General features: G+C 71.7%; 50 protein-coding genes and 1 pseudogene (1 of these 51 only partly in view). 23 read left to right on the top strand and 28 right to left on the bottom strand.

The genetic code is table 11. From position 1 onward, the window contains the following. The first annotated feature begins 269 nt into the window (after nucleotides 1–269). From tkt to pgl, 6 genes are read left to right on the top strand one after another with little or no spacing between them, the layout of a single operon-like run. The gene (gene tkt, locus OG439_RS03515; protein WP_326947870.1) at nucleotides 270–2,369 is read left to right on the top strand and encodes a transketolase; all 2,100 of its coding nucleotides are present in this window, start codon (nucleotides 270–272) and stop codon (nucleotides 2,367–2,369) included. 11 nt (nucleotides 2,370–2,380) lie between these two features. Next, entirely contained in the window at nucleotides 2,381–3,493 is a 1,113-nt protein-coding gene (tal, locus tag OG439_RS03510; RefSeq protein ID WP_326947869.1) for a transaldolase, read from the top strand. 8 nt (nucleotides 3,494–3,501) lie between these two features. After that, nucleotides 3,502–5,139 carry a glucose-6-phosphate isomerase gene (locus OG439_RS03505; protein ID WP_326947868.1) on the top strand — a complete coding sequence of 546 codons (1,638 nt, stop codon included), beginning with the start codon at nucleotides 3,502–3,504 and terminating at the stop codon, nucleotides 5,137–5,139. Next, nucleotides 5,136–6,659: a glucose-6-phosphate dehydrogenase gene (gene zwf / locus OG439_RS03500; protein WP_326947867.1), complete on the top strand. Its 1,524-nt coding sequence runs from the start codon at nucleotides 5,136–5,138 to the stop codon at nucleotides 6,657–6,659. The genes OG439_RS03505 and zwf overlap by 4 nt, the downstream gene beginning before the upstream one ends. Then, the gene (gene opcA, locus OG439_RS03495; protein ID WP_326947866.1) at nucleotides 6,656–7,711 is read left to right on the top strand and encodes a glucose-6-phosphate dehydrogenase assembly protein OpcA; all 1,056 of its coding nucleotides are present in this window, start codon (nucleotides 6,656–6,658) and stop codon (nucleotides 7,709–7,711) included. Before zwf ends, opcA begins: the two co-directional genes overlap by 4 nt. Then, on the top strand, nucleotides 7,708–8,484 hold the full coding sequence (gene pgl, locus OG439_RS03490) for a 6-phosphogluconolactonase (RefSeq protein WP_326947865.1): 777 nt from the start codon (nucleotides 7,708–7,710) through the stop codon (nucleotides 8,482–8,484). The genes opcA and pgl overlap by 4 nt, the downstream gene beginning before the upstream one ends. Before the next feature lie 771 nt (nucleotides 8,485–9,255). On the opposite strand, the gene OG439_RS03485 is transcribed toward pgl, so the two are convergent. Continuing rightward, nucleotides 9,256–9,816, bottom strand: coding sequence for a TetR/AcrR family transcriptional regulator (locus tag OG439_RS03485; protein ID WP_326947864.1), 561 nt, complete (start codon nucleotides 9,814–9,816; stop codon nucleotides 9,256–9,258). A gap of 128 nt (nucleotides 9,817–9,944) precedes the next feature. Between OG439_RS03485 and OG439_RS03480 the strand changes: the two genes are divergently transcribed. Beyond that, on the top strand, nucleotides 9,945–11,072 hold the full coding sequence (locus tag OG439_RS03480; RefSeq protein WP_326947863.1) for an FAD-dependent oxidoreductase: 1,128 nt from the start codon (nucleotides 9,945–9,947) through the stop codon (nucleotides 11,070–11,072). A gap of 290 nt (nucleotides 11,073–11,362) precedes the next feature. Next, nucleotides 11,363–12,562, top strand: coding sequence for a sensor histidine kinase (locus OG439_RS03475; protein WP_247049186.1), 1,200 nt, complete (start codon nucleotides 11,363–11,365; stop codon nucleotides 12,560–12,562). Between the two features lie 816 nt (nucleotides 12,563–13,378). Here OG439_RS03475 and OG439_RS03470 read toward each other — a convergent pair. From OG439_RS03470 to OG439_RS03445, 6 genes are all read right to left on the bottom strand, one after another. Beyond that, nucleotides 13,379–13,723: an RNA polymerase-binding protein RbpA gene (locus tag OG439_RS03470; RefSeq protein WP_247049185.1), complete on the bottom strand. Its 345-nt coding sequence runs from the start codon at nucleotides 13,721–13,723 to the stop codon at nucleotides 13,379–13,381. Between the two features lie 109 nt (nucleotides 13,724–13,832). Continuing rightward, nucleotides 13,833–14,063 (bottom strand): preprotein translocase subunit SecG, encoded by a 231-nt coding sequence (secG, locus tag OG439_RS03465; RefSeq protein ID WP_247049184.1) that lies wholly within the window; start codon nucleotides 14,061–14,063, stop codon nucleotides 13,833–13,835. A 126-nt stretch (nucleotides 14,064–14,189) separates the two neighbouring features. Further along, on the bottom strand, nucleotides 14,190–14,975 hold the full coding sequence (tpiA, locus tag OG439_RS03460; protein WP_247049183.1) for a triose-phosphate isomerase: 786 nt from the start codon (nucleotides 14,973–14,975) through the stop codon (nucleotides 14,190–14,192). Further along, complete coding sequence (locus OG439_RS03455; protein WP_326947862.1) at nucleotides 14,975–16,189, bottom strand: phosphoglycerate kinase; 1,215 nt, start codon at nucleotides 16,187–16,189, stop codon at nucleotides 14,975–14,977. The genes tpiA and OG439_RS03455 overlap by 1 nt, the downstream gene beginning before the upstream one ends. 5 nt (nucleotides 16,190–16,194) lie before the next feature. Continuing rightward, nucleotides 16,195–17,196 carry a type I glyceraldehyde-3-phosphate dehydrogenase gene (gap, locus tag OG439_RS03450; RefSeq protein WP_326947861.1) on the bottom strand — a complete coding sequence of 334 codons (1,002 nt, stop codon included), beginning with the start codon at nucleotides 17,194–17,196 and terminating at the stop codon, nucleotides 16,195–16,197. A gap of 388 nt (nucleotides 17,197–17,584) precedes the next feature. Beyond that, complete coding sequence (locus tag OG439_RS03445) at nucleotides 17,585–18,766, bottom strand: winged helix DNA-binding domain-containing protein (protein ID WP_326947860.1); 1,182 nt, start codon at nucleotides 18,764–18,766, stop codon at nucleotides 17,585–17,587. 72 nt (nucleotides 18,767–18,838) lie between these two features. Between OG439_RS03445 and OG439_RS03440 the strand changes: the two genes are divergently transcribed. After that, nucleotides 18,839–19,483 (top strand): LysE family translocator, encoded by a 645-nt coding sequence (locus OG439_RS03440; protein ID WP_326947859.1) that lies wholly within the window; start codon nucleotides 18,839–18,841, stop codon nucleotides 19,481–19,483. 55 nt (nucleotides 19,484–19,538) lie between these two features. Here the strand turns inward: OG439_RS03440 and OG439_RS03435 are convergent, their stop codons facing one another. Genes OG439_RS03435 through OG439_RS03415 form a run of 5 tightly spaced genes read right to left on the bottom strand, consistent with a single transcriptional unit; the run spans nucleotide 19,539 to nucleotide 27,433 of the window. Next, nucleotides 19,539–19,868: an ArsR/SmtB family transcription factor gene (locus tag OG439_RS03435; protein WP_326947858.1), complete on the bottom strand. Its 330-nt coding sequence runs from the start codon at nucleotides 19,866–19,868 to the stop codon at nucleotides 19,539–19,541. After that, nucleotides 19,865–20,656, bottom strand: a complete 792-nt coding sequence (locus OG439_RS03430) for a TIGR03620 family F420-dependent LLM class oxidoreductase (protein WP_326947857.1) — start codon at nucleotides 20,654–20,656, stop codon at nucleotides 19,865–19,867. The genes OG439_RS03435 and OG439_RS03430 overlap by 4 nt, the downstream gene beginning before the upstream one ends. Nucleotides 20,657–20,693: 37 nt before the next feature. Then, on the bottom strand, nucleotides 20,694–25,166 hold the full coding sequence (locus OG439_RS03425; RefSeq protein WP_326947856.1) for a hypothetical protein: 4,473 nt from the start codon (nucleotides 25,164–25,166) through the stop codon (nucleotides 20,694–20,696). Nucleotides 25,167–25,175: 9 nt separating this feature from the next. Continuing rightward, nucleotides 25,176–25,976, bottom strand: coding sequence for a hypothetical protein (locus tag OG439_RS03420; RefSeq protein WP_247049175.1), 801 nt, complete (start codon nucleotides 25,974–25,976; stop codon nucleotides 25,176–25,178). Beyond that, nucleotides 25,976–27,433: a hypothetical protein gene (locus tag OG439_RS03415; RefSeq protein ID WP_326951482.1), complete on the bottom strand. Its 1,458-nt coding sequence runs from the start codon at nucleotides 27,431–27,433 to the stop codon at nucleotides 25,976–25,978. The genes OG439_RS03420 and OG439_RS03415 overlap by 1 nt, the downstream gene beginning before the upstream one ends. A gap of 86 nt (nucleotides 27,434–27,519) precedes the next feature. On the opposite strand from OG439_RS03415, the gene OG439_RS03410 reads away from it, so the two are divergent. The 3 genes and pseudogenes from OG439_RS03410 to OG439_RS03400 all read left to right on the top strand — a co-directional run. Further along, nucleotides 27,520–27,954 carry a PPOX class F420-dependent oxidoreductase gene (locus OG439_RS03410; RefSeq protein WP_247049174.1) on the top strand — a complete coding sequence of 145 codons (435 nt, stop codon included), beginning with the start codon at nucleotides 27,520–27,522 and terminating at the stop codon, nucleotides 27,952–27,954. Nucleotides 27,955–28,007: 53 nt separating this feature from the next. Continuing rightward, complete coding sequence (gene hemF / locus OG439_RS03405; RefSeq protein ID WP_326947854.1) at nucleotides 28,008–28,952, top strand: oxygen-dependent coproporphyrinogen oxidase; 945 nt, start codon at nucleotides 28,008–28,010, stop codon at nucleotides 28,950–28,952. A 164-nt stretch (nucleotides 28,953–29,116) separates the two neighbouring features. Continuing rightward, nucleotides 29,117–31,180: pseudogene (locus OG439_RS03400) on the top strand (PQQ-dependent sugar dehydrogenase); the annotation flags it as partial. A gap of 58 nt (nucleotides 31,181–31,238) precedes the next feature. Here OG439_RS03400 and OG439_RS03395 read toward each other — a convergent pair. Next, on the bottom strand, nucleotides 31,239–31,613 hold the full coding sequence (locus OG439_RS03395; RefSeq protein WP_326947852.1) for a hypothetical protein: 375 nt from the start codon (nucleotides 31,611–31,613) through the stop codon (nucleotides 31,239–31,241). A gap of 105 nt (nucleotides 31,614–31,718) precedes the next feature. Between OG439_RS03395 and OG439_RS03390 the strand changes: the two genes are divergently transcribed. Then, nucleotides 31,719–32,840, top strand: a complete 1,122-nt coding sequence (locus OG439_RS03390) for a hypothetical protein (RefSeq protein WP_326947851.1) — start codon at nucleotides 31,719–31,721, stop codon at nucleotides 32,838–32,840. A 2-nt stretch (nucleotides 32,841–32,842) separates the two neighbouring features. Here OG439_RS03390 and OG439_RS03385 read toward each other — a convergent pair whose 3' ends face one another. Further along, complete coding sequence (locus OG439_RS03385) at nucleotides 32,843–33,451, bottom strand: TetR/AcrR family transcriptional regulator (protein WP_326947848.1); 609 nt, start codon at nucleotides 33,449–33,451, stop codon at nucleotides 32,843–32,845. 82 nt (nucleotides 33,452–33,533) lie between these two features. On the opposite strand from OG439_RS03385, the gene OG439_RS03380 reads away from it, so the two are divergent. After that, nucleotides 33,534–34,412: a sterol desaturase family protein gene (locus OG439_RS03380; RefSeq protein ID WP_326947847.1), complete on the top strand. Its 879-nt coding sequence runs from the start codon at nucleotides 33,534–33,536 to the stop codon at nucleotides 34,410–34,412. Here OG439_RS03380 and OG439_RS03375 read toward each other — a convergent pair. Further along, a complete protein-coding gene (locus OG439_RS03375) occupies nucleotides 34,391–35,152 on the bottom strand; it encodes a GntR family transcriptional regulator (protein WP_326947846.1) in 762 nt (253 codons plus the stop codon). The two genes, OG439_RS03380 and OG439_RS03375, sit on opposite strands and share 22 nt — an antisense overlap. A gap of 107 nt (nucleotides 35,153–35,259) precedes the next feature. Between OG439_RS03375 and OG439_RS03370 the strand changes: the two genes are divergently transcribed. After that, nucleotides 35,260–35,748 carry a glycine-rich domain-containing protein gene (locus OG439_RS03370; protein WP_326947845.1) on the top strand — a complete coding sequence of 163 codons (489 nt, stop codon included), beginning with the start codon at nucleotides 35,260–35,262 and terminating at the stop codon, nucleotides 35,746–35,748. After that, entirely contained in the window at nucleotides 35,745–36,608 is an 864-nt protein-coding gene (locus OG439_RS03365) for a hypothetical protein (protein WP_326947844.1), read from the top strand. Before OG439_RS03370 ends, OG439_RS03365 begins: the two co-directional genes overlap by 4 nt. Nucleotides 36,609–36,627: 19 nt before the next feature. Here the strand turns inward: OG439_RS03365 and OG439_RS03360 are convergent, their stop codons facing one another. The 5 genes from OG439_RS03360 to uvrC form a co-directional block, all read right to left on the bottom strand. Then, nucleotides 36,628–37,671, bottom strand: a complete 1,044-nt coding sequence (locus tag OG439_RS03360; protein ID WP_326947843.1) for a glucosyl-3-phosphoglycerate synthase — start codon at nucleotides 37,669–37,671, stop codon at nucleotides 36,628–36,630. A gap of 168 nt (nucleotides 37,672–37,839) precedes the next feature. Beyond that, a complete protein-coding gene (gene whiA, locus OG439_RS03355) occupies nucleotides 37,840–38,835 on the bottom strand; it encodes a DNA-binding protein WhiA (protein WP_247049167.1) in 996 nt (331 codons plus the stop codon). Next, complete coding sequence (locus tag OG439_RS03350; protein ID WP_247049166.1) at nucleotides 38,835–39,827, bottom strand: gluconeogenesis factor YvcK family protein; 993 nt, start codon at nucleotides 39,825–39,827, stop codon at nucleotides 38,835–38,837. Before OG439_RS03350 ends, whiA begins: the two co-directional genes overlap by 1 nt. Nucleotide 39,828: 1 nt before the next feature. After that, nucleotides 39,829–40,686, bottom strand: a complete 858-nt coding sequence (gene rapZ, locus OG439_RS03345) for an RNase adapter RapZ (RefSeq protein WP_247064155.1) — start codon at nucleotides 40,684–40,686, stop codon at nucleotides 39,829–39,831. 41 nt (nucleotides 40,687–40,727) lie between these two features. After that, on the bottom strand, nucleotides 40,728–42,701 hold the full coding sequence (gene uvrC, locus OG439_RS03340; protein ID WP_247049165.1) for an excinuclease ABC subunit UvrC: 1,974 nt from the start codon (nucleotides 42,699–42,701) through the stop codon (nucleotides 40,728–40,730). A gap of 229 nt (nucleotides 42,702–42,930) precedes the next feature. Here uvrC and OG439_RS03335 point away from each other — a divergent pair, with 229 nt between their 5' ends. From OG439_RS03335 to OG439_RS03325, 3 genes are all read left to right on the top strand, one after another. Then, nucleotides 42,931–43,653: a S1 family peptidase gene (locus OG439_RS03335; protein WP_326947842.1), complete on the top strand. Its 723-nt coding sequence runs from the start codon at nucleotides 42,931–42,933 to the stop codon at nucleotides 43,651–43,653. Nucleotides 43,654–43,724: 71 nt separating this feature from the next. Further along, on the top strand, nucleotides 43,725–44,504 hold the full coding sequence (locus tag OG439_RS03330; protein ID WP_326947841.1) for an exodeoxyribonuclease III: 780 nt from the start codon (nucleotides 43,725–43,727) through the stop codon (nucleotides 44,502–44,504). 42 nt (nucleotides 44,505–44,546) lie between these two features. After that, on the top strand, nucleotides 44,547–45,191 hold the full coding sequence (locus tag OG439_RS03325; RefSeq protein WP_326947840.1) for a SecDF P1 head subdomain-containing protein: 645 nt from the start codon (nucleotides 44,547–44,549) through the stop codon (nucleotides 45,189–45,191). On the opposite strand, the gene OG439_RS03320 is transcribed toward OG439_RS03325, so the two are convergent. From OG439_RS03320 to rpe, 5 genes are all read right to left on the bottom strand, one after another. Further along, a complete protein-coding gene (locus OG439_RS03320) occupies nucleotides 45,188–45,583 on the bottom strand; it encodes a PH domain-containing protein (protein WP_326951481.1) in 396 nt (131 codons plus the stop codon). The genes OG439_RS03325 and OG439_RS03320 overlap by 4 nt on opposite strands. 59 nt (nucleotides 45,584–45,642) lie before the next feature. Beyond that, complete coding sequence (ribH, locus tag OG439_RS03315) at nucleotides 45,643–46,149, bottom strand: 6,7-dimethyl-8-ribityllumazine synthase (protein ID WP_247049162.1); 507 nt, start codon at nucleotides 46,147–46,149, stop codon at nucleotides 45,643–45,645. Then, complete coding sequence (locus tag OG439_RS03310; protein WP_326947839.1) at nucleotides 46,146–47,480, bottom strand: bifunctional 3,4-dihydroxy-2-butanone-4-phosphate synthase/GTP cyclohydrolase II; 1,335 nt, start codon at nucleotides 47,478–47,480, stop codon at nucleotides 46,146–46,148. Before OG439_RS03310 ends, ribH begins: the two co-directional genes overlap by 4 nt. Continuing rightward, a complete protein-coding gene (locus OG439_RS03305) occupies nucleotides 47,473–48,114 on the bottom strand; it encodes a riboflavin synthase (protein WP_326947838.1) in 642 nt (213 codons plus the stop codon). The genes OG439_RS03310 and OG439_RS03305 overlap by 8 nt, the downstream gene beginning before the upstream one ends. Nucleotides 48,115–48,201: 87 nt before the next feature. Then, nucleotides 48,202–48,873: a ribulose-phosphate 3-epimerase gene (gene rpe, locus OG439_RS03300; protein ID WP_247064151.1), complete on the bottom strand. Its 672-nt coding sequence runs from the start codon at nucleotides 48,871–48,873 to the stop codon at nucleotides 48,202–48,204. A gap of 121 nt (nucleotides 48,874–48,994) precedes the next feature. Here rpe and OG439_RS03295 point away from each other — a divergent pair, with 121 nt between their 5' ends. The 4 genes from OG439_RS03295 to OG439_RS03280 all read left to right on the top strand — a co-directional run bounded on the left by OG439_RS03295 (nucleotide 48,995) and on the right by OG439_RS03280 (nucleotide 53,630). Beyond that, a complete protein-coding gene (locus OG439_RS03295; protein WP_326947837.1) occupies nucleotides 48,995–50,194 on the top strand; it encodes a sensor histidine kinase in 1,200 nt (399 codons plus the stop codon). Then, nucleotides 50,191–50,850, top strand: coding sequence for a response regulator transcription factor (locus OG439_RS03290; RefSeq protein WP_326947836.1), 660 nt, complete (start codon nucleotides 50,191–50,193; stop codon nucleotides 50,848–50,850). Before OG439_RS03295 ends, OG439_RS03290 begins: the two co-directional genes overlap by 4 nt. A 157-nt stretch (nucleotides 50,851–51,007) precedes the next feature. Then, nucleotides 51,008–52,399, top strand: a complete 1,392-nt coding sequence (gene phoA / locus OG439_RS03285; RefSeq protein ID WP_326947834.1) for an alkaline phosphatase — start codon at nucleotides 51,008–51,010, stop codon at nucleotides 52,397–52,399. 106 nt (nucleotides 52,400–52,505) lie between these two features. Continuing rightward, nucleotides 52,506–53,630, top strand: coding sequence for a serine hydrolase domain-containing protein (locus tag OG439_RS03280; RefSeq protein WP_326947833.1), 1,125 nt, complete (start codon nucleotides 52,506–52,508; stop codon nucleotides 53,628–53,630). Between the two features lie 93 nt (nucleotides 53,631–53,723). Here the strand turns inward: OG439_RS03280 and OG439_RS03275 are convergent, their stop codons facing one another. The 3 genes in view from OG439_RS03275 to fmt are tightly spaced (each overlapping or abutting the next) and all read right to left on the bottom strand, a layout consistent with a single transcriptional unit that may run on beyond the window. Beyond that, nucleotides 53,724–54,221, bottom strand: coding sequence for a flavoprotein (locus OG439_RS03275; protein ID WP_326947832.1), 498 nt, complete (start codon nucleotides 54,219–54,221; stop codon nucleotides 53,724–53,726). Beyond that, a complete protein-coding gene (locus tag OG439_RS03270) occupies nucleotides 54,218–55,642 on the bottom strand; it encodes an RsmB/NOP family class I SAM-dependent RNA methyltransferase (RefSeq protein ID WP_326947831.1) in 1,425 nt (474 codons plus the stop codon). The genes OG439_RS03275 and OG439_RS03270 overlap by 4 nt, the downstream gene beginning before the upstream one ends. Further along, nucleotides 55,639–56,337, bottom strand: the 3' portion of a protein-coding gene (fmt, locus tag OG439_RS03265) for a methionyl-tRNA formyltransferase (RefSeq protein WP_326947830.1). The gene runs 228 nt beyond the window's last position; 699 of the gene's 927 nt are visible here — the last part of the coding sequence; its start codon lies off the right edge, out of view — the gene reads right to left on this strand; the stop codon is at nucleotides 55,639–55,641. Before fmt ends, OG439_RS03270 begins: the two co-directional genes overlap by 4 nt.

Genomic DNA, 56,337 nt, shown 5'->3' with positions numbered 1-56,337 from the left:
CGGGCCCGATGCCGGAGGCGTGTGGTGCCGCTGAAAACCGCCGGTCTGAACCCTCGAACGATGTTAGACGTGGTGAATCCCGTGGGTGATCGCGGGTCCTCGACGGGCTCAAGCACTAGGCTGGCCGGGTCGGGCCGCGATTGCCCCTGCGCAGGGTCGCGAGCAGGAATATCGTCCCTTCGGGATCGATTGAGATAGATGACCCCGCGCACGGGTAACCGGAACGAGGAAGACCAGCCGCAACCATCATGACCGGGAGTTGGAGTTCAGTGTCCGAAACCGCCCCTACCAGCGAGAACAACCCACTCCTGCGGCGCAACACGCCCGCCGACTGGACCGACACCGACACCCGCGCCGTGGACACCGTCCGGGTACTCGCCGCGGACGCGGTCGAGAACTGTGGCAGCGGCCACCCCGGTACCGCGATGAGCCTGGCGCCGCTGGCCTACACGCTCTTCCAGCGCACGCTGCGTCACGACCCGAACGACCAGAACTGGCCGGGCCGCGACCGGTTCGTGCTGTCGGCCGGGCACAGCAGCCTGACGCTCTACATCCAGCTGTACCTCGCCGGTTACGGCCTCGAGCTCGAGGACCTCAAGCAGCTGCGCAAGTGGGGCTCGAAGACCCCGGGTCACCCGGAGTACCGCCACACCGACGGCGTCGAGACCACCACCGGCCCGCTCGGGCAGGGCCTGGCGAACGCCGTGGGCATGGCGATGGCCGCCCGCCGCGAGCGCGGCCTGCTGGACCCGGACGCCGCTCCCGGCGAGAGCATCTTCGACCACTTCATCTACTCCATCGCCTCCGACGGCGACATCGAAGAGGGCGTCACCGCCGAGGCGTCGTCCATCGCGGGCCGCCAGGAGCTGGGCAACCTGATCGTCTTCTGGGACGACAACAAGATCTCCATCGAGGACGACACGAACATCGCCCTTTCGGAGGACACGGTCGCGCGGTACGAGGCCTACGGCTGGCACACCCAGTTCGTCGAAGGCGGCGAAGACGTCGTCGCGCTCGAAGAGGCCATCAAGAACGCGAAGGCCGAAACGGGCAAGCCGTCGTTCATCGCGGTGCGGACCGTCATCGGCTACCCCGCGCCGAAGAAGATGGGCACCGGCAAGGCGCACGGCGCGGCGCTGGGCGCCGAAGAGGTCGCCGAGGTCAAGAAGATCCTGGGCTTCGACCCGGAGCAGTCGTTCCAGGTCGAGGACGACGTCATCAAGCACACCCGCCAGGCGCTCGAGCGCGGCAAGGCCGCCCACGCCGAATGGCAGGAGAAGTTCGCGGCGTGGGGCGAGGCGAACCCGGAGCGCAAGAAGATCGCGGACCGGATGGCCACCCGCACGCTGCCCGAGGGCTTCGCCGACAACCTGCCGAAGTGGGAGCCGGACGCCAAGGGCGTCGCCACCCGCAAGGCCTCCGGTGAGGTGCTCAACGCGCTCGCCGAGCCGCTGCCGGAGCTGTGGGGCGGGTCCGCGGACCTCGCCGAGAGCAACAACACCACGATGAAGGGCGCCGACTCGTTCGGCCCGGAGAAGGCTTCCACGGACATGTGGAAGACCAGCCCGTACGGCCGGACGCTGCACTTCGGCATCCGCGAGCACGCCATGGGCTCGATCCTCAACGGGATCGCGCTGCACGGCGGCACCCGCCCGTACGGCGCGACGTTCCTCATCTTCTCCGACTACATGCGCCCGCCGGTCCGGCTGGCCGCGCTGATGAAGGCGCCGGTCACCTACGTGTGGACGCACGACTCGATCGGGCTCGGCGAGGACGGCCCGACGCACCAGCCGATCGAGCAGCTCTCCGCGCTGCGCGCGATCCCGGGCCTCAACGTCGTCCGCCCGGCGGACGCCAACGAGACCGCCTACGCGTGGAAGGCCGTGCTGGAGGACATCCACCACCCGTCCGGCCTGGCGCTCACCCGCCAGAACGTGCCGGTGCTCGAGGGCACCAGCGCGGAAGGCGTCGCCAAGGGCGGGTACGTCCTCGCGGACTCGGACGGCACCCCGGACGTGGTGCTGATCGGCACCGGCTCCGAGGTCCAGCTCGCCGTCGAGGCGAAGAAGGTCCTCGAGGCCGACGGCGTCAAGGCGCGCGTCGTCTCGATGCCGTGCGTCGAGTGGTTCGACGCGCAGGACGCGGCCTACCGCGAGTCCGTCATCCCGGCCGGCGTGAAGGCCCGCGTGTCCGTCGAGGCGGGCATCGCCCAGTCGTGGCACCGCTTCACCGGTGACGCCGGCGTGAACGTCTCGATCGAGCACTTCGGCGCCTCCGCCGATGCCGGCACCCTGTTCCGTGAGTTCGGGTTCACCACGGAAGCAGTCGTCGACGCCGCCCGCCGCTCGATCGCCAACACCAAGAACTGAAAGGGACATTGATGAGCAACGACAAGCTCGCGCAGCTGTCCGAGGCCGGTGTTTCGATCTGGCTGGACGACCTTTCGCGTGAACGCCTGAACACCGGCAACCTCGCCGCGCTGGTCCGCGACAAGCACGTCGTCGGCGTGACGACCAACCCGACGATCTTCGCCAACGCGATGTCGAAGGGTGACGCCTACGACGAGCGGACGAAGGAGCTCGCCGCCCAGGGCGCCGACGTCGAGGCGACCATCCGGGACCTGACCACGACCGACGTGCGCAACGCCGCGGACCTGTTCCGCGACGTCTACGCCGCCACGAACGGCGTCGACGGCCGCGTCTCGATCGAGGTCGACCCGCGCCTGGCCAAGGACACCGACCGGACGGTCGCCGAGGCCCAGGACCTGTGGAAGACCGTCGACCGGCCGAACACGCTGATCAAGATCCCGGCCACCGAAGAGGGCCTGCCGGCGATCACCGCCACGCTCGCCGAGGGCATCAGCGTCAACGTCACGCTGATCTTCTCCGTCGAGCGCTACAAGAAGGTCATCGAGGCCTACTTCGCCGGGCTGGAGCAGGCGAAGGCCAACGGCCACGACCTGCGCGGCATCCACTCGGTCGCGTCGTTCTTCGTGTCCCGGGTGGACACCGAGATCGACAAGCGGCTCGACGCGATCGGCACCGACGAGGCCAAGGCCCTGCGCGGCAAGGCGGCCGTCGCCAACGCCCGGCTCGCCTACGCGGCCTTCGAGGAGCTCTCGGCAACGGACCGCTGGAAGGCCCTCGCGGCCGACGGCGCGAACGCGCAGCGTCCGCTGTGGGCCTCGACCGGCGTCAAGAACCCGGACTACTCCCCCACCCTCTACGTCGACGACCTGGTGGTGAAGGACACCGTCAACACCATGCCGGAGAAGACGATGGACGCCGTCGCCGAAGGCTCCGAGCTCAAGGGTGACCAGGTGTCCGGCCGCGGCGCCGAGGCGCAGGAGGTCTTCGACAAGCTCTCGGCCGTCGGCATCGACATCACCGACGTGTTCCTGGTGCTGGAGAACGAAGGCGTCGAGAAGTTCGAGAAGTCCTGGACCGAACTGCTCGACACCGTCAACGGCCAGCTGGAAAAGGCGAAGGGCTGAAGCACGACATGACGACAGGGGAAAAGACCGGCGTCGAGATCGTGGACGCCGAACTGGCGGAGCGCGCCGCGCCGCTGGCCGACCGGCTGGTCGCCGACCAGGCCGCGTCGAAGCTGGCCGCGAAGGACGCCACGCTCTGGGGACCGGACGCCGAATCCGAAGCGTCGATCCGGCTGTCGTGGACGACGCTGCACAAGTCGTCCCGGCCGCTGATCGGCGAGATCGAGGCGCTGCGCACCGAACTGCGGTCCGAGGGCGTCGACCGCGTGGTGCTCGCCGGCATGGGCGGCTCGTCGCTCGCGCCGGAGCTGATCACCGGGACCGACGACGTCGCGCTGACCGTGCTCGACACGACCGACCCGGGCCAGGTCGCCGACGCGCTCGCCGGCGACCTCGAGCGCACGGTGATCGTGGTGTCGTCGAAGTCGGGCGGCACCGTCGAGACCGACAGCCACCGGCGGATCTTCGCGAAGGCGTTCACCGACGCGGGGATCGACGCGGCGCGGCGGATCGTGGTCGTCACCGACCCGGGCTCGCCGTTCCAGGCACTGTCCGAAAAGGAGGGTTACCGCAAGACCTTCCTCGCCGACCCGCACGTCGGCGGCCGCTACTCCGCGCTGACCGCGTTCGGGCTCGTCCCGGCCGGGCTGGCCGGCGCGGACGTCGCCCGGCTGCTCGACCAGGCCGCTTCGGCGGCCGAAGAGCTCGCTTCGGACTCGGTGGACAACCCGGCGGTCAAGCTGGCCGCCGCGTGGGCCGCCGCGCACGAGCAGGGCGCCGAGAAGGTCGTGCTGGCCGACTCCGGTTCCGGCATCAAGGGGTTCCCGGACTGGGCCGAGCAGCTGATCGCCGAGTCCACCGGCAAGGAGGGCACCGGCCTGCTGCCGGTCGCGGTCGAAGGCACGGAGGCACCCGGCTTCGCCGACGCGAAGGCCGACGCCACCGCGGTGTCCGTCGGCAGCCCCAAGGGCGGGGCGAAGATCGGCGTCACCGGCTCGCTCGGCGCGCAGCTGCTGCTCTGGGAGTTCGCCACCGCGCTGGCCGGCAGGCTGCTCGGGATCAACCCGTTCGACCAGCCCGACGTCGAGACCGCGAAGAAGGCGGCGCGCGCGCTGCTGGACGACCCGGAGAAGCTCAAGGGCGGCGAGACGGCGTCCAATGTGGACGGACCGGTCGAGATCTTCGGCAGCGAAGGCGTTTCGACCGACGGGAAGCTCGTCGACGTGCTCCGCGCGTTCTTCGCTTCCGCGCCGGACGCCGGCTACATCGCGGTGCAGGCCTACCTGGACCGGCTCGACGACGCGTCGACGGCGCTGCTGCGCGGCGAGATCGCCCAGCGCACCGGCCTGCAGACCACGTTCGGCTGGGGTCCCCGGTTCCTGCACTCCACCGGGCAGTACCACAAGGGCGGCCACCAGAACGGCGTCTTCCTGCAGCTCACCGGCGCGGTGGAGCGGGACCTCGACGTGCCGGACCGGCCGTACACGCTGGGGCAGCTGCAGCACGCCCAGGCCCTGGGCGACGGGCAGGTGCTCGCCGAGCACGGCCGCCCGGTGCTGCGCCTGCACCTGACCGACCGCGCCGCGGGCCTCGCGGCCGTTGTCCGCGCGGTGCAGGAGGTCGCGGTTCAGGAGGGGGAAGCATGACCTGGAGCAACCCGCTGCGGGACGAGCGGGACAAGCGGCTCCCGCGCATCGCCGGGCCGTCCAGCCTGGTGATCTTCGGGGTCACCGGCGACCTGGCCCGCAAGAAGCTGATGCCCGCCATCTACGACCTGGCCAACCGCGGGCTGCTGCCCGCCGGCTTCTCGCTCGTCGGGTTCGCCCGCCGCGACTGGGAGCACCAGGACTTCGGCGAGCTCGTGCACGACTCGGTCAAGGCGCACGCGCGCACGCCGTTCAAGGAGTCGGTCTGGAACCGGCTCGCCGAGGGCATCCGGTTCGTGCAGGGCACCTTCGACGACGACGACGCCTTCGACCGGCTCGCGCAGACGGTCAAGGACCTCGACAAGGAACGCGGCACCGGCGGCAACACGGCGTTCTACCTGTCGATCCCGCCCGGCGCGTTCCCGGTGGTGACCAAGCAGCTGGCCCGCTCCGGGCTGGCCAACGCGGACGAGAACACCTGGCGCCGCGTCGTCATCGAGAAGCCGTTCGGCCACGACCTGAAGAGCGCCGAAGAGCTCAACGCGATCGTCAACGACGTCTTCCCCGAGGAGTCGGTGTTCCGCATCGACCACTACCTCGGCAAGGAGACGGTCCAGAACATCCTGGCGCTGCGCTTCGCGAACCAGCTGTTCGAGCCGATCTGGAACGCCAACTACGTCGACCACGTGCAGATCACCATGGCCGAGGACATCGGCCTCGGCGGCCGCGCGGGGTACTACGACGGCATCGGCGCGGCCCGCGACGTCATCCAGAACCACCTGCTGCAGCTGCTCGCCTTCACCGCGATGGAGGAGCCGCTGTCGTTCGACCCGCGGGCCCTGCGCGCGGAGAAGATCAAGGTGCTCTCGGGCACCAGCGCGATCGGGCCGCTGAGCAAGACCACCGCGCGCGGGCAGTACGCGGGCGGCTGGCAGGGCGGCACGAAGGTGCCCGGCCTGCTGCAGGAAGAGGGCTTCGCGAAGGACTCGAAGACCGAGACCTTCGCGGCCGTGACGCTCGAGGTGCAGAGCCGCCGGTGGGCCGGGGTGCCGTTCTACCTGCGCACCGGCAAGCGGCTCGGCCGCCGCGTCACCGAGATCGCCGTGGTGTTCAAGCGGGCGCCGCACCTGCCGTTCGATTCGACGTCGACCGAGGAGCTGGGGCAGAACGCCCTGGTCATCCGGGTCCAGCCGGACGAGGGCATCACGCTGCGGTTCGGCTCGAAGGTGCCGGGGACCACGATGGAGGTCCGCGACGTCACCATGGACTTCGGGTACGGGCACGCGTTCACCGAGTCCTCCCCCGAGGCCTACGAGCGCCTGATCCTCGACGTCCTGCTCGGCGAGCCGTCGCTGTTCCCGGTCAACGAAGAGGTCGAGCTGTCCTGGAAGATCCTCGACCCGGTCATCGAGCACTGGGCCAAGGAGGGGGCGCCGGAGCAGTACCCGCCGGGCACGTGGGGCCCGCCGTCCGCCGACGAAATGCTGGAGCGCACCGGCCGGAAATGGAGGCGCCCGTGATCATCGACCTGCCGTCCACCACGACTTCGCTGCTCAACAAGAAGCTGGTGGAGATCCGCGAACAAGGCGGGCAAGTAGCGCTCGGCCGGGTGCTCACGCTGGTCATCGTGGCCGACGACGACAGCCACCTCGAAGCGGCGATCGAAGCGGCCAACGGCGCGAGCCGCGAGCACCCGTCACGGGTGATCGTGGTCGCCAAGGGCGCGCGCACCGCGTCACCGCGCATCGACGGCCAGATCCGCGTCGGCGGCGACGCCGGCGCGAGCGAGGTCATCGTGCTGCGGCTCTACGGCCCGCTGGCCGCCCAGGGCCAGAGCGCGGTCGTCCCGCTGCTGCTGCCGGACGCGCCGATCGTCTGCTGGTGGCCCGGCGCCGGCCCGAAGGACCCGGACAAGGATCCGCTCGGCGAGCTGGCCCAGCGCCGGATCACCGACTCGGCCGCGGAGAAGAGCCCCGTCAAGTCGCTGACCACGCGGGCGAAGGCGTACACCGCGGGCGACACGGACCTGGCCTGGACGCGGCTGACGCACTGGCGCGCCCAGCTCGTCTCCGCGCTGGACCTGCCGCCGTACGAGAAGATCACCGCCGCGACGGTGACCGGCGAGGCCGACTCGCCGTCGACCGAGCTGCTGGCCGCGTGGCTGGCCGAGTACCTGAAGGTGCCGGTCAAGCGGGTCAAGAGCTCGGGCGCGGCCGGGATCACCTCGGTGACCCTGGAGCGTCGTTCGGGCGCGGTTGAGCTGCACCGGCCGGACGGGCGCGTCGGCACGTTGACCCAGCCGGGCCAGCCGACCCGGCGGATCGCCCTGCAGCGGCGCAGCACGCAGGACTGCCTGGTCGAGGAGCTGCGGCGGCTCGACCCGGACGAGGTCTACGAGGCGGCGCTGCACGGCCTGGGCAAGATCACGTCCGGCACGAACGGCAAGACGGGCGCGCCGGCCAAGGCGGACGTCACCTCGCCGGCCGCGGCGGGCGCTGCTGCTGCTGCTGCGCCTGCACCGGCCAAGACTCCGGCCAAGGCGGGTGCCGACGGCAAGAAGAGCGCTTCATGAGCAAGACCGAGGTCGTCGTCCACGCGAACCAGGACCTGCTGGCCGCCGCCGCGGCGGCCCGGCTGGTCACCCGGCTCGTGGACGTCCAGGCGGCCAAGGGTTCGGCGTCGCTGGTGCTCACCGGCGGCGGCACCGGCATCGCGGTGCTGACCGAGCTGCGGAACTCGAGCGCGCGCGACGCGATCGACTGGTCGCGCCTGGACATCTACTGGGGCGACGAGCGGTTCGTCCCGGCCGATTCGGACGAGCGGAACGAGAAGCAGGCCCGCGAGGCCCTGCTGGACCACGTCCCACTCGACCCGAAGCGGGTCCACGCGGTAGCGGCATCGGACGGCGAGTTCGGCGACGACCCGGACGCCGCCGCCGAGGCGTACGCACGGGTGCTGGCGGACAACGCGGGCCCGGACGACGGCGACGTCCCGACGTTCGACATCATGCTGCTCGGCCTGGGCGGCGAGGGCCACACCGCATCGGTGTTCCCGGAATCCCCGGCGGTGTACGAGAAGGAGCGTTCGGTGGTGGCGGTGCGCAACTGCCCCAAGCCCCCACCGACGCGCGTTTCCCTGACCCTGCCGGCAATCCGCCGAGCCCAGGACGTCTGGCTGATGACAGCGGGCGAAGCCAAGGCCGACGCGGTAGCGCTGGCACTCTCGGGAGCGGACGAAGCCCAGCTCCCGGTAGCGGGCGCCCGAGGACACCGCCGGACGCTGTGGCTACTGGACCGCACGGCGGCGGGCAAGCTAACAAAGGTGCACCAACCACCGACGGCTTGATGGTCGTAGGTTCCGTGAAGGCCTCCTCCCCTTGGGAGGGGGCCTTCACGGCTTTCGGGGGCCGGTGCGGCACGCCTGCTACGGCGTTCCGCGGCCGTTCGCGGCTGTTCGCGGCGTTCAGGGCGCCGAAACTGTCGTGGCTCCCGGGTAGCGTGGAAACGGGGGCTGCTCACTCCGCCCGCGCGCTCGGCGGGCCAGGCTTTGCTCGCCAACTCGCCGCGATCCAAACGGAACTCGCCGCCTCGGCTGCCCCCTTCACCGGCCCCTCGGTCGGCCAAGCCTTGCTCATCAATCCGCCGCGTTCCCAGCGAAACTCGCCACCTCGATTGGTCGCTCACTTCAGCCGACAAGGCTTTACGCACCCAGCCCGCCGCGATCCAAGCGAATCTCGCGCCCGGTCGGCTGCTCACTTCGCCCGCACCCTCGACCGCCCAGGCTTTGCTCGCCAACTCGCCGCGATCCAAGTGGAACCCGCCGCATCGATCGGCTGCTCACTCTGGCGCGCACCCTCGACCGGCCAAGCTCTGCTCACCAACCATCTCGGCCGAGCGGAACCCGCCACCTCGATCGGCTGCTCACTTCACCGGCACCCTCGGTCGGCCAAGCCGTGCTCATCAATCCGCCGCGGTAGCAGCGGAACTCGCCGCCTCGATCGGCCGCTCACCCGGTCACCAGGCCTTACTCACCCAGCCCGCCGCAGTCCGAGCGGAATTCGCGGCCTCGATCGACTTCGCCGCTATCCGAGCGGGTCTCGCCTGCCCGGACCAGCGCTCACTCCGTCCGCCAGCCGCGCTCCAGGCGGGCGAAGATCTCCTCCGCCGCTCGGCGGGGGTTCTCGTGGCCCGCGATCAAGTCCCGCGATGCCAGCGCGAAGCGGGCCAGCGCCGCGCACGCCACGTCGTTCTCCGGGGCGCCCGACTCCGCCGCGATCGCGCGGGCCAGCGCCGTCTCGTGGCGCATCCACATCCGCCTGCCGTACTCGCGCAGGGCCGGGGTGCTCTCCGTGAGGCGGAGGAACGCGTCGCCCGGGGAGGCGGCCACGTCGACCAGGATGTGCTTGCGCAGCGCGTCCACGATCGTGTGCGCCGGCGGCCGGCCGCGGACCGCGTCGACCAGCGCCGTCTCGATGTCGGCCTCCTGGTCGAACACCAGGGCTTCCTTGCTGGGGAAGTGCTTGAAGAGCGTCGTCACGGAGACGTCGGCGGCGTCCGCCACCTCCTTCACCCCGACCTGGTCGAAGCCGCGCTCGAGGAACAGTTCGAGCGCCGCGTCGGCCAGCGCCTTGCGGGTCTGCGCCTTCTTGCGCTCACGGCGCCCGATCACTTCTGTCATGTACGCCAGTCTACGTGATGGTGGACTCACTTCAAAAGTGTAGTCATTGCACTTTCGCAGTGGATCTGCTTTCCTGGGTTCATCGCCGCCGGAACGAAACCGGCGGCCCGAACTTCCAGGGGGAAGCCATGAACACCACCAGCACCACCGCCAACACCAAGATCGCGATCGTCGGCGCCGGCCTCGGCGGGCTCGCCTGCGCTCGCGTCCTGCAGCTGCACGGCCACACCGTCACCGTCTTCGAACAGGAGGCTTCGGCCGACGCGCGCCCCCAGGGCGGCACGCTCGACATGCACGGCGACACCGGCCAGGTCGCCCTCCGCACGGCCGGCCTGCACGAGACGTGGCGCGCACTCGCCCGGCCCGAAGGCCAGCAGATGCGCGCGGTCGACCCGCGCACCACGGACGTCCTCGTGGACGAGATCCCTGCCGAGGACGACGAGTTCAAGCCCGAGATCGACCGCGGCCAGCTCCGCGGCCTCCTGCTGGACTCCCTCTCCCCCGGCACCGTCCGCTGGGGCCGCGCCACCGACGACGTCACGCCGCTGCCGGACGGCACCGCCCGGCTGCGCTTCGCCGACGGCACCACCGAGGACTTCGACCTGGTCATCGGCGCCGATGGCGCGTGGTCCCGCGTCCGCCGCGCCCTGACCGGCGTCCGGCCGGAGTACAGCGGCGTCGCGTTCGTCGAGTTCGGGCTCGACGACGCCGACCGCCGGCACGCCGCGCTGGCCGCGTTGACCGGCCAGGGCACGATGGTGGCGAAGACCGGCGGGAACGCGATCTTCGCCCAGCGCAACAGCAACGGCCACATCCGCGGCTACGCCGTGTTCCACGCGCCGGAGGACTGGCATGCCGGCTTCGACTTCGCCGACACGGACGCGGTGCGCGCGACGCTGCTGCAGCGCTACACCGGCTGGCACCCGGAGCTGCTCGGGTTCCTGCGCGACAACGACGGCGCGTTCACGCACCGGCCGTTGTACGTGCTGCCGGTGCCGCACGCCTGGACGTCGACGCCCGGCCTCACCCTGCTCGGCGACGCCGCGCACCTGATGCCGCCGCTCGGGGTCGGCGCGAACCTCGCGATGCTGGACGGCACCGAGCTCGCGACCGCGCTGGCGACGTCGCCGACCGTCGGCGAGGCCGTCCGGACCTACGAGGCGCGGATGCTGCCGCGGTCGATCGAGACGGCGAAGGCCTGCAAAGAGGGGCTCGTGCGCCTTCTGGGTGACGGCATCCGGACGGCAGCGGCCTGACGACCTATGCCGGGCGCCCACGGAGAGGTAACGTGATTCCCACGATGTGGTCATCCCGGTACACGCTAGGCAGTGACAGATCCACTGTCAGTAGTGCGCCGACGACGCCATCGCCCGAACGGCGCAATCAAATGCGGAATCCGGACGTCAATCCGCCAACGGCGCGTGAAACTTACCGTCTTCCCACGCAACCTCGTTAGCATCCGCACATTTGTTCTCTGCTGCGCGTCCCGATCGGGCCCTGAGCACCTCTCACCATCAAGTCCACAAGACGAATGGGGTCGCCAGCGATGAGTACAGAGGGACTCTCGATTCCAGGCATCTCGATCGCCGGCTCGGGGCCATCGGCCGCCGAGCGGGTGCGAAGGCGTGGTCTGAGCGCGTTCGGCTCGTTCCCCCGCCCCGCTGTGGTCATGTTCGCCATCGAGGCGGCCGCGGTCATCCTGGCCGTGCTCGACGTCTGGCTGGTGATCCCCGAGAAGGCCCAGCCCTACTCGATCTACCTGTCCGGCGCGGCCTGCCTCGCCGTGGTGTTCCGCCGCAAGTTCCCGTTCCTCGCCGTGCTCGTCGCCGTCCCCGGCTTCCTGGCCGGCTGGGCGCAGCTGGCGAGCATGATCACGCTCGGCATGCTCGCCACCCGCCGTCAGCTGCACTGGCAGACCTGGGTCGGCGCCGGGCTGGTGTGGACGTGCCGGTTCGTGCAGTGGCCGCTGGAGGACTTCGTCCAGCTGAGCTGGCGCGAGCACATCCTCGACGGCATCTACGGCGTCCTCGTCGCCGGCATGCCGATCGCGATCGGCATGCTCATCGGCGCCCGCACCGAGGTCGCGAACAAGCTCGCCGAGCTGGCCACGAGCCGGGACCGCGAGCGCCGCTTCCACGCCGACGCCGTCCGCGCCGAGGAGCGCGCCCGGCTGGCCCGCGAGATGCACGACGTCGTGTCGCACCAGATCACGCTGATCGCGATGCAGGCCGGCGCGCTGCAGGCCCAGACGACCGACGCCCGGGCGATGGAGACCGCGCAGGTCATCCGCGGCCTGAGCAAGCGGACCCTCGAGGAGCTGCGGTCGCTGCTGAGCGTGCTGCGCGCGGACGCCGACGACGACGGTCCGCGCCCCGGGATCAACGACCTCGACCGGCTGATCCGGACGTCGGAGGTCCCGGTGCACCTGTCCGTGGAGCACCTGCCGGAGGCCCTGCCGAACCAGGTGTCGGCGGCGGCGTACCGGACGGTGCAGGAGTGCCTGACCAACGTCCACAAGCACGCCCCGGGCGCGACGGCGACCATCCGCATCCAGGGTGAGCACGGCGCGCTCAAGATCGAGGTCCGCAACGAGCGCGCCCGCCGGGCGGGCGAAGGCCTGCCGTCGGGCGGCCACGGCCTGACGGGGCTGGCCGAGCGCGCCCGCCTGCTGGGCGGCAGTTTCGAGACGTCCGGTACGGAGGACGGCGGTTTCCGGGTCCGGGCCCGGTATCCGCTGAGCCACTGAATCACGGAGCCGCCGACCCGGCCGGGGGCTGTTGACCCGGCGATGCTGACCCACCCGGCGCTGAGCAGCCCCCGATTCCAGCCTACGGGCGGGGGCCGACGATTCCGGATTCGACGAAGCCGCGAGCGGCGCATTCAGGTCGTTGAAGGCCTGAGTGCGTCGCTCGCGGCTTTCCGGTTCCCGGGGTTGTCAGTGCTCGCCGGTAGCGTGGAATCGGGGGCTGCTCAGGCGGCCCGGCGGTCGACGCATGTGCTTGGAGAGTCGCCTCGCGTACCTGGACAGTCGGTTCGCGTACGCCGAGAGTCGGTTCACGTACCCCGGCGGTCGAGGTGCGTACCCAGGCAGTCGGGTCACGTACCTGGACGGTCGGGTCGCATACCGGAAGATCGGTTCACGTACCTCGAGTCGGCTCGCGGGCCTGGGGGTCGGCTCATGTGCTTGGGGAAGTCAGCTCACGTGATCGGGAGGCTGGCTCGCGTGATTGAGGGGTCGGCTCGCGTGATTGGGGAGTCGACACGTGTGCTTGAAGGGTCAACTCGCGCGATGGGAGTCGACTCGTGTACCTGAAGGGTCGACTCGCGTGATTGGGGAGTCGACTCATGTGCTTGGAGCGCCGGCTCGTGTGATTGGAGCGCCGGCTCGTGATTGGGGCGCCGACTCGCGTGATTGGAGAGTCGACACGACGTGAGGCCGTGTCGTCTGCCGGGTACGTGAGTCGGGCTGGCCTGGGTTGGGGAGCCCGGAGGGTGGAATCTGGGCGCGCGAGAAGCCACCTCGAAGGGGTTGCTTCCTCGGGGTGGCTTCTGGCGGTGGCGCTTAGATGATCTCCCGGCGCTGGCGCAGGCGCTCCAAGGCCTCGGCGAGGATGGCCTCGCCGTCGGCGTCGCTGCGCCGCTCCTTCACGTACGCCAGGTGGGTCTTGTAGGGCTCGGTCCGGGGTGCGGCCGGGGGGTTCTTCTCGTCCTGCCCGCCGGGGAGCCCGCAGCGGGGGCAGTCCCACTCGTCCGGGATCTCCGCCTCCAGGGCGAACGACGGACGGGCTTCGTGCCCGTTGGCGCACCAGTAGCCGACCCGGCGCCGTGGCGCCGACTCACCTCGTTCCGATTCGCCCGTAGGTCCGGCACCCACCCGGGTGCCCCGAATCGCGTTACCGCCAACCATGAATCCTCACACCTATGGAATCGGCGGCGCGCCCCCCAATAGGCACGCCGAATCGCTGCGCACCCCGCTGGTGTGACCCGGTCTCGATCGCCGGCGGGGGCGCCGGACGTCACACCTTGAGCAGCAGGCCCAGCCCGATGATGCTGATCAGCCACACCGCGCCCAGCAGCAGAGTGATCCGGTCGAGGTTCTTCTCGGCCACGCTCGACCCGGCCAGGCTCGACTGCATCCCGCCACCGAACAGCGACGACAGGCCGCCACCGCGCCCGCGGTGCAGGAGAACCGCCACCACGAGGAAGACGCTGGTGACGATCAACAGGATTTGCAGGAACAGCTTCATGTCATCCTCTGGGCTCTAGGAGAATGCAGGGGCACGGCATGGTCGTGACGACCACCACCGTACCCCTGGACTCGTCCACTGCTGTGTGACGGACCGGATACACAGGTTACCCGGTCGTGGCCTCGATCAGGGCAGCGGCCCGCCCGCGGCGAGTGCGCAGAGTTTCGTGAACTCCTCGCCGTCGAGGCTCGCTCCGCCGACCAGGGCACCATCGACGTTTTCGCAGGCCACCAGGTCACTGATGTTGTTCGCCTTCGCCGATCCCCCGTAAAGCACCCGGACGGACGAAGCGACCTCGTCGCCGTACTTCTCCTGGAGGGTGGCGCGGATGGCCTTGCAGACCTCTTCGGCGTCCGCGGGGGTGGCGACCTTGCCGGTGCCGATCGCCCAGACCGGCTCGTACGCCACGACCACGCCGCCGACCTGCTCGGGCTTGAGGCCCTTCAGGCCGTCGATCAGCTGCGTCGTGGTGTGGTGGATGTGCTCGCCGGCCTCGCGGACCTCGAGCTTCTCCCCGATGCAGAGGATCGGCGTGATGCCGTGCTTGAGCGCGGCCTTGACCTTCTTGTTGACCAGCTCGTCGGTCTCGGCGTGGTACTCCCGCCGCTCCGAGTGCCCGACGGTGACGAAGCTGCAGCCCAGCTTGGCCAGCATCACGCCCGACACCTCACCGGTGTAGGCACCGGAGTCGTGCGAGGAGATGTCCTGCGCGCCGTACGTCAGCGACAGCTTGTCGCCGTCGATCAGGGTCTGCACGCTGCGGATGTCGGTGAACGGCGGCAGCACCGCCACGTCGACCTTCGCGTAGTACTTCTCCGGCAGCGCGAAGGCGATCTTCTGCACCAGCGCGATCGCCTCGAGGTGGTTCTGGTTCATCTTCCAGTTGCCGGCGATGAACGGCTTGCGTGCCACTAGTTCTTCTCCTCCAGGGCGGTCACGCCCGGCAGTTCCTTGCCTTCGAGGTACTCGAGCGAGGCCCCGCCACCGGTGGAGATGTGCGAAAAGCCGTCTTCGGGCAGGCCCAGCTGGCGCACCGCGGCCGCGGAGTCGCCGCCGCCGACGACGGTGAACGCGTCGCTCTTGACCAGGGCTTCGGCGACGGCACGGGTGCCACCGGAGAAGGCCTCGAACTCGAACACGCCCATCGGGCCGTTCCAGAACACGGTCTTGGCGTCGGCCAGCTTGCCGGCGAACAGCTCACGCGTCTTCGGGCCGATGTCCAGGCCTTCGCGGTCGGCCGGGATGGCCGTGGCCTCGACGACCTCGTGCTCGGCGTCGGCCGAGAACCCGGTCGCGGCGAGGACGTCGACCGGCAGCACCAGTTCGACGCCGCGCTTCTCGGCCTCGGCGAGGAAGCCCTTCACCTGGTCGAGCTGGTCGGCCTGCAGCAGCGAGTTGCCGACCTCGTGGCCCTGGGCCTTGAGGAAGGTGTACGCCATGCCGCCGCCGACGAGCAGCCGGTCGACCTTGGTCAGCAGGTTCGCGATGACGCCGAGCTTGTCGGACACCTTCGCGCCGCCGAGCACGACCACGTAGGGCCGCTGGACGTCGTCGGTGAGCTTCTTCAGCACGTCCAGCTCGGCCAGCACGAGGCCGCCCGCGTAGGCCGGGAGCACCGAGGCGACCTCGTAGACCGAGGCCTGCTTGCGGTGCACGACGCCGAAGCCGTCGGAGACGAACGCGCCGCCCGGGACGAGCGCGCCCAGCTCGGCGGCCAGCTCGGAGCGGTCCACGGCGTCCTTGCTGGTCTCGCGCGCGTCGAAGCGCACGTTCTCCAGCAGGACGACGCCGCCGTCGGCCAGGCCGGCGGTCAGCGTCTTGGCGGACTCGCCGACGAGGTCGCCGGCCAGCGTGGCCTCGGCGCCGAGCAGCTCGGAGAGCCGCTTGGCGACGGGCGCGAGGGTGTACTTGGGGTCCGGCTCGCCCTTGGGGCGGCCGAGGTGCGCGGTGACGACGACCTTCGCGCCCGCGTCGGCGAGCTTCTTGATCGTCGGCAGCGCCGCGCGGACGCGGCCGTCGTCGGTGATGCGATCCCCGTCGAGCGGGACGTTCAGGTCGGACCGCACGAGTACGTACCGGCCCTGAACGCCCTCGCCCAGCAGGTCGTCGAGGTTCTTGACGGTCATCCGGCTCAGAGCTTCGAGCCGACGAGCTTGATCAGGTCCGCGAGGCGGTTGGAGTAGCCCCACTCGTTGTCGTACCAGCCGACGACCTTGACCTGGTTGCCGATGACCTTGGTCAGCGGCGAGTCGTAGATGCAGGACGCCGGGTCGGTGACGATGTCCGAGGACACGATCGGGTCGACCGAGTAGCGCAGGATGCCGGCGAGGGGGCCCTCGGCGGCGGCCTTGTAAGCGGCGTTGATCTCTTCGACCGTGGCGGCCTTCTTCAGGGTCACCGTGAGGTCGGTGGCCGAGCCGGTCGGCACCGGGACGCGCAGCGCGAAGCCGTCCAGCTTGCCCAGCAGCTCCGGCAGCACGAGGCCGATCGCCTTCGCGGCACCGGTCGAGGCGGGCACCACGTTCAGCGCGGCGGCGCGGGCGCGGCGGAGGTCCTTGTGCGGGCCGTCCTGCAGGTTCTGGTCCTGCGTGTACGCGTGGATCGTGGTCATCAGGCCCTGCTCGATGCCGAACGAGTCGTTGAGGACCTTCGCCAGCGGGCCGAGGCAGTTGGTGGTGCACGAGGCGTTGGAGATGATGTTCTGCGAGCCGTCGTACTTGTCGTCGTTGACGCCCAGCACGATGGTCAGGTCCTCGCCCTTGGCGGGCGCGGAGATGATGACCTTCTTGGCACCGCCGGCGATGTGCGCCTTGGCGGCGTCGGCGTTGGTGAAGAAGCCGGTGGACTCGACCACGACGTCCACGCCCAGGTCGCCCCAGGGCAGGTTGGCCGGGTCGCGCTCGGCGAGGGCCTTGATGGTCTTGCCGTCCACGACGATGCCCTCGTCGCTGACGCTGACCTCACCCGGGTAGCGCCCCAGGATCGAGTCGTACTTCAGCAAGTGGGCCATGGTGGCGACGTCGCCGAGGTCGTTGAAGGCGACGACCTCGATGTCGTGGCCGCTGGCCTGCACGGCGCGGAAGAAGTTGCGGCCGATGCGGCCGAAGCCGTTGACACCTACGCGAACGGTCACTGCTGCCACTCCTCTGAGGATCGGCCGGAGTCCCGGCCGTGACTTGCGGGCTCGCGGCCACCCTAGCGTGCGGGCATGCGCGTCCCTGACTGCCCTGACGAGACTTCCACCACTTGGCGAACGGGTCAAGAATCGATTAAGAAGCCTAGGGGATTCCGGGTGATCGGTTCACGTGTTCTTCACCTGGACCACGGTGGACCGGGACGGCGCGTGGTCCGGCGGTTCGGGCAGGCCGCACGCGGTGCGGGCGGCGACCCGGCTGGTACTGGCCGGTAGCCGGCGCGGACGACTGGATCGTTCAAGCCACCACCGCGATCGGCGCCGGCTCCGGCAGGCCGACGCATTCCCGGGTGACGGGCTCGATTCAGAGCCGGGACGCCCTTCGCGCTCACTCCGCCAGCTCCCGCTCCAGCGGCGTCCGGAACCGGGGGATCACCCGGACCACGCCGAACCACTTCGCGCTGCGGTCCGCCGCCGCCTCGATCGCCGACTTCTCCTCCGCGCTGACCTCCTCCAGCAGCCGGAACACCACCTCGCCCGATTCACGCTGGGCCCAGCCGCCGACGATGCGGCCGTTGGCCCAGACCGTCGGGCCGACGTTGCCGAAGCGGTCGAACAGGGCCGCCTTGTGCGGGCCGAGGAACCAGTCGCGGTCCTGCCAGCCCATCGGGGTCGGGTCGAGGCACGGGAGGAACGCCGCCCACGTCGGCGGCTCGGGCACCGGCTCGAGGTCGTCGGCCAGCGCCACCCCCGGGACGCCATCCAGGTCGACGTCCACCGTGTCCAGCTCGGCCAGGGCCTTCCTTGTCTGGCCGAGCGTCCAGCCCGCCCACCAGCGCAGGTCCGTCAGCGGGGCCGGGCCGTACGCGCGCAGCCAGCGCCGCGCCAGCTCGACGCGGGCCTCGTCCGCCTCCCAGGCCGCGAGGCCCTCGCCCACCCAGTCCTCCAGCGGGTGCCAGACGTACTGGGTGCTGAGCCAGGTGCCGCGCGGGCGGCCGCGGACGATCCGGCCGTCGACCGCCAGCTGGAACAGCACCCGGCTGGTGACGTTGCCGATCGCCTCGTACGGCTTGCCCTTCGACATCTGCAGCCGCTGCCGCAGCCGGGGTTCGGCCTCGCTGAGCTGCTGCGCGGTCGCCGAGCCGAGACCACGCAACGCGGCTTCGACCGCCGTTTCGACGTCGGCCAGCCACTTTCCGGGCTCCGGCACGTTCTCCGGGTAGCCCTGCTGCCCGAGGTGCTGCTCCAGCAGCTTCCGCTGTTTCGCCGCGATGTCCGCCGAACAGCCGGCCTGCACGAGGGCCGCGGTCTCCAGGCCGGTGACGAACACCGTGCGGCGCATGCCGAGCAGCCGCAGCACCGTGCGGTCGTCGTACAGCGCGCGCTCGACGTCGGCGACCGCGGCGCCGTCGAGCCGGGCGGCCGCCGAGAGGTGGACGGTCGCCGGATCGGTGGCGTGCAGGGCGACGACGCCCGCGACGGCGTCTTCGACCGTGGCCGCGGGCGCGGCCAGGTGGTGGCGGGTGCCGAGGCGAGCCCGGCGCTGGGCGGTGGAGATGGTCGGAGGCACCCGGAATTCCTACCACCCGGCACCGACGAAAACGCGTGGTCGGTCCGGCGTCCCCGGCGTTAACCTCACGGCATGGTCTCCAGCGCGCACCTCGCGGCCTTCGCCGCGCTGACGTTCCTGATGGTCGTGGTCCCCGGGCCGAGCGTGCTGTTCACGATCAGCCGCGCGCTGACCGTCGGGCGGCGCGACGCGCTCCTCACCGTCGTCGGCAACTCCTTCGGGGTGTACACGCAGGTCGTCGCGGTCGCGTTCGGCCTCGGCGCGCTCGTGACGACGTCGGCCGCGGTGTTCACCACGATCAAGATCGCCGGCGCGGTCTACCTGGTGTACCTGGGGATCCAGGCGGTGCGCCACCGCCGCCGGCTCACCGACGCGATGGCCGCGCGCGTCGGCTCGGCGCCCGGCCGGGTGGTCACCGTGCTGCGTGACGGCTTCGTCGTCGGCTTCGCGAACCCGAAGTCGATCGTGTTCCTGGCCGCGCTGCTCCCCCAGTTCGTCGACCCCGCCGCCGGCTCGGTGCCGGCCCAGATGCTGGTGCTCGGCCTGTGCCTGCCCGCCATCGCGCTGGCCACCGACAGCGCGTGGGCGCTGGTCGCGGGCACGGCGCGGACGTGGTTCGCCCGCTCACCGCGGCGGCTGGAGGCGGTCGGCGGCACGGGCGGCCTGGTGATGATCGGCCTGGGCACGACGCTGGCGTTCACCGGCCGCAGCGACTGACCGCGGAAGTCCGTGAAGGCCTCCTTACCGGCTCTTATGGCCGGTAAGGAGGCCTTCACGGCTTTGCGGCCGGGTCGCGGAGCACGAGGGCGAGCAGGCCGGGGAAGGCCGCGTCGAATTCGGGGCGGCGCAGGCGGTTCAAGCGTCGCGGGCCTTCGTCGCGCTGCTCGATCAGGCCCGCCGCGCGCAGCACGCCGAAGTGGTGGCTGAGCGTCGCCTTCGCCACCGGGAGGTCGAACGTGCCGCACGCCTTCGTCCACTCCGGCACGGCCGCCAGCTCGCGCAGGATGCTGCGGCGGACCGGGTCGGCGACGGCGGCCAGGGCGTCCTGCAGCGCGACGTCGCCGGGGAGCACGTGGGTCAGCCCGCGCGCCCGCGCGGTCACCGCAGGGCCTCGGCCAGCCGCGCCCGCCACTCGCGGGGCAGCCCGTCGAGCTGGACGACGACCTGGTCGGCGCCCGCGGCCCGGTACTCCCGCAGCCGCGCCACGACGGCGTCGAAGTCACCCCACACGGTGACGCCGTCGACGAGCCGGTCCGACAGGTCCGCGACGTCGGCGTCGGTGAAGCCCATCCGGCGGAAGTTGTTCGCGTACCCGGGCACCCCGGCCAGGAAGCGCAGCGAACCGCCCCGGACGGCCTCGCGCGCCGCGGCGGCGTCGGTCTCGGCGACGACGTTGAGCAGCACCGCCAGCTGCGCGTCCGGCCCGAGGAGCTCCCGCGCCGACGCGACGTAGTCCGTCGTCACCAGGAACGGGTACGCGCCCGCCGCGCGGGCCCGCGACAGCTCCAGCATCTTCGGGCCCAGCGCCGACAGGATCCGCGCGGACGCGGGCACGACGTCCTCGATCTCGTCGAGGTAGTCGTTCAGCGCGGCCAGCGGACGCGGGCCGTGCGCCCCGCCCAGCCCGGCGATGAACCGGCCGGCGGGCAGGTCCAGGTAGGCCTGGGCCACCTCGGCGGCCGGGACCCGGTCGACCGAGAGGATCCCGCTGGCCACCGGGATCCGCTGCGTCCCGTGGACGACCCCGGCGATCAGCGGCAGCGAGTTCCCCTGCCCGCCGGGCAGCCACAGCGTGTCGTAGCCCAGTTCTTCCAGTTCGACGGCGGTCGCGAGCGCGACGTCGGTCTCGGCGGTGTTCAACGCGGCGCCCAGCGCCCCCAGCTTCGTCATGCGCGGGTGAACCTCCGGCCGCCGCCCGATGTTCCCGTCACGCCGTCTGTTCGTCCTCAGCGGAATCCGGCGTGTCGGGCGAGTCACCGACGCGGGTGAACATCCGCGTCGCCGAGAGCCGCGCGACGCCGTCCGGGTCGCCCAGGTCGTCGAGGGAGTTGCGGACCGTCGAGTCCACCGACAGGTACTTCCGGCCCGCGCGCAGGTCGGCGTCGTTGCGCAGCCGGACGATCAGCGGGAACTCCGAGAGCGCGCCCGCGTCGAACAGGCCGGTCGTGTAGATCAGCTGGACGCCCAGCGCCTCGGCCACCGCCCGCTGCAGCTCCAGCAGGTACCCGGCGGACGCGCGGCCGATCGGGTTGTCCAGGAACAGCACGCCGGAGTGGCGGTTGCGGGCCTTGCCGCGGTTGTTGGCGCGCAACGCCGCGAGGGTGCAGTAGAGGATGATCGCCGCGGTCAGCTGCTGGCCGCCCGAGAAGACGTCGCGGATCTCCGAGACGCGCTGGCGTTCGGTCCGCAGCACCGAGTCCGGCTTGAGCATGTCGACGCGGAAGCCCTTGGGCGCCGCGGCCCGGACGCCGCGCAGGACCAGGGAAAGCCCGTCGCGCTTGACGTCGCGGCCGTCCGCGGTCTTGCCCACCGCGGCCTCGTCGACGACCTCGCCGAGCTTCTCGGTGAGCGCGTTGTCCTCCAGCTCGTGGAACCGGATGCGCAGGAACTCCTGCCCGGACCAGTCGCCGAGGCCGTCCGGCAGCCGCGAGACGCGCTGGGCCGAGCGCAACGTCCGGAGCGCGCCGTCGACCATGCCCTGCAGGCGGGTGATGATGCCGCCGCGGTGCCGGTCGATCTGGGCGAGGTCGTCGGTGAGCGACCGCAGCCGCGGCCGCAGCGCCTCCGCCCACTCGGCGGCGTGCGCGGGCAGCTGGTCGCGCTTGACCGAGATGACCTGCTGCCGCACCGGCGTGCTCAGCTTCTCGAAGCGCTTCTCCGTCGCGTACTGGGCCAGCTGGTCCGCGGCCTCGCGCACCCGCCGGTCGCCCGCGTCGGCGGCGTCCTGCGCCTCGGTGAGCGTCGCGTTGAGCCGCGTGTGCTGGGCGCGCGCGGTGTCGACGTCACCGTCGTAGGCGTCCGCGTCCTTGTCGGTGACCAGGTGGGCCAGGGAGTCGGCGAGCAGCGAGAAGCCGGACGCGGAGCTGCGCGCGGAGTCCAGGGTCTCCTCGGCCGCCGCCCGGCGTTCCTGCAGCTCCTCCCACTTCCGCGCGGCCACGGACATCTCCAGGCCGGCGGCGTCGATCAGCTCCAGGCCGTGCTCGATGTCGCGCGGCTTGTCGCCGGTGACACCGTTCTGCAGCGGGAGCACGTCCAGCTCGGCGCGCCGCGTCGAGACGAGCCCGATGGCCTCGGTCCGCTCGTCCTCCAGGCCGTCGACGACGCGGCGGGCGCGGGCGAGGGCCGCCGCGCGGGCGGACGCGTCGGAGCCGTCGGGCGTCTCCAGCAGCTCGGCGGCGGTCGAGCGGACGGCCTCGTCCAGCGACTCGACGGCCGAGCCCGCGGCCGCTTCGGCCGACTCGGCCTGCTCCAGCTCGGCCCGCAGGTCGCTGCCGACCTCGACCTTCGCGTACGACTCGGACGCCGACAGGTAGGTCCGGCGCAGGGCGTCGACCGGCTCGGCCGGCGGCCCGTCGGCGGTGCCGTCGACGTCGGCCGCCCCCGGCACCTCGGCGAGCTCAGCGCGGGCGGTGGTCGCGGTCCGGCGGTGGCCGTCGGCGGTGCGCTGCTCCTCCCCCGCCTGCTCCCGCAGCCGCGCGGCCTTGCCCGCGGCGTCGGAGGCCTGCAGGTCGGCGCGCTCGGCGACCTCGGTGGCGCGCTCGACGTCCTCGGTCCACTCCGCGATCCGGGCGCTCCTCGTGCCCAGCTCGCCGAGCTTCCGCGCCCGCTCCTCGGTCTCGGCCGCCGCGGCCCGCAGCTCCGGGACGCGCTCGCGCAGCGACGCCGTCTTTTCGCTCAACCGGGCGAACTCCACGTCGGCCTGCTGCAGGGCCGTGCGCGCGGTCTCGCGCGCGGTCCGGGCCGCCTGGGCCTGGTCGGCGAGCGTCGCGACGGCGCCGGGCGGGTAGTCCTCGCGCCAGGTGGTGAGCTTCCAGTTGAGGGCGCCGTCGGCGGACAGCTTGGCGGACAACGCTTCCAGCCGCCGCTGCCGCTCGGTGTTGCGCCGCGCGACGGCTTCGCGCTCGGCGTCCGCGGCTTCCTCGTCGTACATCGCGGGGTTCGGCGGCACGAGGAACTCGACGCCGGGCGCGGCGGGCGTCTCGGCCAGCAGGGCCTCGGTGGTGCCGACGGCGATGATCGCACTCGGCAGCAGCCGCCGTGACGTCAGCACCTCGCGGGCGCGGTCCGCGTGGGCGGCGTCGTTGAGCAGGACGCCGGAAACCAGCTGCGGCAGGCTTTCCAGCACCTCGGCGCGCCGAGCGGCGTCCAATTTGGACAGATAGCGCCAGCCGGACCACGCGGTGATCCCGGCTTCCTCCAGGGCGTCCAGCGCGGCCTGGACGTCCTGCGGGGGCGGCAGCAGCCCGCCGGAGCCGAGCGCGGCCAGGGCCCGCTCGTCCGCGGACTCCTCCATCCGCAGCGCCGTCTGCTCCTTCTCGACGGACGCGCTCGCCTCACGCAACCGCTCCAGCAGCACCGGAAGATCGCTTTCCAGGGCGACGTCGTCCGCGCCGAGCAGCTCGACCAGCCGGCCTTCGGCGGCGAGCGCGTCGGTGCGGCGGTGGGCTCGGTCGAGGTCCTCGGTGGCGCGCTCGAAGCGGTCCAGGGTGGTGCCGGCGAGCTGGTGGGCCTCGTTCACGTTCCGTTGCGCCGCTTGGAGATCCGCCGCGACGCGGTCCAGCTCCTGCTCGCGCCGGGTCAGCTCGGCGGCCGCGGCTTCGGCCGCGGACCGCGCCGCCCGGGACGCGTCGGCGACGTCGGCGCCCGAGGGCAGCAGCCCGCCGCGGACGGCGTTCTGGACCTCTTCGCGCAGCTCGGTGATCCGCGTGGTCAGGCCGCGGGCCTCGGCACGCCGGCCGGCCGCGAGGTTCGCGGCCTCGTCGCGCTCGGTCTGCGCCTTCTCCGCCTCCGCACGCAACGCGCCCGCGTGCGCCTCGGCCTTGTCGGCCTGGCGCTGGGCGTCCTGCGCCAGCGACTGCAGCCCCCGGGCCAGCGCGGCCGCGGCGGTGTTGCGCGCCTGCAGGGCCGGGCGGGCCTTCTCCTCGCGGTTGCCGACGAGCTCGCGCAGGTCCTTCGCCTTGCGGGCGGCGTTGAGCTGGTTGAGCACGGTCGCCGTCTCACGCCAGGCCTCGGCCGCCGTCTTCGCCTCGCCCAGTTCGGCGTCGACGCGCTTGCGGGCCTCCTGGGCCTCGTCCAGGCGCAGCACGGCGACGAGACGCCGCAGCTCGGTGACGCCGGCCGCGAGCCGCCGGTGGTCGCCCTCGGCGAGCTTCTCCGCCGTCTTGACCTCGGCGACGTGGTCCTCGAGCCCGGACAGCCGGGCGTTCTCCAGCTCGTTGCGCGCGACGACCCGGCCGGCCAGCGCGGCCATGTCGGCCCGCGCCGCTCCGGCGATCTTCCGCGACGCCGCCGCGACGCCTTCTTCGGTGGCCAGCGGCCCCAGCAGGTCGAGCGCGCCGGCGACGAAATCGCGTTCCGACAACAGGTCCCCGCGCTGGGCGAGGTTGTGCGAGTAGGTCGAGACGACCTCGGCGAGGTCCTTCGGCTCGTCCTCGGAGACGACGGCGCGCAGCAGGAAGTCGACGAACGCCTCGTCGGTGCCGAACGCGAACGCGTCCGCCGCCTCGCCTTCGCCCGCGTTCATCGCGCGCTGGTAGCGGAACAGCTCGGTGTCGAGGCCGAGGGTGTCGAGCCGGCCGGTCCACTCGTGGTGGCGCCGGGTCCAGGACAGCTCCAGCTCGGGCTCGGCCAGCTGGGCCGCGGCGAGCTTGTCGTGGAAGCCGGACATCGTGAGCAGCCGGCCGTCCTGCGTCATCGGCAGGGAGTCGAGCGCCAGCGCCGACGTGGGGCGGAAGCAGTACCAGGAGTCGGCCAGGTTCTCCGAGTCCGACGAGACGACGTGCCCGCGCCACTCGGAGACCTTGCCGGTGATGATCCGGTGACCGGTCTCGACGTGCAGCCACTCCAGCACGACGTGCGAGACGTCCTTGGCGGCGACGAACTTCTCGAGCACCTTCGTGCTCGTGGTGCCGACGACCTGGCGGCGGCCGGGCAGCATCACCGAGAAGATCAGCTTGATGAGGACGGACTTGCCGCCGCCGTTCTCCAGGAACAGCACGCTCGCCGGGGACGGGCGGCGCAGCTCGGCCGGCCCGGTCGCGTGGATGCCGGCGCTGAACAGCGCGTCCTGCTGGGGCGCGGTGATCTTGGCGCCGACGCCGCTGAAGTCGAGCACGACGTCCTGGTAGCGGGCGCCCGCCGGGCCCACGGAATGCAGGCGGACCCGCGAAAGCTCGTACATCTACTCCCCTTAGAGCGTGTCGGAGGACGTCGCGCGCAGCGTGCCCCCGTCGTTCGCGACGGCCACGACGTCCAGCGCGAGCAGGTCGTCGAAGGCGGCGTCGGCGGCGAGTTCGCGGACCTGGATCTGGTAGCGCGGTGTGGTGCGGTAGGTGCCGCCCTGTTCGTCGCTGACCGGGACCAGGAAGCCCTGGTCGGCCAGGAATCGGAGGGCGCGCGAGACCATGCCGCGGGTGGTGTCGGCGGCGAGGCGGCCGTCCTTGGTGGCGGCCGCGGCCGGGCGCCTCGTGTACGCGCGCCAGGCCTGTTCCAGCTCGGGCGCGTCGGCCAGCGGGTCGTTGTTGGCCTCGGCCTGGGCGGCGCGTTCGTCGAGCATGCGGGCGGCTTCGCGGACCATCGCGTCGACCTGTTCGACGCTGACGCGGCCGATGTAGGTGTCGTTGGCGAGGTCGTCCGGGCGCGGGTAGCCGAGCGCGGCGGCGGCGAGGTGGATCAGGCCGTGCAGCACCTTCTCCGTGTCGCGGCGCTCGCGGATCTTGGCCTGGCGGGCGTAGGAGTCCATCTTGATCTCGAACACGGACTCGTCGGTGGCCGCCAGCACCGCGCCGGCCTGCTGGTTGACTTCGAGGACCATCAGCCCGAGCCCGGAGGCGACGGCGTGGGTGAGCGCCTTGAACGCGTTGTCCTCGCCGTAGCGGCGCACGAGGTCGCCGTAGACGACGTCGCGGGCGGGCAGCTGCTTGGGCCGCATGCCGAACGCGACCAGCCGGGCCGCGGCCTCGGCGTCCACGCTGCTGTGGGACAGCGCCATCAGGCGACCTCCTCGTTCTCTTCTTCGTCGGCGCGCTCGACCGCCGCGGTGGACAGGAGCAGGTCGGCGCCGCCGAAGTCCGGGTCGTCGAGCAGCGTGCCGTCGTCGACGGCGAGCAGCACCGAGCGGTCCCCCTGGCGCCGCGCGGCGCCGATCCCGGGACTGTATGCGTGCACGGCGCGCAGCGCGACCAGGGCCGCGAGGCCGGGCTGGCGGCTGCGGCGGGCCTCGTCGAGCAGGCCGGACAGCCGCCGCGGCACCTCGGGCAGGTGGAGCAGCTCGTCGGCGCGGCGCCAGACGTCGTCGCCGAACTTGTCGGTGACGTCGGCGGGCATCAGCTCCGGCTCCGGGATCTCGCCGACGAGCTGGTCGCGCTCGGGCGCGGGCCGCAGCAGCAGCGAGACCAGGGCCGACAGCGACGGCACGACCGGCGCGGAGATGCCGGCGACGGCGTGGAAGAAGTGCTCGGCCGGGGTGACGGCGTCGGCCAGCGGCAGCCCGAGGGCCGGCACCAGGAGCTGGCCGAACAGGTCGAGCGTCGCACGCTGGGGCGGGCCGGAGAACTGCTGGCGGTCCTGCTCGGCGCGGAACACCGCGCCCGCGTCGGCCAGCCGCGACTGCAGCCGCGTGTGCCGGCGGATGCAGTCGCCGACGATGTCGACGAGCTCGGCGGCGCGGCGCTTGCGGTCGAGGTCCTCGGTCTCGTCGCGGGCGGTGGTGATGTTCTTGAGGATCGCGTTCTCGGCGCGGAAGCGGGCTTCGATGTGCCCGAGCGCGGTGTCGAGCAGCTCCGGGACCTCGCGTTCCCAGTCGACCGACCGGACGTCGCGGCGGGTCGCGTCGAGCTTCGCGCGCAGCACCTCGCCGTACTGGACGGTCCGGTAGCGGGCCTGCTCGGCGGCCAGCTTCGCGTCGGCCAGCCGGCCCCGCGCGATCAGGTTCTCGAGCTTCACCTCGGCCGCGATCTGCGCCGACTCGACGTCGGTGTCGAGGGCGCCGACGAGCACGTTGATCGCCTCGTCGGTGGCGCGCAGGTAGACCTCGCCGTCCCGCGCGGCCAGCTCGACCAGCAGCTTGAAGTCGAACTGGCGGCGCTGGTAGCCACCCGGGCCCATCGAGCCGTAAACGCGCCGGAAGCCGCGGTCGGTGGTGCCCACGTTGATCAGGTTGTCCAGGACCCACTTCGCGACGCGGACGTGTTCCTCCGGCATCCGCGACGGCGCCTGCTGCGCGATGAACGGCAGCAGCCGGTCGATGACCTCGTCGTGGCCGGCACCGGTGTCGAAGTCCATCGCGATGGTGACCTGGTCGATCGTGTGCAGCGCGATCTCGGCCATCTGGTAGACCGTGGCGTCGGCCCAGTCGAGCTTCGCCTTCCGCGCGTCCAGGTCGTGCAACGGCGCGGTGCAGGCGAGCGCCTTCAGCCGGCGGGTCAGCCCCTCGTCGGCCAGTCCCATCGCGGCCCTGTCGTCGTCTCGCACAGCAGGCCAGGCTAGTCGGCCACCCTCTGCACACGCGCGGGTGACAGGTTAACGTCGCTCTCATGCGTGAGATGAGCCGTGACGAGTGGTGGCAGTTCGCGTCCGAAGGCACCCGGACGGGCATGCTCGGCCTGGTCAGGAAGGACGGCTCACCGATCGTGACGCCGATCTGGTTCCTGCTGAACGAGGGCCCGGACGGCGACGAGCTGATCTTCACCACCGGCACCGAGACGCTCAAGGGCAAGGCCATCGCGCGCGACGGGCGCATCTCGCTGGCCGTCGACGACCAGCGCCCGCCGTTCTCCTACGTGCAGTTCACCGCCGAAGCGCGGCTGACCCAGGACGACGACATGCTGGCCTGGGCGACGCGGCTGGGCAGCCGGTACATGGGCGCCGAGCAGGGCGAGGCGTACGGCAAGCGCAACGCCGTCCCCGAGGAGTCACTCGTCCGGGCGAAGCTCACGAAGGTGATCGCCCGCGCGGACATCGCCGGCTGAACCCGCCGCCCACCTGCGGATCGCTGCTAATCTCGCCGTGGGGGTGGGGTTTCATGCTTTCAGGTGGGAACAGCAGGCGCGAAGCCGTGACGGCGATGGTGAACGCCGGGCAGCGCGAACTGGTCGCCGAGCTCGAACGGCTGGACCGCGGGGCCCGCTTCGGCCGGTCGGGGTGGGAGCGGCCCGGCGGTGGCGGCGGGCAGGCGCGGCTGCTGGAGAACGGTGACGTCTTCGAGCGGGCCGGCGTCAACTGCTCGGCGGTGCACGGCGACCGCCTGCCCGAAGCGGTCGCGCACCAGCACGGGCTGGACCCGGGCAGCGCGTTCTTCGCGACCGGGCTGTCGGTGGTGATCCACCCGCGCAACCCGTACGTGCCGGCCTTTCACGCCAACTTCCGGTACTTCGAGTCCGGTGACACGTGGTGGTTCGGCGGCGGCGCGGACCTGACGCCGTGCTACGGCTTCGCGGCCGACGCGACGCACTTCCACCGCGCGCTGAAGACGTACTGCGACACCTTCGACCCGGCCTTCCACGCGCAGGCCAAGCGCGCCTGCGACGAGTACTTCACGCTGCCGCACCGCGACGAGACGCGCGGGGTCGGCGGCATCTTCTTCGACCACCTGCACCCCGAGGGCCCGGACGGCTGGCACCGCGCGGCCGCCTTCGCCGCGGCCGGCATCGCCACGATCGCGCCCGCGTACCTGCCGATCGTGCGGCGCCGCAAGGACCTCCACCACGGCGACCGCGAGCGGCAGTGGCAGCTCTACCGCCGCGGCCGCTACGTGGAGTTCAACCTGGTGCACGACCGCGGCACCCGGTTCGGGCTGCAGACCGGCGGGTACGTCGAGGCGATCCTGATGGCGCTGCCGCCGTTGGCGCGCTGGGAGTTCGAGCTGACACCGGAGCCGGGCAGCCCCGAAGCGGCGCTCGCGGAGTTCCTCGTGCCGCGCGACTGGGCGGGTGAAGAAGCCCACCCGGAGACCCGGGTGGCAGGCTGACAAGGGGTTCGCGCTGGGCCGTCCGGGCGCTTCCGCCCCGCTGAGCGGGACGCCGGTTTTCACCGTGGGTGAGGGCGGGTGTCCGGTATTGACACGACCCGCCCGGACAGTGTGTGATCTCCTCCATAGATAGGAAACTTTCCTAACTATTTCTGGAGGTCCCCGTGGCACCCCGCCCCCCGTGGCGCGTGGCTGTGGCCGGTACCGCCGTCGCGGCGCTCGGCTTCAGCGCGTTCACCCCCTTTGCTTCAGCGGCCACCACCGCGGCGACGGACTACGAGTCCGAGAGCGCCGTGATCTCGCAAGGCGTCGTCGAGTCGAACCACGCCGGCTACTCCGGCACCGGGTTCGTCAACTTCGACAACGTCGCCGGGAGCTACGTCGAGTACTCGGTGAACGCGGCACAGGCCGGGACGCACACGCTGACCTTCCGCTACGCCAACGGAACCGCCGACAACCGGCCGGTGAAGCTGATCGTCGACGGCGGCGACAAGGGCACCGTCGACTTCCCCGCCACCGGCGCGTGGACGACGTGGCAGACTGTCACCGCGACCGTGCAGCTGACCGCCGGGATCAACAAGGTGCGCACCACCGCGACCACCGCCAACGGCGGGCCGAACGCGGACAAGCTCACCGACACGTTCACCGCGCCGAGCGACAGCGAACCGCCGTCACCGCCGTCGAACCTGGCCGCCAGCAACATCCTCCCGACCGCCGCGACGTTCTCCTGGACCGCCGCGACCGACAACGTCGGCATCGTGCGCTACGAGATCAACCGCGGCGGCAACGTCCTCAAGACCGTCGGCGGGACCACGACGTCGGCGACCGTGGACAACCTGACGCCGAACACCGCCTACGACATCTCGGTGGGCGCGTACGACGCCGCGGGCAACCCGTCGCAGCAGAGCAACGTCGTCGCCTTCACGACGCCGCCGAGCACCGACACGACCCCGCCGAGCGTGCCGGGCAGCCTGCGCTCCACCGGCGTCACCGCGAACAGCGTTTCCCTGGCCTGGAACGCTTCCACGGACAACGGCGGCACGATCTCGGCCTACGACGTCTTCCAGGGCGCCACGAAGGTCGCGTCCACGACGTCGCTCACCTCGACGGTGACGAACCTGAACCCGAACACGTCGTACACGTTCACGGTCAAGGCGCGGGACCCCAACGGGAACAGCTCCGCCGCGAGCAACGCGGTGACCGTGAAGACGAGTGCGCCGGGCGGCGCCGGGGGCATCCCGGAGTACGACAAGGACATCACGAAGGTCGACCTCGGCTGGGCGGTGGACTTCCTGCCCAACGGCAACGCGCTGGTGACCGAGCGGGACCGGTTCGAGATCCTGCTCGTGACGCCGTCCGGCCAGAAGACCACGCTGGGCACGGTGCCGGGCGCGGTGACCACCACCGGCGAAGGCGGCGTCCTCGGCCTGGCGATCTCGCCGAACTGGGCGAGCGACCACGCGATCTACGTCTACCACACGGCTTCCGGCGACAACCGGATCGTGAAGATGACCTACGACGGCACCACGCTGTCCTCGACGTCGACGCCGGTGCTCACCGGGATCGCGAAGAACCGCTACCACAACGGCGGCCGGATCAAGTTCGGCCCGGACGGCAAGCTCTACGCCACCGTCGGCGACGCGAAGAACAGTGACAACGCGCAGAACAAGAGCTCGCTCAACGGGAAGATCCTGCGGCTCAACGCCGACGGGTCCGCGCCGAGCGACAACCCGTTCTACGCCACCGGCGGCCCCGCGCGGTACGTCTGGAGCTACGGCCACCGCAACCCGCAGGGCCTGGCCTGGGACTCGCGCGGCCAGCTGTGGGCGGCGGAGTTCGGCGAGAGCAGCCTGGACGAGCTCAACCTGATCCAGAAGGGCGGCAACTTCGGCTGGCCCAGCTGCGAAGGCACGCAGGGCAGCTGCAGCGGCTTCATCGCGCCGAAGAAGACCTGGCCGACGTCGCAGGCCGGGCCGTCCGGCGTGGAGATCGTCAACGACTGGATCTACATCGCCGGCGTCACGGGCAAGCAGCTGTTCGCCACGCAGATCAACGCGGCCGGCACCGGCGTCGGCACGGTCTCAACGCTGTTCTCCGGCCGCTGGGGCCGGCTGCGCTCGGTGACGAAGACGCCCGACGGCGGCCTGTGGCTGACGTCCACGAACAACGACATGAACGGCGGCACGCCGAGCGTCCTGGACAACGTGATCGTCCGGCTGAAGTTCCCCGCCGCCCACTGACCGCGGCTGGGGTGACCGGAGCGGCGCCGGTCACCTCAGCCGCGCTTCACACCGGCTCGGCAGTGACCTGCACGAGGTGGGCGTCCACGTCGAAGCCGTGTTCCTCCAGCCGGCGCCGGGCGAGCAGGCGTTCGTCGGCGGTGAACAGCGCTTCGTACTCCGGCCGGAGCATCGTCGCCTCGGAGCTGCGGGCGAGCTGGTTCTTCTCCCAGAGCAAGGCGAACCCGCCGGCGGTCCCGGCCCCGCGCAGCAGCCGGCGCGCGGCCTCGACGCCGCCGTGCTCGCGGACCATTCGTTCGAACTGGAGCGGCCGATAGCCGTAGTCGGTGGCGAGGACCCGGCAGCCGTCGAGCAGGTCATCCGTGAACCGCCGGGCCAGCCGCCGATCCGCGGCGGGGATGGTTTCGGGCAAGTCGGACATTCGACACCTCTCGACGGGACACCTATCCCTTTGAGTCGCGCGGGACCCCCGTTTCGCTACGTCGTGACGGCGAAAACTGTCGGTCCCTTCTGCAAAGGTGGGCCCATGCGCACCGTGGTCGACGGCGAAGCCCATGTCCACTATGGACAGATCTACGTGCACAGCGAAGGAGGTGATCCGTTCGAAGGCGACCTGACGGCGTGTTTCGCCGGGCAGCGCAACGGGTTGTGCGGCGCCGCCTTCCCGGGCACGTTGTTCCTGATCACCGGCCTGCACACCGGAAACGTCGGGTTCACCGCCGAAGTCCACGACACCGGACCGCCGCTACCGCCCGGAGCCGGTTGGGAAGACGTCGTCGAGGCGTCGTTCCACGCCGGCGGCGTGACCCGGCTCGTCACCTGGGGCGGCGAGAACGCTTGGGACCTCGAACTGTCACCGGGCGACTACCGCGTGCGCTACAGCGGGTCCAGGATGGACGCGGGCCGCGACCGCGACACCCGGCTCGACGGCGAACCCGCGCTGGACCGCTACCTGCTCCAGTTCTGGCCCGCGCCACCAGGGCCTGACATCGTTGTCCGGCAAGGCAGCGCGATCGCCGGGTACTGGCACGGGTTCGCGCGGGAGCAGCCGGCTCCCGCGGAGCACGCCGCGGCCCAGGCCCGTCGCCGGGAAGAGCGCGAGCGACTGGCGGCGGCGGCTCGCGCGGCGGCCGAGCACGAGCGGCTGCGGCGGGAGTGGGGTGGTTCAGTGCCGTCCGAACGCATTCTGAACCTGCCGTACACGCTGCGTGAACTGGCCAAACAGGACCGCGGGTTCATCGCGGACGCGACCGGCGCCGCGCCGGGGACACAACGCGCGCTCACCCACTGGCTGGCCCACCACGCCTACGAACTGGCCGGGTTGGACCGAGTCGCCTGGATCGCCGAGGGGTTGCGCGCGCTCGACGAGGGCCGCGCACTGCCACCGCCGTTCGACGACTGGACGGCCGCGTGGGATCGCCTGCTGAGCGATCCGGCGGTGCCGCACACGCTGGTCCGCACGCCGGATGGGCGGCACGACAACGCGTTGCAGCAGGCGATGGCGTTCCCGGCGCTGTTCGCCGCGGTGAAGGAGGATCCGCTGGAGGCGCTGGGTCAGGTCCTGTCGGCAGCCTTGGTGACTCACGGAGGTGATCACACGGCCCTCTTCGCGGCGGCACGCGCCGCGTTCCCCGGGCTCGGCGGCTGACGTCACCAGCCGAACAGGCGGTCCATGATCCGCGCGCAGCGGTCGGTCATCGCGGTCGCGTCCTCGTCCGGGCGGTCGATCCACCAGCTGATCAGCGAGTCGACCACGCCGGTCCAGACCTGGGCGACGGCCTCGATGTCGACCGGGTCGGCCAGCCCGCGCGACGTCATGAGCTGCGTCGCGCCCACTACCGCGAACGCGTCCAGGCGGTGCCGGTAGTCGGCGGCCGCCGTGGCGATGTCGCCGCTGGCCGGCACCGTCGCGTCGCGCAGGAGGCGCCACGCGTAGCGGTCGTGGTCGAACGTCGCGAAGATCGCCGAGAGCACCTTCAGCGGCATCCGGTCGGGCTCGCCGCCGGCCGCCATGGTCGTCGCGACGCCCTCGGTCAGCCGGTCGCCGGCGCGGTGCAGGCAGGCGAGGTACAGGCCGTCCTTCGAGCCGAAGTACTGGTACAGCAACGGTTTCGTGACGCCGACCCGGCGCGCGATCTCGACCATCGACGCGCCCGCGTACCCGGCCCGGCCGAACTCCTCGGTGCCGGCGACGACGAGCTGCGCCTCGCGCTCCTCGCGGGGCATCCCCTTGGTCCCGACCGGTCTTGACTCCGTCACGTCCGAGACCCTACCGTGCGTAAAGTGACCCGAGGGTAAGTTACCGTCAGGTCAGATTTCAGAGTCGGATCTAGGAGGCGACGTGGCCGAGTTCCTGGCGCACCTGCGCGACCCCGTGCTGTTCGCGATCCCGGTGTTCCTGCTGTTCGTGACGATCGAGATCGTCGCCGTGCACGTGCTCGGCCACGACGACAACGTGCTCGGCTACAGCCCCGCCGACACCCGCACGAGCATGCTGATGGGCACCGTCTCGGTCGGCGTCAACGCGCTGTTCCGGCTGGTGATGCTGGTCGTCTTCGCGGCGCTGTTCGAGCTGGCACCGGTGAAGTTCGACCCGCGCGACTGGTGGACGTGGGTGCTCATGCTGCTCGGCCAGGAGCTGGTGTTCTACGCCTACCACCGGGCGAGCCACCGCGTCCGGCTGCTGTGGGCCGGGCACCAGGTGCACCACTCGAGCGAGCACTACAACTTCTCGACGGCGCTGCGCCAGAAGTGGACGCCGTACTTCCAGCTGCCGTTCTGGTCGGTGCTGGCGTTGTGCGGCATCCCGCCGTGGATGATCCTGACCGGCCTGTCGATCGACCTCGTCTACCAGTTCTTCGTGCACACCGAGAAGATCGGCAAGCTGCCACGCTGGTTCGAGTACGTCTTCAACACGCCGTCACACCACCGCGTCCACCACGGCAGCGACACCGAATACCTCGACGCCAACTACGGCGGCATCTTCATCGTGTGGGACCGGCTGTTCCGCAGTTTCGTCCCGGAGGGCAAGCGCCCGACGTACGGGCTGACGAAGAACATCACCACGCACAACCTGCTGAAGGTCGGCTTCCACGAGTACGGCTCGATCCTGCGCGACCTGCGCGGCGCCCGGACGTGGCGCGAGCGCGCGGGTTTCGTGTTCGGGCCGCCCGGTTGGCAGCCCGTCGAAACCCGCCTTCAGTCAGCGGCCCATTCGTAGGACAGCTGGTAGCGATCCGCCGCCAGGACCATGTCGTTCAGCTCCAAAGGCGTTCCGTCCTCGCGACACGCCACCCGAGTCACGGTCACGACCGGAACCCCTTCGGCGAGTTGAAGAAGCGACGCCTCATCCGGGGTCGGCATCCGCGCACCGACGTGCTCCGCGAACGACGCCGGCCGGTGGCCGGCTTCTTCGAGCCGGGCATAAGTGCCACCGGACCCGGTGTCGATCTGTTCGATCGCGGTGTCGCGGGTGAGTTCACGAGGCAGCCGCGACACCGCGAGCTGGACCACGAGCCCGTCGGCGCGCATCACCCGGTCCCGCACCGTGATCTCCGCGCCGGCCTCGATCGCCAGATAGCCGGCCACACGGTCGTCAGCTTCCTCGAAAGAGACCTTCACCGACGTCGACGGCGTGAAGCCACCGGCCGCGGCATCCGCAAGGAAAGCGCCCCGGTCGCGCTCACGCGCGTCTCGCGAAAGCCGGGACCTCGCCAGCCGTCGAATGCTCGTCGGCGGGCGCACGAACACGCCCCGCCCGTGCTCGGAAGTCACCAAGCCCTCGGATCGAAGCATGTTCACCGCGTCCCGGACCGTCGGTCGCGAGACGCCGTACTTCTCGACCAGGTCACGCTCACTGGGGAGTTGGTCACCCGGCGCCAGCCGGCCAGAGGTGATCTTCTCGCGCAGATCGGCCGCGACCTGCCGAAAAGCGGGAACTCCACTTCTGCGATCCACCATGCGGCCATCCTTCCACTGGGCAACTCGTCTTGACCAGTTGGCGTCCACGTGTCACGGTACTGGTACTGACGTCTTTACCAGTTAGCCGTAAACTGTAAGGAGAAGTCATGACCATCGCCACCGAGAGCGTCGCCGCCCGCACACTGGTCCCGGAAGAGCTCTTCGACCGGCTGACAAACCGGATCGCCGCCGAGGAAGGCCTGCCACGGGTGTTCGCGGCGCGCATCATGGATCAGGCGCTCGCCTTCCTCAGCGCGTGCGCCGCCGATCGCGCTTCCCGGCTCTCTCCGTCCCCGCTCGTCGACATCGGGTGGCACACGTTCATCCTCCACACCCAGGAGTACGCCGAGTTCTGCGGCCGGGTCGCGGGCGGCTACATCCATCACGTGCCGAACGACGGCCTCGGCGATCACGACTCCGGTGTGGCGAACCGGCACGCCGAACTGGCCTGCTCGGTGTCCGCGATCGTGTCGGCCGGGTTGCGGGTGGATCCGGATCTGTGGACGATCGAGGCCGCCAGCTGCACCAGCGGGGACGACGGTTGCCGCGCGTCCGGTAAGGACGGCAACGAAAACACCGACACGAACGGCAGGTGACCGACCTGAACGGCTGGTGGGAGTTGCCCCAAGCGGTCCGTGACGTGGTGGAGCACCACCTCGGCCCAGTCGGCGAAGTCGTCCCGGCCGAAACCCTGAGTTCCAGTCTCGCCATGACCGTGCTGTGCGACGGCCGTTCTCCGGTTTTCCTCAAGGGAGTCCGGGGAGTTTCGCCCGCGATGCGGTGGCTCCGCAACGAAGTCGAGACGGCGGCTCTCGTCTCCGGCCTCGCGCCCGAAGTCCTGTTCCACGAAGACATCCGGGACAGCGACGACTGGCTGATCGCCGGGTTCGCGCATCTCGGCGGGCGACCGGCGAAGCTGGGACCGGGATCACCCGATCTACCCGCGGTCGCCGACGCGCTGAACCGGATCGGCGCGATCGAGGCGCCTCACCTGCAGTCACTCGCCCACCGGTGGCGGAATTGCTGGTGGCGGCACATTGCCGAGACACGACCGGATCTTCTCGGCCGGTGCGACGTGGATCGGCTGGCGGCCTGGGAGGCAACGGCTCCCGGACTGCTGACCGGAAACCGTCTCCTCCACACCGATCTTCACGGAGACCAGTTCCTGCTCGGCGAAGACGGCGAATTCCGTGTCGTGGACTGGGGATGGCCGGCGTCCGGTGCGCCGTGGATCGATCCGGCGTTCATGGTCATCCGGCTGATCGAAGCGGGCCACGAGCCGGCCGCCGCCGAGGCGTGGGCGGCCGCGCACACTCGCTGGGCTTCGGCGGCGCCGGAATCGATCACCGCGTTCGCCGTCTACGTCGCCGGGCTGTGGACCGGCAAAGCGGCCGCCGAGCCGCTCGCGCGGGTGGCCCGGGACTACGCGAACCGGCGGCTCACCCTGGCCGGCTGACCAGGGCGAGCCGCAATGGTCACGCGGTGTCCTGCAGGTCCAGCTCGTTCTCCGGGCGCAGCGTCACCGGCAGGCTCGCCAGTGGCGGGCGCTGCGGGGACGTCAGGTCCGTCAGCACCAGCTCGCGCTCGACGCCGCCGGCGGATGCGCCTCGCTGGAACTGGGCCAGCATCGTGGCCGGCGGGATGGCCGTTACCAGCCTGCCGTAGCGCTCCAGGCGGTCGAACAGCGTCTGCATGATCTGGCCCGACATGCGGCCCAGCGCCTGGGTGCTCTGGTGGCGGTGCACCCGGTGCCCGAGGTCGACCTGGGCCAGCGAGTCGAGCCCGCGCAGTTCGAGCAGGTCGATCAGGTGGCCGATCTCGACGCCGTAGTTGACGACGAACGGGATGCTCTCCAGCACCTCGCGCCGGCCCGCGTACTCGCCCGCGAGGGGCTGGACGAAGCCGGACAGCTCGGGCCAGAACATGTTGATCAGCGGCCGCGCGACGAGCTCGGTGACCCGGCCGCCGCCTTCCGGCTCGCTGCCCGCCGCGCCGTTGAGCGGGCGGTGGTAGAAGCCCTTGACGTAGGCCACCGACGGGTCGGTGAGCAGCGGGCCCAGCAGGCCCGTGACGTAGTCGGTGGTGAAGTCGTAGAGATCGCCGTCGACGAAGACCACGAGGTCTCCGGTCGTCGCGGCGACGCCCTTCCACAGAGCCTCACCCTTGCCTTGCAGCCCGTCGAGGGCCGGGAACACGGCGTCCTGCGCGACGACCCGCGCGCCGGCCGCCGCGGCCACCTCGGCGGTGGCGTCGGTCGAGTGGCTGTCGACGACCAGGATCTCGTCGACGAGCCGGTGGTGTTCGTGGAGTTCCTCGCGGATGGCGGTGACGATCGCGCCGACCGTCGCTTCCTCGTTGCGCGCGGGGATGACCACCGAGACGGTCGTGCCGCGTTTGGCCTCGACCAGCTGGTCCGCCGTCCAGTCGTCGGCCCTGCTGCTGCGCCGGGCGAGCCAGGTGCCGACCTCCGGCGACACCTGCAGCTGCGCGCGGTCATTGCTGTTCCGGCTCGTGCGCATGCGTTCCCCTTCCCTCGTTCGGCGTACTCCCTCCCGACCGAGGTTCGACGCGGCGCGTTTCGGCGACCACTCCCCCGTGCTACCGCGGTGTTACGAGTTCGGCGCCGCGGCACCGATCCCGTTAACCGCGCGGACGGAAAACGGCCTGACCAGCACGGCGGGGCCGGGTCAGGCGTCTTCCTCTTCCTCGAGCATCTCCGGGGTGACCGCGGACTCGGTGTCCGGGATGCTCAGGTCCTTCGCCCGCTTGTCCGCCATCGCCAGCAGGCGGCGGATCCGGCCGGCGACCGCGTCCTTCGTCATCTGCGGGTCCGACAGCTGGCCCAGCTCCTCCAGGGACGCCTGCCGGTTGGACAGCCGGAGCTTGCCCGCCGCCAGCAGGTGGTCCGGGGCCGTGTCGCCGAGGATCTCCAGGGCGCGCTCGACCCGGGCCGCCGCCGCGACGGCCGCGCGGGCCGACCGGCGGAGGTTCGCGTCGTCGAAGTTGGCCAGCCGGTTCGCCGTCGCCCGCACCTCGCGGCGCATCCGGCGTTCCTCCCACTGCAGCACGCTCGTGTGCGCGCCGAGGCGCGTCAGCAGCGCGCCGATCGCGTCACCGTCGCGGACCACGACGCGGTCGGCGCCGCGGACCTCGCGCGACTTCGCCTGGATGCCCATCCGGCGCGCGGCACCCACCAAAGCCAGTGCCGCCTCCGGGCCGGGGCACGTCACTTCCAGTGACGACGAACGGCCCGGCTCCGTCAGGGAACCGTGGGCGAGGAACGCTCCGCGCCACGCCGCTTCGGCGTCCGCCACGCCGCCGGACACCACGGCCGCGGGCAGCCCGCGCACCGGCCGGCCGCGCTGGTCGATCAGCCCGGTCTGCCGGGCCAGCCCCTCGCCGTCCTTGACCACGCGCACCACGTACCGGGTGCCCTTGCGCAGCCCGCCGCTGGCGGTGATGACGTGGACGTCGGAATGGTGGCCGTAGAGCTCGTGGATCTCCTTGCGCAGCCGTCGCGCGACCGAGCCCGTGTCCAGCTCCGCTTCGACGACCACCCGGCCGGCCACGATGTGCAGCCCGCCGGCGAAGCGAAGCAGCGACGCGACCTCCGCCCGGCGCGGCCCGATCTTCGTGATCTCCAGCCGGCTCAGTTCGTCCTTCACCGCGGCGGTCATCGCCATTACTGCCCCTCCCTGCCTTGTGCTCCTCCCCCGTGCTCCCCGCCCCTGCCGAGACCGAGAGCCTCCCGCATACACCTCGCGAGCGCATCAGGATCATGCCGTCCCGCCACTTCCGGGTCGGCCACCGCCCCCAGGTGCGCCCGGCCGCCGAGCCGCTCGGCCGCGCGCCGGAGATTCGCCGGGTCGGGGACCGAATCGCGGTCCGCGATCACCGCGTCCACCCGCAGATCGGGCGCGTGCTCGGACAGGACGTCCAGGTGCCGCTCCGGGGAGAACCCCGCGGTTTCCCCCGGCTGGGGGACAAGGTTGAGCACGAGCACCTTCGTCGCGGTGGTCTTGACGAGCGCGTCGTGCAGGCCCGGCACGAGCAAATGCGGTAGCACGCTCGTGAACCAGGAGCCGGGACCGAGGAACACGACGTCGGCCGCCAGCACCGCGTCCACCGCTTCGGCGCACGCCTGCGGCGGCCGCCCGGACCGGCCCGGCGTGTGCAGGCTCACGCGCTGCACCTGCCCCGGCGTCGAGGCCACCGCGACCTGACCGCGGATCGTGCGCAGCGCCGCCGGGTCCTCGCTGTCGAGACCGCTGACCTCGCCCACGATCTCCAGCGGCTCCGGCGACATCGGCAGCACCCGGCCGGAGACGCCGATCAGGCGGCACGCCTCGTCGAGCGCCGCCACCGGGTCGCCGAGCACCTCGAACAGCCCGGCCAGCAGGAGATTCCCCACCGCGTGCCCGGCCAGCGCGCCGTCGCCGCCGAAGCGGTGCTGGAACACCTCGGCCCAGAGCGTGCCGCCGTCTTCCGCGGCGAAGGCGGCGAACGCCTGCCGGAGGTCGCCCGGCGGCAGCAGCCCGAGCTCGCGCCGCAGCCGGCCGGACGAGCCGCCGTCGTCGGCCACGGTGACGATCGCGGTGACGTCGGGGGTCACCCGCCGCACCGCGGACAACGTGGCGTGCAGTCCGTGGCCGCCCCCGAGGGCGACCGCCCGCACGTTATTCACGACCAAGGTCGCGGTGCACCACCTTCACGGCCATTCCGTCCTCTTTGGACAGACGCTGGGCGAGCTCGACCGACAGCGCCACACTGCGGTGCTTGCCGCCGGTGCAGCCGACGGCGAGGGTCAGGTACCGCTTGCCCTCGCGCTTGTAGCCGGCGCCGATGAGCCGCAGCAGCTGGTGGTAGCGGTCGAGGAACTCCTCGGCGCCTTCCTGCGAGAGCACGTAGTTGCGGACCTCGCCGTCGAGGCCCGTGTGTTCGCGCAGCTCCGGGATCCAGAACGGGTTCGGCAGGAACCGGACGTCCATCACCAGGTCCGCGTCCATCGGCAGGCCGTACTTGTACCCGAACGACAGCACGGTGACGCGGGTCTGCGTGCTCGCCTCGGAGCCGAAGGCGTCCTCGATCTTGGCGCGCAGGTCGTGCACCGACAGCGACGACGTGTCGAGCACCAGGTCGGCCTCTTCGCGCAGCGGTTCCAGCAGCACGCGCTCGGCCGTGATGCCGTCGGCGAGCCGGCCGTCACCCTGCATCGGGTGGCCGCGCCGGACGGCCTCGAAGCGCCGCACCAGCACGGCGTCGGTCGCCTCCAGGAACAGCACGCGCGGCTTGTACCCCCGCGCGTCCAGGTCCTTGATCACCGAGGCGAGGTCGTCGGTGAACGCGCGCGAGCGCACGTCCATCACCACGGCCACCTTCGTGATCGCGCCGCGCGCCTGGGCGCCCAGCTCGACCATCGTGGCGATCAGCTCCGGGGGCAGGTTGTCCACGACGAACCAGCCCAGGTCCTCCAGGCACTTGGCCGCGGTGCTGCGGCCCGCCCCCGACAGCCCGGACACGACCGCGACCTCCATGCCGGAGCCGCGGACATCTTCTTGCGCACTCACTGTCTTTCCTACTCCCCTGTCTTCGTGCCCTGGCCCACGCCGGACTCCCCGGCCAGCGCGGCGACCACGGCCTCCGCGGTGCGCCTGCCGAAGCCGGGCACCGCCTCGATCTCTTCGATCCGGGCCTGCTTGAGCTTCTTGACCGAGCCGAAGTGCTTGATCAGCGCGGTGCGGCGAGCCTGCCCCAGCCCGGGCACACTGTCCAATTCGGACGCCTGCAGCCGCTTGGAGCGCTTCTCGCGGTGGTAGGTGATGGCGAAGCGATGCGCCTCGTCACGGAGCCGCTGCAGCAGGAACAGCCCCTCCGACGTCCGGGGCAGGATCACCGGATCGGGGTCGGCGGGCAGCCACACCTCTTCGAGCCGCTTCGCCAGCCCCACCACGGAAATGTCGGTGATGCCCAGTTCGGCCAGGACGTCCGCGGCCGCCGTGGCCTGCGGGCCCGCGCCGTCGACGACCAGCAGGTTCGGCGGGTAGGCGAATTTGCGCGGCCGGCCGGTCTCCGGGTCGAGGCCCGGCTTCGACGAGTCGATCGGGACGTCGGCGCCTTCGGCCGTTTCCTTGAGGTAGCGGTTGAACCGCCGCCGGACGACCTCGGCGATCGACGCGACGTCGCCCTCTTCGGCCGCCTCGCGCAACGCGAAGCGCCGGTACTCGGACTTGCGCGCCAGCCCGTCTTCGAAGACGACGAGCGACGCCACGACGTCACTGCCCTGGATGTGGCTGATGTCGATGCACTCGATGCGCAGCGGCGCGGTGTCGAGGGCCAGGAAGTCCTGCAGCTCGGTGAGCGCCGCCGAGCGCGCCGTGAGGTCGCCCGCGCGCCGCAGCTTGTGCTGGGTGAACGCCTCCCCCGCGTTGCGCTGCACCGTCTCGGCGAGGGCCTTCTTGTCGCCGCGCTGCGGCACCCGCACCTGCACCCGCGAGCCGCGCAGCCCGGTGAGCCACTCCGCCAGCGCGTCGGCGTCCGCGGGCAGCTCCGGGACCAGGACCTCGCGCGGGACGGCCGGCCCGGCGTCGACGTTGTCGCCGGCCTCGAGCTCGGCCTGCTCGCCGTAGAACTGCGTGATGAAGTGGTCGACCAGCGCCGGGACGTCCATCTCCTCGGCCTTGTCGATGACCCAGCCGCGCTGGCCGCGGACCCGGCCGCCGCGCACGTGGAAGACCTGGACGGCGGCCTCGAGGTCGTCGTGGGCGAACGCCACGACGTCGGCGTCCGTGCCGTCGCCGAACACCACGGCCTGCTTCTCCATGGCGCGGCGCAGCGCGCCGAGGTCGTCGCGCAGCCGGGCCGCGCGCTCGAACTCGAGCTCCCCGGACGCGGCCGCCATCTCCGCTTCGAGGCGCTTGATCATGCCGTCGGTCTTGCCCGCGAGGAAGTCGCAGAAGTCCTCGACGATGTCGCGGTGCTCATCGGCCGAGACCCGCCCGACGCACGGCGCCGAGCACTTCTCGATGTAGCCGAGCAGGCAGGGGCGGCCGATCTGGCCGTGGCGCCGGAACACCCCGGCCGAGCAGGTGCGCGCCGGGAACACCCGCAGCAGCAGGTCGAGGGTCTCGCGGATGGCCCACGCGTGCGAGTACGGCCCGAAGTACCGGACGCCCTTCTTGCGCGCGCCGCGGTAGACGAACAGGCGCGGGAACTCCTCGTTGAGCGTGACCGCCAGGACCGGGTAGCTCTTGTCGTCGCGGTAGCGGACGTTGAACCGCGGGTCGAACTCCTTGATCCAGTTGTACTCGAGTTGGAGCGCTTCGACCTCGGTGGTGACGACGGTCCACTCGACGCTCGCGGCCGTGGTCACCATCTGCCGGGTGCGCGGGTGCAGGCCCGAGAGGTCGGCGAAGTAGGAGTTCAGTCTGCTGCGCAGGCTTTTCGCCTTGCCGACGTAGATGACCCGCCTGGTCGCGTCGCGGAACTTGTACACGCCGGGGGCATCCGGGATGCTCCCCGGCGAGGGACGGTAGGTGGTCGGGTCAGCCACGCCCCCAAGAGTATGGGTCGCCACCGACAGTTCTCGGTGGCCCCCCGGTCTGCCGCGGCCGGTCGTGAGTGGTTAGGGCGGTTAGAACCGCCCTAACCACTCACGAGCGGCTCGCCCGCCGGAAGTAGGGTGTTCGTCCGCTTCCGACCTTCGTCGGTGTCCCCCTGCGTGACGCGGTGGTTACTTTCCGACCCAGCAGGATCGGGTCCCATCCGAAAGGATCACCGCCGTGAGCTTTCTCCGTGTCCTTGGTGCCGCCTCAGCGGCGGCCGTCGCGCTGACCCTCGCGGGCGGCGCCGCCGCTTCGGCCGGCGTCCAGCCGAACATCGTCGGCGGCGGCACCGCCCCGACGGTCTCCTGGGGCGCCCAGGTGTACGTCAACACGCCCGGCCGCGACTTCCAGGGCTTCAACTGCTCCGGCACGGTCATCGCCTCGCGCTGGGTGATGACCGCGGTGCACTGCCTCGACGAGGACGGCTCGGGCATGCACGTCAAGGTCGGCACCAACACGCTCTTCGCCGGCACGCAGATCGCCGTCGACCGCAAGTACGAGTCCCCGAACGGCGACATCGCGCTGCTGCACCTGGCCTCGGCGACCAGCGCCGGCCCGATCTCGCTGGGCAGCGCCGACCCGTCGACCGGCAGCACCAACCAGCTCTACGGCTGGGGCCGCACCACGCCGACCGGCCCGCCGGCGTCGGCGCTGAAGGTGGCGAACGTCCAGGTGACCGGCCGGTCGTCGGACGCCTACGGCGGCCGCGCGATCCAGAGCGTCGGCATCAACGGCTCGGCCTGGAAGGGCGACTCGGGCGGCCCCGAGGTCTCGAACGGCGTCCAGGTCGGCGTCGCCTCGACGGTGCAGAACCAGAGCGGGACCAACACGCGCGGCACGAACAACTACGCGAGCGTGGCGTCGAGCCGGTCCTGGATCCGGACGACGGCCGGCGTCTGAGGTTCCTCCGCGAAAGGGGCGGCCGCTCGTGCCGCCCCTTTCTTGTCGGTGCCGTATGGGATGCTCGCGGCATGCGGATCGCCACCTGGAACGTGAACTCCATCCTCCCGCGGCTGCCGCGCGTCCTGGACTTCCTGGAGAAGACCGCGCCGGACGTGCTGTGCCTGCAGGAGCTGAAGAACACGACGGAGAAGTTCCCGGCCGCCGAGGTCGAGGCGCTCGGGTACGAGGTGGCCGCGTACGGGCTGGGCCAGTGGAACGGCGTCGGGATCGTCTCGCGGGTCGGGTTGTCCGACGTGGTGCGCGGGCTGCCGGACGAGCCGGAGTACGACGGCGCCGCCGAGGCGCGCGCGATCGGCGCGACCTGCGGCGGTGTGCGGGTGTGGTCGGTGTACGTGCCCAACGGGCGCGAGCCGGACAACCCGCACTACGCGTACAAGCTGGAGTGGCTGGAGTCCCTGCGGTCGCTGGCGGCGTCGGAACTGTCGTCCGGCGGACCGTTCGCAGTGCTGGGCGACTTCAACGTCGCCCCGACGGACGCCGACGTCTGGGACATCACGCTCTTCGCGGAGTCGACACACGTGACACCCCCGGAGCGCGAGGCCCTGGCGCGGCTGCGGAAGCTGGGCCTGACGGACGTCTTCCCGAGGCCGCTGAAGTACGACCACCCGTTCACGTACTGGGACTACCGCGGGGGCAACTTCCCGAACAACAAGGGCATGCGGATCGACCTGGTGTACGGGAACGAAGCGTTCACGGGAGCGGTCACGGACTCCTATGTGGACCGCGACGCCCGCAAGGGCAAGCTCCCGTCGGACCACGCACCCATCGTGGTGGACCTGACCCTCTGAGAATCGCGTAACAGCGGAGTCCGTCCCGCCGACTCGGGACTCATGCGCTTCGCGGTGGTGCTCTCGGCGGTCGCCCTGGTGACGTTGTCGGCGGGGTGTGACGCCGTCGTCGGCGGACAGGCGGTGCCCGCGCCGGTGAAGTCGTCCTCAGCCGCGGGCGCCCGCGGCCCGGCATCGCTGGAGTTCCGCGAAGTCGTGGCCAACGCTTCGCGGGTCGGCGGCGCCGGAACCGGCCCGCCTCCTTCGCAGGCTGCCCGGCAGAGCACCGGCGTGGCCGAACAGACGGCAGCCGTGCGGGCGATCGACTGCACGCCGGGCAGGGCGGATCCGCTGGCCGGACACGACGACCGGACCTTGCCGCTGGTCACGTGCGGGCAGACCGATGACACGGCCTACCTGCTCGAACCGGAGTTCCTTCCCGGAAGCGAGGTGGCCGACGCGACGTCCGGCTACGACACGCAGCGCGGACAGTGGATCGTGTATCTCGAGTTCAAGTCCGAGGGTACGAAGATCTGGGCCGATTTCACGAGCAAGAACGTCAACCAGCAGGTCGCGATCGTCGTGAACAGCCAGGTCATCTGGGCGCCGAACATCCAAGTCGCGGTCCTCGACGGCAACACCCAGATCACCGGCAAGTTCACCGAACAGCGCGCCCAAGAACTGGCCAGCCAACTCTCCGGTCGTTAGCCGCCGGTGGCGGTGCGGTGCAGCTTTCGCAGTGCGCGCACCGCTTCCACGGCTCGGGCGCGGTCCACCGACTGCACCGCCATCACCGCGTGGTACTCGTCCTCCGGCAGCTCCAGCCGCGCCCACGACGCGCCGTCCGGGAAGCTCACCGACAGCACTTCGCTCCACGCGAAACGTCGCGTCATCAGCACGTTGCGGACTTCGATGCCCTCGGCGTCGGCCCGGACCCGGGCGATCGCGAACAGCATCACGCCCGCCGCGAGCAGGATGCCGATGCCCACCATCGCGGCCTGGTCCGAACGCTGGAAGTGCACTCCGGTGTTGCCGTTGCGCAGCAGGATCGCCACCACGATGAACACCGCCAGCAGCGCCACCGCGAGCACGCTGCACATGATCAGCGCGCGGCGCGGGCGGATGACCAGGGTCGCCGACGAAGATGAAGTAGCCACGCTCACACGAAACCCCGCTCGGTCCACGGCTGGCGCAGGCTCCGCAGCGCGTGCGCCGTGTCGAGCGCCGCGACCGCGGCCTCGTAGCCCTTGTCCTCCTTCGAACCGGGGCGGCCCGAGCGGTCCAGGGCCTGCTCCTCGGTGTCACAAGTGAGGACGCCGTTGCCGACCGGGGTGCTCTCGTCGAGGGCCACCCGGGTCAGGCCCGCCGTCACCGCGTCGCACACGTACTCGAAGTGCGGGGTGCCACCGCGGATGACGACGCCGAGCGCGACGACGGCGTCGTGGTTGCGGGCCAGGGCCTGCGCCACCACGGGCAGCTCGATCGCGCCCGCGACGCGCACGACCGTCGGCTCTTCTTCGAGTTCGGCCTCGCGGGCCGCGGCCAGGGCTCGCTCCAGCAGCAGGTCGGCGATGGGCGCGTTCCACTTGGTGGTGACGATGCCCAGCTTCAGCGACTTGCAGTCGGAGAGGTCCAGCTTGACCTCCGGTCGGCCTTCACCGCTCACAGCGTGCCTCCCTCGGGGTGCTCGGTGCCGGCGCCGACCTGGTCGTAGTGCTCCAGCTGGGCCAGGTCGTGCCCCATCCGGTCGCGCTTGGTCCGCAGGTAGCGCAGGTTCTCCGGGTTCGGCGAGATCGGCAGCGGCACCCGCCCGGTGACGCGCAGGCCGTAGCCCTCGAGGCCGATCCGCTTGGCCGGGTTGTTCGACAGCAGCCGCATGGTGCGGACGCCGAGGTCGCAGAGGATCTGCGCGCCGGTGCCGTAGTCGCGGGCGTCGGCGGGCACACCCAGCGCGAGGTTGGCGTCGACGGTGTCGGCGCCGTCGTCCTGCAGCTGGTAGGCCTGCAGCTTGTGCAGCAGGCCGATGCCGCGGCCCTCGTGGCCGCGGATGTAGAGCACCACGCCGCGCCCTTCGGCGGCGACCGCGGCGAGCGCTGCGTCCAGCTGCGGGCCGCAGTCGCAGCGCAGCGAGCCGAAGACGTCGCCGGTGAGGCACTCGGAGTGGACGCGCACGAGGATGTCCTGGCCGTCGCCGATCTCGCCGTAGACGAACGCGACGTGCTCGATGCCGTCGAGCAGCGAGTCGTAGCCGACCGCGCGGAACGTGCCCGCGGACAGCGGGATGCGCGCCTCGGCGACCCGCTCGACCTGCTTCTCGGTGCGACGGCGGTAGGCGATCAGGTCGGCGATGGTGATGATCGCCAGGCCGTGGTCGGCCGCGAAGACCTCCAGCTCGTCGCGGCGGGCCATGTCGCCCTCGTCCTTCTGCGACACGATCTCGCAGAGCACGCCGGCCGCGTTCAGCCCGGCCATCCGGGCCAGGTCGACCGACGCCTCGGTGTGCCCGGGACGGCGGAGCACGCCGCCCTCCTTCGCGCGCAGCGGGACGACGTGACCGGGACGGCGGAAGTCCTTCGCGGACGACGCCGGGTCGGCGAGCAGCCGGATGGTGTGCGCGCGATCGGCGGCGGAGATGCCGGTGCTGATGCCGTCGGCGGCGTCGACCGTGACGCTGTACGCGGTGCCACGCGCGTCCTGGTTCGTGTGGTACATCGGCGGCAGGTCCAGCCGGTCCGCCTCGGCCTCTGTCAGCGCGACGCAGACGTAGCCGGAGGTGTAGCGGACCATGAAGGCCAGCAGCTCCGGGGTCGCCTTTTCCGCCGCGAAGATGAGGTCGCCCTCGTTCTCGCGGTCTTCGTCGTCGACCACGACGACCGCACGGCCCGCTCCGATGTCCGCGATCGCCCGCTCGATGGCGTCGGCGTCGAACACCGCCCCGGTGCCGCACGGGGTCCAGCCCGCTTCGGGCTCTGCCGCACTCGACTCAGGCTCACTCATGACCGCTCCGCTCCTCTGTGCCGCCGCCGTCCCGATTCTGCACCTGGTCGCGGATGTGTGCCTCGGCCAGCTTTTCGACGTACTTCGCGACCACGTCGACCTCCAGGTTGACCAGGTCGCCGGCCTCGCGGCCGCCGAGCGTGGTCACCTCCAGGGTGGTCGGGATCAGCGCCACCGCGAACCGGTCGCCGGTGATCGCGGCGACGGTCAGCGAAATGCCGTCCACCGCGATCGAGCCCTTCTCGACCACGTAGCGCGCCAGGTGCTCCGGCAGCGCGAACGTCGTGACGCCGTTCTCGTCGCGCGAGAGGAACACACCCGTCCCGTCGACGTGGCCCTGCATGATGTGCCCGCCGAGCCGGCCGCCGGCCGGGGTGGCGCGCTCCAGGTTGACGCGGTCGCCGACCGCGACCTTCGCCAGGCTGGAGCGCTGGAGCGTCTCGTCGACGACGTCGACGGTGAACTCGCCGCCGGCGACGTCGACGACCGTCAGGCAGACGCCGCTGACCGCGATCGAGTCGCCGTGTCCGGCGTCGCTCGTCACCAGCGGCCCGCGCACCCGCAGGCGCGCCGCGTTCGTCATCTGCTCGACCGCGACGACCTCGCCGATCTCCTCGACTATGCCGGTGAACACGTCCGCTGCCTCCTCGTAGCCGGGTCCCTCTCCATCCAACACCCGAGGCGCTCGCAGGGCTTCTCCGCCCGCGCCTCGGGCGGGGATTCAGCCCGCTCGGAAGCGCGCGGCCTGTTCGCGCAGGGCGGCGACGGCCTTCCCGGGGTCGCCGGCGCCGTAGACGGCGGACCCGGCGACGAAGCAGTCGACGCCCGCTTCGGCGGCCTGTTCGATGGTCTCGGCGTTGATCCCGCCGTCGATCTCGACGACCAGCTTCAGGTGCCCGGTGTCGACCAGCCGCCGCGCGGTGCGGACCTTCTCCAGGACGTCCGCGATGAACGACTGCCCGCCGAAGCCCGGCTCGACCGACATCACCAGCAGCGTGTCGTAGTGCTTGAGCGCGTCGAGCCACGGCTCGAGCGCGGTGCCCGGCTTGATCGACAGGCCGGCCTTCGCGCCCGCGGCGCGCAGGTTCTTCGCCAGCGCGACCGGGTCCTTCGCGGCCTCGGCGTGCACCGTCACGTTGTAGGCGCCGGCCTCGGCGTACCCGATCGCCCAGCGGTCCGGGTCGTCGATCATCAGGTGGCAGTCGATCGGCACGTCCGTGCTCTTGAGCAGCGCCTTGACCACGGGCAGGCCCAGGGTCAGGTTGGGCACGAAGTGCGCGTCCATGACGTCGACGTGCACCCAGTCGGCGCGGTGGTCGCCGGGGCCGGCCACGGCGGCGATCTCCTCGCCGAGCCGGGCGAAGTCCGCGGAGAGGATGCTGGGGGCGATCAGGGGTCGGTCTGCCACATCCCGAGTGTAGGAGGCTCGCGCTAACGGTCGCTAACCGGTTGTGACCAGAATCTGGCTCCCGAGAGGGAGGTCACCCCGCTACCGGCCGCCTTACGCTCGCCGCATGTCCGGATTCCTCCTGTCCCTGACGCGGATCGGCAGCTACCGCAGCCTGCTCCACGCCGCCGCGGGCGCCGCCATGGCGGTGCCGGTGGCCCCCTTCGCCCTCGCCGTGGCGGTGTCCTTCGACGTCGATTCCCGGCTCCGGGCGCTCATCGCCCTGCTTGCCCTCGCCGCGCTGATGGGGCTGCTGGGCCTGCTGGGGCCGGTGCGGCGCCTCGGCGTCGGCCTGGCGAACACCCTGCTCGGCACCGGCGTCCCGGCGCCCGAGCGGCACCCGGGTGCCGGGGCGCGGCTGCGCTCGGGCCTGTGGCTCGCGCTGCACACCGCGGCCAGCGGCATCCTGTTCACCGTGCTGGCCTTCCTGGGGCTCGGGGTGCTCGTGCCCGCGGTGTGGCTGGCGGGTGGCCAGGACCGGATCTCGCTGTTCTGGTCGGACGTCCCGCTCGGGGCGTGGACGCTCCCGTTCGGGCTGGTGGCGGTCGTCGCGGCGCTGGTGCTGACCGCGGCCGCCACCCTGGGCCTCGGCGTCGGCGCGGCCGCGCTGCTGGGGCCGTCCGCGGCCGAGCGCGCGGCGCTCGCCGAACGCCGCGCCGCCGTGCTCGCCCAGCGCAACCGGCTGGCCCGCGAGCTGCACGACTCGATCGGGCACACGCTGACGACGTCGACGCTGCACGCGGCGGCGGCCGCCGACCTGGTCGAGGCGGACCCGGCCCAGGTGCGGCGCGCTCTCGGCACGATCGAAGAAGCCTCGCGCAGCGCGCTCGAAGACCTCGACCACGTCCTCGGCCTGCTGCGCGAGGAGCCGGCCGCGAAGGAGCCGACGCGCACGTTGACCGAGGTGGACGTCCTGGCCGTCCGTGCCCGCGACGCCGGGCTCGACGTCCGGCTGACCGTCCGCGGCCCGGTCGGCGCGCTGCCCGCCACGGTGTCGCGCGAGGGCTACCGGATCGTCCAGGAGGGCCTGACCAACGCGCTGCGGCACGCCGGGCCGGGCCGGGTGGACGTCCGTGTCGAGGCCGGGCCGGACCGCTTGGAGATCGCGGTCGTCAACCCGCTGGACGGGGAAGGCGCACGCTCGGGACGGCACGGACTGGAGGGGCTCGCGGAGCGCGTCGAGGCCCTGCGCGGCGAGCTGGCCGCCGGACCGGACGGCGAGCGGTGGCGGCTGAGCGCGACCATCCCGCTGCGGGCGGGCACGTGAGCCCGACCGTCCTGCTGGCCGACGACGAACCCCTGGTCCGCGCCGGCCTGCGGGCCCTGCTGGAGCAGCAGGGCCTGACGGTCGTCGGCGAGGCGGCCGACGGCGCCGAGGTGCTGCCCGCCGTGCGCCGGACCGCGCCCGACGTCGTGCTGATGGACGTCCGGATGCCCGGCACCGACGGCATCGAGGCGACCCGGCAGCTCCTCGGCGCGCTGGCCGACCCGCCGAAAGTCCTCGTCGTCACGACGTTCGACAACGACGACTACGTGCACGAGGCGCTGCTGGCCGGGGCCAGCGGGTTCCTGCTGAAGCGGGCGCGCAAGGAGGAGATCGCGCACGCCGTGCGGACCGTCGCCGCCGGGGAGTCACTGCTGTTCCCGGAGGCGATCCGGCGGCTGGTGAGCGCGCGGGCGCCCGGCGGGGCGCACGCGCGGGCGGCGAAGAGGCTGACCCGGCGCGAGGCCGAGGTGCTGCGGCTGATCGCCACCGGACTGTCCAACCAGGACATCGCCGCCGCGCTCGTGATCAGCCTCGAAACCGTGAAGACCCACGTGGGCAACATCTTCGGGAAGCTCGGCGCGGGCAACCGCAGCCAGGCCGTGGTCATCGCCTACGAAGCGGGCGTCGTCCGGCCGGGACACCTCGCCGGTCAATAACCGACGTGCTCCCGGTCACCCACGGGAAGCCAGGTGTTCGGCCAGCCGCCACCTGCCGCTCACCTCGCGTCCGCGCACGGCACACGTGCAACCGGACTAATAACCCGTGTCCGGAATCCGGACCTTTTACTTCCCGAAGTCCCCGAAGAGGAGAAACATGGCTTCGCTGCTCACCGGCCGCCGCCGGTGGCTGGTCGCGGGCGCGCTCGGCGCCGCACTGGTCGCCGCCGCCCCCGTTGCCCTGGCCGCCACCGGCTCCGGCCCCGCCGACGCGCGCTCGGCCGGCACCGGTGACCGCACCGGCGACGTCCGCTCCGCGATCCAGGGCGGCAGCGCCCGCAACGTCATCCTGTTCATCGGTGACGGCATGGGCCAGTCGGAGATCACCGCCGCCCGCAACTACGAGCGCGGCGCCGCGGGCCGGCTCGCGATGGACGAGCTGCCCCTGACCGGCGACTACACGACCTACGCCGTCGAGCAGAACAACCCCGGCAAGCCGAACTACGTGACCGACTCGGCCGCGTCCGGCACCGGCTGGGCCACCGGCACCAAGTCCTACAACGGCGCGATCTCGGTCGACGCGTACGGCAACGACGTGCCGACGATCCTCGAGATCGCCAAGCGCAACGGCCTGCGCACGGGCGACGTCACGACCGCCGAGGTCCAGGACGCCACCCCGGCCGTGCTCGGCTCGCACGTCGTCAGCCGCGACTGCAAGGGCCCGGTCGAGACGACCGCGAAGTGCGCGAAGAACGCCAAGGAGAACGGCGGCCTCGGCTCGATCTCCGAGCAGCTGGTACAGTCCCGCCCCGACGTCCTGCTGGGCGGCGGCGCGACGTACTTCGACCAGAAGGTCACGGCCGGCAAGTTCAAGGGCAAGACGGTGCTGGAGCAGGCCAAGGCGGCCGGCTACAACGTCGTCAACACCGCGGCCGACCTGGCGGCGGCGAAGAAGGGCAAGCCGGTCCTCGGCCTGTTCGCCAAGAACAACCTGCCGGTGAACTGGACCGGCCCGGCGGCCGTGCACGGCGGCACCGCGCCGGCCCGCTGCACCCCGAACGCGGCCCTGCCCAAGGCCCAGCCGAAGCTGGCCGAGCAGACCCGCAAGGCGATCGAGCTGCTCGAGGACCGTCGCAGCGACAAGGGCTTCTTCCTGCAGGTCGAGGGCGCGAGCATCGACAAGCAGGACCACGCGGCCGACCCGTGCGGCCAGATCGGCGAGACGGTCGACTTCGACGCGGCGATCGCGGCGGGCACGGCGTACGCCCGCAGCCACCCCGACACCCTGGTGCTGGTGACCGCCGACCACGGCCACAGCAGCCAGATCGTCGAGCCCACGGCCACCCCGGGCCTGACCGCGACGCTCGTCACCAACGAGGGCGCGAACATGACCCTGGCCTACGGCACCGCGGAGACGGGCGGCTCGCAGTCGCACACCGGCACCCAGGTGCGCATCGCGGGTCTCGGCCCGCAGGCGGCCAACATCGTCGGCCTGACCAACCAGACCGACCTGTTCGGCACGCTGAAGCGGGCTCTGCGCCTGCGCTGACGCTTCATGGTGGGGCAGGCCCCCGGATCCATCGGGCGGCCTGCCCCAATGCCCCTGGCGCCGGTGCTCCCTAGGTTGGGGAGACCGAGACACAGGGAGTCATTTCATGCGGAAATCCTTGCGCGGCAAGCAGATCGTCGCGTGCGGCACGCTCGTCGCGCTCCTCGCGGCGACCACCGCGGCACCGGCGCTCGCCGTCACCACGAATCCGCTGCAGCGGGCGCTCGACCGCGTCACCGCCCAGGGCGGCGCACCCGGCGCCGAAGCCGTCGTCACCGACCACGGCCGCGTCACCGAGACGCGCAGCGGGACCGGCGACCTGACCACGGGGAAGCCCTACCCGCACGACGCGAAGTTCCGCGTCGGCAGCGTCACGAAGACGTTCGTCGCGACCGTGGTGCTGCAGCTCGTCGCCGACGGGAAAGTGCAGCTCGACGCGCCGATCGAGCGCTACCTGCCCGGCCTCGTCACCGGCAACGGGAACGACGGCCGGCAGATCACCGTGCGGAACCTGTTGCAGCACACCAGCGGGCTCTACAACTACACCGACGACGTGCTGACGGCGGACCCCGAGTCCCTGCGCCACCGCGGTGCCGAGCCCGGCGAACTGGTCGCGATCGCGCTGCAGCACCCGCCGCTGTTCGCGCCCGGCCGCGGCTGGTCCTATTCGAACACCGACTACATCGTCGCCGGGATGCTCGTCGAGAAGGTCACCGGCCGCAGTCTCGCCACGGAGATCGACCGCCGGATCGCCCGGCCGCTCGGCTTGCGCGACACGTCGCTGCCCGGCCGCGGCGACGAACACCTGCCGGCGCCGCACCCGCGCGGGTACCTGTCGCTCGGCGGGCCTCCGGCCGACTTCACCGACTTCGACCCGTCGATCGCCGGCGCCGCGGGCGGGCTCGTGTCGTCCGGCCGGGACCTGGACACGTTCTTCAGCGCGTTGCTGGCCGGCCGGCTGCTGCCCGCCGCGCAGCTCGCGCAGATGCGGCGCACCGTCCCGGCACCGACCGAGCCCGGCGCCGACTACGGCCTCGGCCTGATCCGCCGCACACTGCCGGACGGCACGCCGTACTGGGGCCACGACGGGGGAATCTTCGGCTTCGCCACCCTGGCTGGCGCCCTCGACGGCGGCCGGGCCGCCGCCGTGTCGGTCAACGAGCTCCCCGCGCCCGACGGCGTGCAGCAGAACACCGAGACGGCGTTCGAGGTCGCGCTGGCCCGCAAGTAGCCGGAACTGTCGGTGCCACCCGGTAGCGTGGAAATCGGGGGCGGCGCCCCACACGCTGTTCAGCGAAACGGCCTGTTCAGGGCAGTGACCCGCTCAGGGCAACAGGTCCAGCGCCTCGGTCCACGGCCGCCCGACGTCCAGGCGGTGCAGCGTCACCCCGGCCTCCGCGAGGGTGCCGAGGTGGCGCTGCCACGCCGGGTGGTGCACCCGGGTGTCCTGGATCTGGTAGGCCACGACGATCGTGATCCCGGGCGCGCCGAGGACGTCACCGAGCACGGTCAGCGCCTGGTTGTCCGCGATCCCGAGCGCCAGCTTCGCCACCGAGTTGGCCGACGCGGGCGCGAACAGGAACACCGACGGGTCCGGGTGCGGCCGGGGCTCCCCCGGCAGCCGGGACGCGCTGCGCACCGGCAGGTCGGTCGCCGACTCGACGTCCGCCAGGGCGCCGGTCGACTCGAGCCAGCGCATCGCCGTCGGCGTCAGGGTGATCGCCGTCCGCCAGCCGCGGGCGGCGGCGGGCCGGGCCAGCTCGGCGGCGAACCGGACGTCCAGCCCGCCGCACGAGCCGGCGACCAGCCCGAGATCCCTCACGGTTTGCGCAGCACGGCGCAGAACATCGCGTCGGTGCCGTGGCGGTGCGGCCACAGCTGCACGTACGGCCCGTCACCGAGTTCGGGCACGCCGGGGAAGAACTCCCGCGAGTCCAGCACTTCGGCCTTCAGCCGCCGCGCCGTCTCGCCCACCACACCCTCGGTCTCCGCCAGGTGCGGCGAGCAGACGACGTAGGTGAGCGCGCCGCCGGGCCGCAGCAGGGCGTAGGCCGCGGTGATCAGCTCGCCCTGCAGCTTCGTCAGGTCCGCGACGTCGGAGGGCTGACGCCGCCAGCGCGCCTCCGGTCGCCGTCGCAGCGCGCCGAGGCCGCTGCAGGGCGCGTCGACGAGGATCCGGTCGTAGCCCGGCTCCAGCCCGCTTTCGCGGCCGTCGGCGACGTGCACCTTCACCGGCAGGCCGATCGTGGCCTTCTCGACCAGCTTCGCGCGGTGCGGCGCCTTCTCGACGGCGTCCACCCTCGCGCCGCTCAACGCCGCGAGGGAGCCGAGCATGACCGCCTTGCCGCCGGGGCCGGCGCAGAGGTCGAGCCAGCGCTCGTCCGAGCCCTCGACCGGCACCTTCGTCGCGGCGATCGCGCAGAGCTGGCTGCCCTCGTCCTGCACCGCGGCGAGCCGTTCGCGGATCGGCTCGGCGTCGGCCGGGTCGCCGGCGCCCGCGGGCAGGCGCACGCCGTAGGGCGAGTAGGGCGCCGGGTCGCCGCCGGTGATCGCGGCCAGCTCGTCGGCGGTGATCTCGCCGGGACGGGCGACCAGGTGCACTTCGGGCCGCGCGTCGTCGGCTTCGAGCGCGGCCTTGAGGCCGGCGCCCTTGTCCCCCAGCGCTTCGGCGAACGAGCGGGCGATCCAGCGCGGGTGCGCGGTGCGCAGCGCGTACGCGCCGATCGGGTCGGTCGAGTCGTCCGGCGCCAGCTCGTCGAGCCAGGCGGCTTCGTCCTTTTCGGACACCTTGCGCATGATGGCGTTCGCGAACCCCGTGGCCCACGAACCGGCTTCGGCGCGCACGAGGTCCACAGTGGACGTCACCGCGGCGTGCTCCGGGATGCGCGTGCGCAGCAGCTGGTAGACGCCGAGGCGCAGCGCGTCCAGCACCGTGGGGTCGGTCTTGGCCAGCGGCCGCTCGGCGTTGGCCTCGATGACGGCGTCGAGCAGGCCCTGCGCCCGCGACGTGCCGTACGCCAGCTCGGTGGCCAGCGCGGCGTCCCGGCCGCTGATCCGCCGCTCGCGCAGCAGGTCCGGCAGGACGAGGTTGGCGTAGGCGTCCTTCTCGCGCACGGCGCGCAGGACGTCGAACGCGGCCTGGCGGGCGGCGTCCACCTCCGGCGGGCGGCGCGAGCTTTCCTTGCGCGGGGCCGGGTGGCTCCGCTGCGGCCGTGACGGCCGGCGTTCCCTGTTGTCGTTCATCGGAGGCGTTCTCCCTGCTCGATCCGTGTTCCGCGAGCCCAGTCGGTGGCCGCCATCCGTTTCTTGCCAGGTGCCTGCACTTCGCCGAGCCGCAACGGCTTCGTCGCCGTCCCGACCAGCACCCGCTTGCGTTCCAGCACGAGCTCGCCCGGCGGCGGGCCGGGTTCGTCGACCACCGTGACCGGGCCGAGCTTCAGCCGTTCCCCGCGGAACTCCGCCCACGCGCCCGGCTCCGGGGTGACCGACCGGATCTGCCGGTCGACCGCCGCGGCCGGGTCGGCGAACGACACGCGGGCGTCGTCGACCGTCACCTTCGGCGCGTAGCTGAGCCCCTCGGCGGGCTGTTCCTGCGCGCGCAGGGTGCCGTCGGCGAGACCGTCCATGGTGGACAGCAGCAGCTTGGCCCCGGACTCCGACAGCCGGCCGAGCAGCTCGCCCGCGGTGTCGGTCGCGGCGATGGTCTCGGTGACCACGCCGAAGACCGGGCCCGCGTCCAGCTCCTTGACGATCCGGAAGGTCGAGGCGCCGGTGATCTCGTCACCGGCGCGGATCGCGGCCTGCACCGGCGCGGCCCCGCGCCAGGCGGGCAGCAGCGAGAAGTGCAGGTTCACCCAGCCGAGCGACGGGATGTCGAGCGCGGACTGCGGCAGCAACGCCCCGTAGGCGACGACCGGGCAGGCGTCCGGCGCGAGCTC

This window comes from Amycolatopsis sp. NBC_01307 (genome assembly GCF_035975215.1).
In the GTDB taxonomy this organism is placed as follows: Bacteria; Actinomycetota; Actinomycetes; order Mycobacteriales; family Pseudonocardiaceae; genus Amycolatopsis.
The sequence above is the reverse complement of the archived record's forward strand: the minus strand, read 5'-3'. Positions and strand labels throughout refer to the sequence as shown.

Coding starts and splice junctions, on each gene's coding strand:
- tal (WP_326947869.1), top strand. CDS start 2,381: ATGAGCAACGACAAGCTCGCGCAGCTGTCCGAGGCCGGTGTTTCGATC.
- OG439_RS03505 (WP_326947868.1), top strand. CDS start 3,502: ATGACGACAGGGGAAAAGACCGGCGTCGAGATCGTGGACGCCGAACTG.
- zwf (WP_326947867.1), top strand. CDS start 5,136: ATGACCTGGAGCAACCCGCTGCGGGACGAGCGGGACAAGCGGCTCCCG.
- pgl (WP_326947865.1), top strand. CDS start 7,708: ATGAGCAAGACCGAGGTCGTCGTCCACGCGAACCAGGACCTGCTGGCC.
- OG439_RS03485 (WP_326947864.1), bottom strand. CDS start 9,816: ATGACAGAAGTGATCGGGCGCCGTGAGCGCAAGAAGGCGCAGACCCGC.
- OG439_RS03480 (WP_326947863.1), top strand. CDS start 9,945: ATGAACACCACCAGCACCACCGCCAACACCAAGATCGCGATCGTCGGC.
- OG439_RS03475 (WP_247049186.1), top strand. CDS start 11,363: ATGAGTACAGAGGGACTCTCGATTCCAGGCATCTCGATCGCCGGCTCG.
- OG439_RS03470 (WP_247049185.1), bottom strand. CDS start 13,723: ATGGTTGGCGGTAACGCGATTCGGGGCACCCGGGTGGGTGCCGGACCT.
- secG (WP_247049184.1), bottom strand. CDS start 14,063: ATGAAGCTGTTCCTGCAAATCCTGTTGATCGTCACCAGCGTCTTCCTC.
- OG439_RS03455 (WP_326947862.1), bottom strand. CDS start 16,189: ATGACCGTCAAGAACCTCGACGACCTGCTGGGCGAGGGCGTTCAGGGC.
- OG439_RS03440 (WP_326947859.1), top strand. CDS start 18,839: ATGGTCTCCAGCGCGCACCTCGCGGCCTTCGCCGCGCTGACGTTCCTG.
- OG439_RS03430 (WP_326947857.1), bottom strand. CDS start 20,656: ATGACGAAGCTGGGGGCGCTGGGCGCCGCGTTGAACACCGCCGAGACC.
- OG439_RS03425 (WP_326947856.1), bottom strand. CDS start 25,166: ATGTACGAGCTTTCGCGGGTCCGCCTGCATTCCGTGGGCCCGGCGGGC.
- OG439_RS03420 (WP_247049175.1), bottom strand. CDS start 25,976: ATGGCGCTGTCCCACAGCAGCGTGGACGCCGAGGCCGCGGCCCGGCTG.
- OG439_RS03415 (WP_326951482.1), bottom strand. CDS start 27,433: ATGGGACTGGCCGACGAGGGGCTGACCCGCCGGCTGAAGGCGCTCGCC.
- OG439_RS03410 (WP_247049174.1), top strand. CDS start 27,520: ATGCGTGAGATGAGCCGTGACGAGTGGTGGCAGTTCGCGTCCGAAGGC.
- hemF (WP_326947854.1), top strand. CDS start 28,008: ATGCTTTCAGGTGGGAACAGCAGGCGCGAAGCCGTGACGGCGATGGTG.
- OG439_RS03395 (WP_326947852.1), bottom strand. CDS start 31,613: ATGTCCGACTTGCCCGAAACCATCCCCGCCGCGGATCGGCGGCTGGCC.
- OG439_RS03390 (WP_326947851.1), top strand. CDS start 31,719: ATGCGCACCGTGGTCGACGGCGAAGCCCATGTCCACTATGGACAGATC.
- OG439_RS03375 (WP_326947846.1), bottom strand. CDS start 35,152: ATGGTGGATCGCAGAAGTGGAGTTCCCGCTTTTCGGCAGGTCGCGGCC.
- OG439_RS03370 (WP_326947845.1), top strand. CDS start 35,260: ATGACCATCGCCACCGAGAGCGTCGCCGCCCGCACACTGGTCCCGGAA.
- OG439_RS03360 (WP_326947843.1), bottom strand. CDS start 37,671: ATGCGCACGAGCCGGAACAGCAATGACCGCGCGCAGCTGCAGGTGTCG.
- whiA (WP_247049167.1), bottom strand. CDS start 38,835: ATGGCGATGACCGCCGCGGTGAAGGACGAACTGAGCCGGCTGGAGATC.
- rapZ (WP_247064155.1), bottom strand. CDS start 40,686: ATGGAGGTCGCGGTCGTGTCCGGGCTGTCGGGGGCGGGCCGCAGCACC.
- OG439_RS03330 (WP_326947841.1), top strand. CDS start 43,725: ATGCGGATCGCCACCTGGAACGTGAACTCCATCCTCCCGCGGCTGCCG.
- OG439_RS03325 (WP_326947840.1), top strand. CDS start 44,547: ATGCGCTTCGCGGTGGTGCTCTCGGCGGTCGCCCTGGTGACGTTGTCG.
- OG439_RS03320 (WP_326951481.1), bottom strand. CDS start 45,583: ATGTGCAGCGTGCTCGCGGTGGCGCTGCTGGCGGTGTTCATCGTGGTG.
- OG439_RS03310 (WP_326947839.1), bottom strand. CDS start 47,480: ATGAGTGAGCCTGAGTCGAGTGCGGCAGAGCCCGAAGCGGGCTGGACC.
- OG439_RS03295 (WP_326947837.1), top strand. CDS start 48,995: ATGTCCGGATTCCTCCTGTCCCTGACGCGGATCGGCAGCTACCGCAGC.
- phoA (WP_326947834.1), top strand. CDS start 51,008: ATGGCTTCGCTGCTCACCGGCCGCCGCCGGTGGCTGGTCGCGGGCGCG.
- OG439_RS03280 (WP_326947833.1), top strand. CDS start 52,506: ATGCGGAAATCCTTGCGCGGCAAGCAGATCGTCGCGTGCGGCACGCTC.
- OG439_RS03270 (WP_326947831.1), bottom strand. CDS start 55,642: ATGAACGACAACAGGGAACGCCGGCCGTCACGGCCGCAGCGGAGCCAC.